30 protein-coding genes and 2 rRNA genes (1 of these 32 running past the window's edge) are annotated in these 46,638 nt (G+C 66.2%); 15 read left to right on the top strand and 17 right to left on the bottom strand.

The window, feature by feature from the left end:
• Window positions 1–248: 248 nt before the first annotated feature.
• On the top strand, window positions 249–1,355 hold the full coding sequence (locus tag EXR94_11755) for a mandelate racemase (protein ID MSR03392.1): 1,107 nt from the start codon (window positions 249–251) through the stop codon (window positions 1,353–1,355).
• A 123-nt stretch (window positions 1,356–1,478) separates the two neighbouring features.
• On the opposite strand, the gene EXR94_11750 is transcribed toward EXR94_11755, so the two are convergent.
• From EXR94_11750 to EXR94_11740, 3 genes are read right to left on the bottom strand one after another with little or no spacing between them, the layout of a single operon-like run.
• Complete coding sequence (locus EXR94_11750) at window positions 1,479–3,488, bottom strand: hypothetical protein (GenBank protein MSR03391.1); 2,010 nt, start codon at window positions 3,486–3,488, stop codon at window positions 1,479–1,481.
• Window positions 3,485–4,543, bottom strand: coding sequence for a homocysteine S-methyltransferase family protein (locus EXR94_11745; GenBank protein ID MSR03390.1), 1,059 nt, complete (start codon window positions 4,541–4,543; stop codon window positions 3,485–3,487). Before EXR94_11745 ends, EXR94_11750 begins: the two co-directional genes overlap by 4 nt.
• Window positions 4,544–4,556: 13 nt before the next feature.
• Complete coding sequence (locus EXR94_11740; GenBank protein ID MSR03389.1) at window positions 4,557–5,885, bottom strand: FAD-binding oxidoreductase; 1,329 nt, start codon at window positions 5,883–5,885, stop codon at window positions 4,557–4,559.
• A gap of 359 nt (window positions 5,886–6,244) precedes the next feature.
• Between EXR94_11740 and EXR94_11735 the strand changes: the two genes are divergently transcribed.
• The 6 genes from EXR94_11735 to EXR94_11710 are packed head-to-tail and all read left to right on the top strand — an operon-like array spanning window position 6,245 to window position 14,921.
• Window positions 6,245–7,477: an FAD-dependent oxidoreductase gene (locus tag EXR94_11735; protein ID MSR03388.1), complete on the top strand. Its 1,233-nt coding sequence runs from the start codon at window positions 6,245–6,247 to the stop codon at window positions 7,475–7,477.
• A 14-nt stretch (window positions 7,478–7,491) separates the two neighbouring features.
• Window positions 7,492–7,743 carry a sarcosine oxidase subunit delta gene (locus EXR94_11730; GenBank protein ID MSR03387.1) on the top strand — a complete coding sequence of 84 codons (252 nt, stop codon included), beginning with the start codon at window positions 7,492–7,494 and terminating at the stop codon, window positions 7,741–7,743.
• On the top strand, window positions 7,736–10,666 hold the full coding sequence (locus EXR94_11725) for an FAD-dependent oxidoreductase (protein MSR03386.1): 2,931 nt from the start codon (window positions 7,736–7,738) through the stop codon (window positions 10,664–10,666). The genes EXR94_11730 and EXR94_11725 overlap by 8 nt, the downstream gene beginning before the upstream one ends.
• Window positions 10,663–11,367 carry a sarcosine oxidase subunit gamma SoxG gene (locus EXR94_11720; GenBank protein MSR03385.1) on the top strand — a complete coding sequence of 235 codons (705 nt, stop codon included), beginning with the start codon at window positions 10,663–10,665 and terminating at the stop codon, window positions 11,365–11,367. The genes EXR94_11725 and EXR94_11720 overlap by 4 nt, the downstream gene beginning before the upstream one ends.
• Window positions 11,355–12,737 carry a hypothetical protein gene (locus tag EXR94_11715; GenBank protein MSR03384.1) on the top strand — a complete coding sequence of 461 codons (1,383 nt, stop codon included), beginning with the start codon at window positions 11,355–11,357 and terminating at the stop codon, window positions 12,735–12,737. Before EXR94_11720 ends, EXR94_11715 begins: the two co-directional genes overlap by 13 nt.
• Before the next feature lie 54 nt (window positions 12,738–12,791).
• Window positions 12,792–14,921 carry a CocE/NonD family hydrolase gene (locus EXR94_11710; protein MSR03383.1) on the top strand — a complete coding sequence of 710 codons (2,130 nt, stop codon included), beginning with the start codon at window positions 12,792–12,794 and terminating at the stop codon, window positions 14,919–14,921.
• Between the two features lie 51 nt (window positions 14,922–14,972).
• Here the strand turns inward: EXR94_11710 and EXR94_11705 are convergent, their stop codons facing one another.
• From EXR94_11705 to EXR94_11695, 3 genes are read right to left on the bottom strand one after another with little or no spacing between them, the layout of a single operon-like run.
• Window positions 14,973–16,298 carry an MmgE/PrpD family protein gene (locus EXR94_11705; GenBank protein ID MSR03382.1) on the bottom strand — a complete coding sequence of 442 codons (1,326 nt, stop codon included), beginning with the start codon at window positions 16,296–16,298 and terminating at the stop codon, window positions 14,973–14,975.
• 23 nt (window positions 16,299–16,321) lie between these two features.
• Window positions 16,322–18,424, bottom strand: coding sequence for a CocE/NonD family hydrolase (locus tag EXR94_11700; protein MSR03381.1), 2,103 nt, complete (start codon window positions 18,422–18,424; stop codon window positions 16,322–16,324).
• Window positions 18,425–18,456: 32 nt separating this feature from the next.
• A complete protein-coding gene (locus EXR94_11695; GenBank protein MSR03380.1) occupies window positions 18,457–19,923 on the bottom strand; it encodes an amidohydrolase family protein in 1,467 nt (488 codons plus the stop codon).
• 610 nt (window positions 19,924–20,533) lie between these two features.
• Between EXR94_11695 and EXR94_11690 the strand changes: the two genes are divergently transcribed.
• The 3 genes from EXR94_11690 (at window position 20,534) to EXR94_11680 (ending at window position 26,490) form a co-directional block, all read left to right on the top strand.
• On the top strand, window positions 20,534–23,572 hold the full coding sequence (locus EXR94_11690) for a SusC/RagA family TonB-linked outer membrane protein (GenBank protein MSR03379.1): 3,039 nt from the start codon (window positions 20,534–20,536) through the stop codon (window positions 23,570–23,572).
• Window positions 23,573–23,574: 2 nt separating this feature from the next.
• Window positions 23,575–24,882 carry a RagB/SusD family nutrient uptake outer membrane protein gene (locus EXR94_11685; protein MSR03378.1) on the top strand — a complete coding sequence of 436 codons (1,308 nt, stop codon included), beginning with the start codon at window positions 23,575–23,577 and terminating at the stop codon, window positions 24,880–24,882.
• A 117-nt stretch (window positions 24,883–24,999) separates the two neighbouring features.
• Window positions 25,000–26,490, top strand: coding sequence for a class A beta-lactamase-related serine hydrolase (locus tag EXR94_11680; GenBank protein MSR03377.1), 1,491 nt, complete (start codon window positions 25,000–25,002; stop codon window positions 26,488–26,490).
• Window positions 26,491–26,698: 208 nt separating this feature from the next.
• Here EXR94_11680 and EXR94_11675 read toward each other — a convergent pair whose 3' ends face one another.
• Both EXR94_11675 and EXR94_11670 read right to left on the bottom strand, forming a co-directional pair.
• Window positions 26,699–27,646 carry a hypothetical protein gene (locus EXR94_11675; protein ID MSR03376.1) on the bottom strand — a complete coding sequence of 316 codons (948 nt, stop codon included), beginning with the start codon at window positions 27,644–27,646 and terminating at the stop codon, window positions 26,699–26,701.
• A gap of 9 nt (window positions 27,647–27,655) precedes the next feature.
• Window positions 27,656–28,450: an SDR family oxidoreductase gene (locus EXR94_11670; GenBank protein ID MSR03375.1), complete on the bottom strand. Its 795-nt coding sequence runs from the start codon at window positions 28,448–28,450 to the stop codon at window positions 27,656–27,658.
• 68 nt (window positions 28,451–28,518) lie between these two features.
• Between EXR94_11670 and EXR94_11665 the strand changes: the two genes are divergently transcribed.
• Window positions 28,519–30,849: a S9 family peptidase gene (locus EXR94_11665; GenBank protein ID MSR03374.1), complete on the top strand. Its 2,331-nt coding sequence runs from the start codon at window positions 28,519–28,521 to the stop codon at window positions 30,847–30,849.
• Window positions 30,850–30,875: 26 nt separating this feature from the next.
• On the opposite strand, the gene EXR94_11660 is transcribed toward EXR94_11665, so the two are convergent.
• From EXR94_11660 to EXR94_11650, 3 genes are all read right to left on the bottom strand, one after another.
• Window positions 30,876–32,363, bottom strand: a complete 1,488-nt coding sequence (locus tag EXR94_11660; protein ID MSR03373.1) for an amidohydrolase family protein — start codon at window positions 32,361–32,363, stop codon at window positions 30,876–30,878.
• A gap of 25 nt (window positions 32,364–32,388) precedes the next feature.
• Complete coding sequence (locus EXR94_11655; GenBank protein ID MSR03372.1) at window positions 32,389–33,105, bottom strand: GntR family transcriptional regulator; 717 nt, start codon at window positions 33,103–33,105, stop codon at window positions 32,389–32,391.
• A gap of 178 nt (window positions 33,106–33,283) precedes the next feature.
• Entirely contained in the window at window positions 33,284–34,192 is a 909-nt protein-coding gene (locus EXR94_11650) for an alpha/beta fold hydrolase (GenBank protein MSR03371.1), read from the bottom strand.
• A gap of 381 nt (window positions 34,193–34,573) precedes the next feature.
• Between EXR94_11650 and EXR94_11645 the strand changes: the two genes are divergently transcribed.
• Window positions 34,574–35,191: a hypothetical protein gene (locus tag EXR94_11645; GenBank protein ID MSR03370.1), complete on the top strand. Its 618-nt coding sequence runs from the start codon at window positions 34,574–34,576 to the stop codon at window positions 35,189–35,191.
• Between the two features lie 83 nt (window positions 35,192–35,274).
• Window positions 35,275–36,078 carry an SGNH/GDSL hydrolase family protein gene (locus EXR94_11640; protein ID MSR03369.1) on the top strand — a complete coding sequence of 268 codons (804 nt, stop codon included), beginning with the start codon at window positions 35,275–35,277 and terminating at the stop codon, window positions 36,076–36,078.
• A 7-nt stretch (window positions 36,079–36,085) separates the two neighbouring features.
• Here EXR94_11640 and EXR94_11635 read toward each other — a convergent pair whose 3' ends face one another.
• On the bottom strand, window positions 36,086–38,848 hold the full coding sequence (locus tag EXR94_11635) for a hypothetical protein (protein ID MSR03368.1): 2,763 nt from the start codon (window positions 38,846–38,848) through the stop codon (window positions 36,086–36,088).
• On the opposite strand from EXR94_11635, the gene EXR94_11630 reads away from it, so the two are divergent.
• Entirely contained in the window at window positions 38,829–41,096 is a 2,268-nt protein-coding gene (locus EXR94_11630) for a S9 family peptidase (protein ID MSR03367.1), read from the top strand. The genes EXR94_11635 and EXR94_11630 overlap by 20 nt on opposite strands.
• Here the strand turns inward: EXR94_11630 and EXR94_11625 are convergent.
• Window positions 41,027–41,437 carry a hypothetical protein gene (locus EXR94_11625; GenBank protein ID MSR03366.1) on the bottom strand — a complete coding sequence of 137 codons (411 nt, stop codon included), beginning with the start codon at window positions 41,435–41,437 and terminating at the stop codon, window positions 41,027–41,029. The genes EXR94_11630 and EXR94_11625 overlap by 70 nt on opposite strands.
• Window positions 41,438–41,533: 96 nt before the next feature.
• On the opposite strand from EXR94_11625, the gene EXR94_11620 reads away from it, so the two are divergent.
• Window positions 41,534–42,196 (top strand): hypothetical protein, encoded by a 663-nt coding sequence (locus tag EXR94_11620; protein MSR03365.1) that lies wholly within the window; start codon window positions 41,534–41,536, stop codon window positions 42,194–42,196.
• Here EXR94_11620 and EXR94_11615 read toward each other — a convergent pair.
• From EXR94_11615 to EXR94_11600, 4 genes are all read right to left on the bottom strand, one after another.
• On the bottom strand, window positions 42,166–42,663 hold the full coding sequence (locus EXR94_11615; protein MSR03364.1) for a hypothetical protein: 498 nt from the start codon (window positions 42,661–42,663) through the stop codon (window positions 42,166–42,168). The genes EXR94_11620 and EXR94_11615 overlap by 31 nt on opposite strands.
• Complete coding sequence (locus EXR94_11610; GenBank protein ID MSR03363.1) at window positions 42,660–43,982, bottom strand: aminotransferase class III-fold pyridoxal phosphate-dependent enzyme; 1,323 nt, start codon at window positions 43,980–43,982, stop codon at window positions 42,660–42,662. Before EXR94_11610 ends, EXR94_11615 begins: the two co-directional genes overlap by 4 nt.
• 146 nt (window positions 43,983–44,128) lie before the next feature.
• Window positions 44,129–44,245: ribosomal RNA gene (gene rrf, locus EXR94_11605) — 5S ribosomal RNA — on the bottom strand.
• Between the two features lie 227 nt (window positions 44,246–44,472).
• Window positions 44,473–46,638, bottom strand: a 23S ribosomal RNA gene (locus EXR94_11600) (it continues 778 nt past the right edge of the window).

Genomic DNA, 46,638 nt, shown 5'->3' with positions numbered 1-46,638 from the left:
TGGCGTACCCCCATCGGGACCACAACCTCCAGCAAGGCAAAGGCACGCCTGCGCACCTGCGGATTCTCATGGCGCGGTACCTGATCGAGCACCTGCCACCGGGCCCCCGAAACTAGATTGAAAACCAAGGAGTTGCATATGCCGGGCCGACTGGTCCGGAGGCCACCATCGTGCTCGCGGGGCCGCCCGTCGGGATGCGCCGTTAGCCGCGAAATGCACCTTCCAGCGGCATGCGAGGAGACCGCGCCATGTTGATCTCTGCCATCGACGTCTTCGGCTACGACCTGACCTATGTCCACGGCACCTACGTGATGTCGGGCGGCCGCGTCATCACCAGCCTCCGGAGCACCGTGGTCCGGGTGACCACCGACTCCGGGTTGGTCGGGTGGGGCGAAGTCTGTCCCCTCGGCGCAACCTACCTCCCAGCCTTCGGCGCCGGCGCCGTGGCCGCCCTTCGAGAGATCGTTCCCCATCTGATCGGCGTGGATCCCCGCAACCTGGCCGAAGTCTACCAAACGATGGACTCGGCCCTCATGGGGCATGGCTACGCCAAGAGCGCCGTCGACATGGCCTGCTGGGACCTCGTGGGACGCGCGGCCGGCCTTCCCGTGAGCACTCTGCTCGGCGGCCGGAGGCAGGACCGGTATCCGCTCTACATCGCGGTGCCGCTCGATGAGCCCGCCCGGATGCGGGACTATGTGCTGGCCCGGAAGGCGGAGGGCATTCGCCGGTTTCAGCTCAAGGTCGGGGGCGCCCCCGCCGCCGACGCGGAGCGGGTTATCAGCGTCGTCGAAGCCACCGGCGACGGCGACACCGTGATCGCCGACGCGAACTGCGGCTGGCGGATGCAGGACGCCGTCGTCGCCGCGCGCCTGCTCGAGGGGCTTCCGCGCACGTACCTCGAGCAGCCCTGCCCCACCCTCGAGGAATGCCTCTACGTCCGGGAGCGGACCACGCTCCCGATGGTGCTCGACGAGCTGATCACCGACCTTCCCTCCCTCCTTCGCGCCTTCCACGCCGGCGCGATGGACGCGATCAACCTGAAGATCAGTAGGGTCGGCGGCCTCACCAAAGCCCGGCTCATTCGCGACGTGGCCCAGACCCTCGGCCTGCGCCTGACCATCGAGGATACCTGGGGGGGCGACGTGACCACCGCCGCCATCAGCCACCTCGCGGCGAGCACGGCGCCAGAGGCCCTCTTCACGGTGTCGTTCATGAACGACTGGGTCAACGAGCACATCGCCGGCTTCCAGCCCCGCTCCGAGGCCGGCGTCGGCATCACGCCGACCGGTCCGGGGCTCGGTGTTGACGTCGAGGAGACGCTCCTCGGGCGTCCCCTCGTCTCGGCGCCTTGAGTTCAGGGTGTTGGGGCCGAGACGCCCCGATAGCCCGGCCGAGCGGATAGAACTGATGATCACCCGCGAGCCAGGCCAGATGTTCCTGACGGACCTGCCCCGCGATGGTGTTTGGCGGACGGGTCAGGGCTGACGCGGAAGGTCGATGGCCGGATTGCGAGCGAAGAAGTTCGAGGGTTTGATCTCGAAGTGGTGTCGCTCCAGCGACAGGATCGGCCAGTCCTCTGGTCGAGCCACGTGATGGAAGCCGATGGTGTACCAGAGCACGATGTCCGTGTTGGCAATCGGGCGATTCCCCTTGGTCCATTCCGGGAGCCCCTGGCCGGCTAAACCAACGGTGGGGTAGTCGCCAGCGGCGAAGAGCTCGGTAGGGGAATACGGCGTGGCCCAGAGGGTGTAGTCGGTGAACCCGGCCCGCTTTCTCAGGTAATCGTCATCGGCAAGGAGGGTCATCGCTCCGTGCCCCTCGAGGGCGTAGCCAACGGGCTCGCCGTAGGGCCCCGGCACCGAAGGGTTGATCACGCGCCAGAATTCCGGCGCGCTCATCGGGGCGTGCCGTTTGGCGGCCTGCTCCGTGGCGGCGACGGTCGAGTTGACAGTCCACACGCTGCGGCGTGGATTCGTCGCCGGCTGACGCTCGGTCTCCAGCCGATCGACCACCAGGCTGTTCGCTTGACCGTCGACGTCGAAGTCGAGTCGGAACGCGAAGAAATGGCTGTGATTTACTGCCACCAGGTAGGGCGCCACGAACCGTCCGTACCGGTCGCTCGGGCCGCCGGGTGCACTGTCGGCTGCGGTCCGGGTTCTGGCGCCGCGCACCTGATCGATGCCGGTGGCCGCCATCTCGACGTGGATGGAGCCGTCCTGGCTGAAGATCCAGTCGAACAGGTAGTCGTAGTTGCCAGCCCCCATGATCATCCGGAGCACCAGATCGTGCCGGGCCCGGGATTCGGTGATCCCGGGGCGGGCATGGCGCCAGAGCGGGTCTCCGGTGAGCCGCTCGAAGAGGCAAGCCGTCCGGGGAGTCTCGAATGGGCTCCCTTGTTCGCTGACGCTGAAAGAGCTGACATAGACGGCGTTGCTCGGGCAGTCGGACCCGGGCTCCAGGCTACTCGCCACCCCGCCGAACACCCCCGGGTAGGCGCCAAGGTCGAAGAAGGCCTGGTAGTTCCAGGGCTCCTCGGGGTCCATGTACAACACGAGCAGTTCCGAAAGTGATGCTTGATAGAGGACCGATCGCCCTCGACCCTGGTCGACCGTTCTGACTTGCGAAAGGACCAGCCCCCGGCGGGGATCCAGTCGGAAATGAAACCGCCAGTTGTCCCAACTGACTTGGGTCTGGTCCAGCTTGAAGCCCGGGCCCATCGGCTGGGTCACGCTCAACGGTGGGAGCGGGGCCCGAGTCGGTCCGACGGCCTCCGGGTGATGCTCCCCCGACAGCGTGGCGGCGGGCCGCACCCCGGTATCGGTCACCCGCACCACCTTCTTGGTCTGAAGGTCGACGACGACCTGGATCCCGTCGATCGGAGCCCCCACCCCGGACACGGCGCCGCGGGTGTTGAAGCACAGCATCCGAGCCAACCGCCGCCCCCGTTCCTCGGCGCCATCCAAGTAACCCTCGTTGGCGGCCGAGCAGTAGACCATCCCGAGATCGGTGATCCCGCGGCGCTTGAGCGCGGCTCTCACCTCGGCGTTGCGGAGGGTAGCTTCGCCGGCTGCCTTGGTCTCGGCCATGGTGACCATGTAATTGCGTTTGGTTGCCTCCCGCCAAGAGAGCAGCTTCCGGCCGACCAGGTCGACCACCCCCTCGTAACCGATCTCGCCCTGCACGACCTGGACGATGGCCTCACGGCGGAAGGAGGCTCCCGGCCGCCAAGCCAGCACTTCGGCCTTGGGTGGCTCGTGGAGTCCCTCATAAAGGTAGAGCGCGGAGGAGTCGGTTTTTCCCGCTGCTTTGAGGACGTCGTAGATCACCCAGTGCTCGGCGGCGGTGAGTCCGTCGAGCGGGTGGGTGGGCTGCTGCGCGGCGAGGGAGAGCGGGGTCAGGACGGCGAGAACGCTCAACGCAAGCCGACGTGCGGCCGCCCCGCGGTCGGGTTGCCGAGAACGGGAGTTCGGTCGGAGCCCGCTCATAGTTGTTTCGCGAACTCGATGTTGTGCGCTTTGAGGCGTCCGTCGCTGCCCAGCGCGTAATGCTTGCTCATGTCGGCGGAGAAACGGCCGGCCGCAGGGGTCTTTCCCAGCGCTTCGGCCATGCTGCGGATATGGTGCGGTCCGGCGCCGCAGCACACGCCCTGATAGCGCACGCCGAGGGCCCAGGCTTTCTTGGCGAAGTCCGCGATCTCGTATCGGGTACAAACGAACGGGTCGAGGGCGGTTGGAAACGAGCGTCCTCCGGGCAGGTTGCTCATCCCCGGGTCGGTCAGCGATTGAAAGGTCGGTTCTTCCGGCCGGGTGCGATAGGGAACCGGCAGGGCCGCCAAGTGGCCGGTACAGGTCTGACGGATGCGCTCCATCAGGGGAAGCATGGTGGCCGGCCCGCGGGCACAGTTCAGTCCCGCGACATCGGCGCCCGCGTCCTGCAGGGCCCGGCACGCCGCCTCCGGGGAGTGGCCATCGCGGAGGGTTCCTTCCTTGTGAATCGCCAGGGTGACGACGGAAGGCAGCCCCGCTCGGCGGATGGCTTCCAGCGCAAGCAGCGCCTCTCCCAAGAAAGAGAAGGTCTCGGCCACGATGTAGTCCACTCCGGCGTCGGCGGCCCAGGCGACCTGCTCATCGAACATCTTGGCGACGGCCTCATGCGAGGCACGATCTTCGGGGGAGTAGACGTTCGTGTTGCAGATGTCGCCAGCGACCAGCACGTCGGAGTCGGCGGCGACCTGTCGAGCGATCCGCAAGGCCTGACGGTTGAGCTCTTCGAGGATGTCTTCCTTGCCGATCAGCCTCAGTTTCTCGCGGTGGGCGTAGTAGGTCAGGGCTTCCACCACGTCCGAGCCGGCTCTCACGAACTCGCGATGGAGTTGTTCGACCGCCTGGGGATGATCCAGCACCACCTCCGGAACGAACGCCCCGGCCTGCAGGTAGCCTCGGCGCTCGAGTTCGAAGAGGTATCCTTCGGCACAAATCACCGGGCCCTGGTTCAGGCGCTCCAGGAGGCCGGGCTTGGCGTTTGGCTGTTCGGGACTCATCGTTTCTCCGTGATCAGGTCCAGGGGAAGGGGCCGCTCGAGCGGGGATGCAATGCGCCCTCGGCGAAACGGCCAAATCGGAAGGGGTGCAGGAGGCGGCTCTGCTCGCCCATGAGCACCCGGGCCACTTCCTTGCCAACGCCGATCATCTTGTAGCCATGATTGCTATCGGCGATGACATAGACATTGGGCCGCATCCAGTCAAAGACCGGGAAGTTGTCGACCGTGAAGCAGCCGATCCCGCCGGTGGGTGCCCGCTGGTACAGCTTGCTGCAGCCGCGGAAGCGTTCCAAGCAATGCGCCAGCCCCGCCGTCCAGTAGGGAGCGAAATCCTCGCGAACCGTATAGTGTGGGCTGTCCGGGCCGTACGGATCGACTTGCGCCGTGTGTCCCAGCTTGATCGGGACCGCCCCTCCCTGAACCCCGTGGCGGTCGCGCTTGAAGTAGATGCCCCACAGGTCGTTGGTAATGACTCGGCCGGTGTCGTCGGCCAGCAGCGGCTCCGTGGAGTCGACGTGCATGACAGGCGGGATCCGGCCGTCGGCGGTGCGGTAGATGTCAGGGTCCGCCTGGATCTCCCCCTCCTGAAGCTGCCAGTAGGTCCACATCTCGAGCCCTGGGTTGAGCGTGCCGTTGTGGAGGACATCCACTTGGTGTGAAAGCCCCAGCTTCTCCCATATCTGCTTGATCCAAGGCCCCACGCCAACCACCACGTGGTCGACCGCAATATCGCCGCGGTCGGTTTTCACGGTGTGCACCGTGCCGTCGGCTCTCATCTCGAACCCGGTCACGGTGACACCGGTCACGATGCGGACGCCTTCGGCCTGGGCTTTCTGGGCTAGGCCGTTCATCGATTCGCGATTGAGGGCGAAGCCACCCTGCAGCTCGTGGATACAGACGCTCAAGCCCCGGGCCCGCCAGTCGGGGAAGATCCCGCGCATGTAGTCGAACACCTGCTGTTCACCCTGGATGAAGCGGGCGCGGTACCCGATCTTCTCGTGCCGAGCCGCGATGCTCTCGAAGTCCTTGCGCTGAACGTCGCCGGCCACCGCAAGGTATCCGACCGGACTGTAATGGAGTGCCTCGGCGTCCGATTCCCAGACGTCGACGCTGTGCGCCATGAGTTCTCCCATGGCCGGCTGGACGTAGTAGTTGCGCACCACGCCACAGGCGATCCCGCTGGCCCCGGCCCCCACCGCGGTTTTGTCGAGCACGACCACATCGGCACCGGTCCCTCGGCTGCGCGACTTCAATTCCCGCGCGAGGTGCCAAGCCGTGCTCAATCCGTGCACCCCGGCACCGAGGATACAGTAGGGCACGGCGGCTGGGATGGCATCCGTCATGGATCGGCCGTTTCTCCTTGCAGGAATGAACCTGGAAGCCTAAGCTGTATACAGCATGCATGCATAGGCGGAAGGGCGCAAGACCCCCCGCACCGACGCCGAGCCCCCTTCAGGGCGCCAACGGCACTCCACCTTGGAGATCGACCAAATGGGCGGAATGGCCGTGACGGAAGGGCACTCGGGCGAGAGTTCGTTCTTGCGTTCAGAGTTTCCGCCGGACCTCATCCCGGAACCGGATCCGATGAACCGGCCACCTCCCAATCCCAAGTGGACCTCCGCCGCCGGCCCCGGCGGCTGGCGCCGAACCAAGAACCTGGATTCGTCGTACTCCGTGGTCGGATAGCCGACGGCCCCAACCCATGGCGATCCTCGGCAACTACCTCCGCCCGACGCGGCTGTGGACCCCGTCACCGATCAAGCCACACTACCAGGTGGTGATCATCGGCGGGGGGATCCACGGCCTGGCCACGGCGTATTTCCTGGCGAAGACGCACGGGATCCGGGACGTGGCGGTGCTGGAGCGCCGCTACGTCGGCTTCGGAGGTTCCGGGAGGAACACGGCCATCGTGCGGGCCAACCAGCGCACCGCGGAGAGCGTTCGGCTCTACGACGAGGGATTGAAGCTGTGGCCGGTCCTGGTCGACGAGCTGGACTTCAACCTGATGTTCTTCAACTGCGGCAACCTCAACCTCGCCCATGGCGAGGCGGCGGTCGCGGCGTTCCGGATGGCGATAGGCACCGCGAACTTCCTGGGTATTCGCTCGGAGCTGCTCGACCCCAAGCAGTGTCAGGAACTGATTCCCGCGCTCGACATCACCGACCGTCCGGAGCATCCGATCCAGGCCGGAATGTACCACCCACCCGGCGGGACGCTCCGGCACGACGCGGTGGTCTGGGGCCTGGCGAAGGGAGCGGCCGCGCACGGGGTTCACATCCACCAGGGCGTGGAAGTGACGGGGATCGATACCGACGGCGGTCGTGTCACCGGCGTTCAGACCAACCGGGGCGCCATTCAGTGCCGCCAGCTTGGGATCATGGCCGGCGGCTACGGGAGCGCGCTCTGCACCCTGATCGGACTGGAGCTGCCGGTCCACCCGTTGACCATCCAGGCGATGGTCACCCAGCCGCTCAAGCCGTTCCTGAACCACGTGGTCAGCTCCGGCGCCTACCACGTCTACGCCACTCAAACGCTCAAGGGCGAAATCGCCACCGGCGCCCACATGGACCCCCAGGTCAACTACACCACCGACCCCACCGCCCGCTACTTCAAGCATCAGGCGGAGGCGTTGACCGACTTCATGCCGGTTTTCAAGAATGTCAAGTTCATGCGGACCTGGGCCGGTTTGGCCGACATGACCCCCGACATGGCGCCGATCATGGACGCCAACGTGGGGTTCGACGGCCTCTACCTCGACGTGGGCTGGGGCTATTTCGGCTTCAAAGCTGGCCCGATCGCGGGGAAGTACCTGGCCGAGATGATCGCCAGGGACCAGATCCCGGACATCATCCGTCCCTTCGGTCTCGGGCGATTCCTCGAGAACCGATATGCCGGTGAAACCGCCGGCGCGATGAAGTACGGGCACTGGGACTAAAGCTCACCACAGCCATGACCTTCACGCTCACCTGTCCGATCTGCGGTCGCCGCGACGTCCACGAGTTCACGTGCGGCGGGCAGGACCGCGGACCTCGGCCGGCCCAGGAAGGGCTCTGCGCGGAAGCCCACTTCCGATACGCTCAGTTCCGCTCGATTCCACCCGCTCCGCAACCCGAGTGGTGGTACCACGGCCAGGGCTGTGGCGTGTGGTTCAAAACGACCCGCAACCCGGCCACCAATCGAGAAGAGAGCCCCGGTGGCTAGGCTGCCGGCCACTCCGACCCAGCGGATCGATCCGTCCCGACCGATCCGATTCCGGTATTGGGGCGGCGAGGCGGAAGGGGCCGCCGGCGATACCGTGGCCAGCGCGCTCTATGCCGCCGGCGTCCGGGTCTTCAGCCGGAGCCTCAAGTATCATCGTCCCCGCGGGCTCTACGGCCTCGACGGCGAGAGCGCCAGCGCCTTCGTGGCGATCGATGGGGTGCCTAACGAAGCGGCGGAAACCACCCTGCTTCGGCCCGGGATGGCGATCGGAGCCCAGAACGTCCGCGGGGATCCCGAGCGCGACCCCTTCGGGTTGCTCGATCGCTTCGACCGCCTGATGCCGGCCGGATTCTACTATCGGCTCTTCCATCGACCCGCCCGACTGTGGCCGTTCTTCCAGGACCGGATCCGGGCCATGGCCGGGCTGGGCGTCCTCGATCCGGCAGCCTCGGGCGAGCCCGGTGGTCGGTTCGAGCGCTATCTCAATGCCGAGGTGGCGGTGGTGGGCGGCGGGCCGGCTGGGATGGCCGCCGCGCTCGCTGCCGCCGAGTCGGGCGGGCGAGTCTGCCTCTTCGAGCGGCGGCCCCGCCTGGGAGGGCACCTCGACTGGCGGACCCGGCCGCTGAACGGGCAGCCGCTCCATCGCCGCGCGGCCGAGCTGGCTGCTCGGGTGGCGGCATGTTCCAACATCCGGGTGTTCACCCACGCCCCGGTCACCGGAGTGTGGGGTGAGAATCTGGTGACCGGGTTCCAGGTCTGCCCTGAAGGAGGCATCGCCCGGGAGTACCACTACGAGTGCCGGGCCCGCTCGGTGGTGGTCGCATCGGGGTGCACCGAGCGCCCGCTGGTGTTCGAGCACAACGAACGCCCGGGCGTGATGCAAGCGTCGGCCGCGTGGCGCCTGGCTGCCAGCTACGGGGTGCTTCCCGGGCGCCGGGCCGTCTTCGCCGTGGGCGACGATACGAGCCTCGAGGCCGCCGTCGAGCTGGCCGGGTACGGCGTGGAGGTCGCGGCGGTCGCCGACGCACGGCCCGAGGGTCACGATCCAGAGTTGGTCGCGGCGATCGGTGGGGCTGGCATTCGGTTCTTGCCCGGCTGGACCGCGGCTGCGGCTCGGGGCACGAACCGGGTGACGGGGGTCGAGCTCCGGCGGATCGGTCGCGAAGGAGCCGAGGAGCTTCGCTGCGATCTGCTCCTGGCGAACGCCGGGCTGCAGTCACTGATCGGGCCGCTCTCGACGCTCAACGCCGGTCTCGGCTACTGCACTCGGACGGGGATGTTCCAACCGACCCGGTTACCGGAACGGGTCTTCGTCGCGGGCACCATGCTTGGCCTCCGCGACGTCGCCGCGATCGAGGCGTCGGGCCGGCTGGCCGGACTCGAGGCGGCGGCCGCCACCGGATGGGAGGCAGAATCGCGGATCCGCGAGGCACGAGAAGTCGTGCGGAGCTCGCCTGGCCCGGCGGCCGGCTGCTTCCTGGCGTGCGCTCCCGGGATTGGGCGCGGAGCCAAGTCCTTCGTGGATTTCGACGAGGATGGCAGCTACAAGAACGTGGTTGAGTCGGTGGCTCAGGGATTCGACGCCCCCGAGTTGGCCAAGCGGTTCGGCGGATTCGGCCTGGGGCCGGGTCAGTACCACGTCCCGGGCCAGAACCTGGCGATGATCATGGCGGTCCTCAACGGTACGCCGCTCGATCAGCTGTCGGGCACCACGGTTCGTCCGCCGTTGGTTCCGCCTCGTCTGGCCACGCTGGCCGGGCCCGGGCTCGAGGTGCACAAGGAGACCGCGTTGCACGACGCGCAGGCAGGGCTCGGCGCCATCTTCCGGGCCGCGGGCGCGTGGCAGCGGGCCCGGTACTTCAGCGCCGATCTCAGCTGCCGCGAGGAGATTCGGAACGTCCGCACCAACGTCGGGATGCTCGACAGCTCGCCCCTCGGCAAGTTCAGGATCTACGGACCCGACGCGCTCAAGGCGCTGCAGCGGGTTCACATCTCCGACCTGTCGAAGACCAAGCCTGGCCGCTGCAAGTACTCGGCGATGTGCAACGACACCGGCAACCTGATGGACGACGGAGTCGTGGTCGAAATCGCCCCCGGTGACTACTACTTCACCACCAGCTCGGCCCGGGCCGGAGCCACCGTCGAGTGGTTCCGTTATCACACTCGTTACGATGGCTGGGAGTATCACCTCGTCAACCTCACCGACACGCTAGGATCGCTCAACATCGCCGGGCCCAACGCTCGCAAGGTCTTGGCCAAGATCACCGACGCCGACCTCTCCCCCGAGGCCTTTCCCTACATGGGGTATCGCGAGATCGTGGTTGGTGACGGCGTCCCGGTCCGCTGCCTCCGGTTGGGATTCGTCGGCGAGCTCTCCTACGAGCTGCATGCGCCGTCGAGCTATGGCAGGTACCTCTGGGATCTGCTGATGGCGGCCGGGGCGGAGTTCGGGATTCGTCCGTTCGGACTCGAGGCGCAGAACTGCCTTCGGGCGGAAAAGGGCCATGTCATCATCGGGATCGAATCGGAGCAGCGAGTGACCCTCACCGACATCGGGATGGGTTTTCTCTGGGACCGCAAAGACACCGCCTCGAAGAAGGTCGGGGCGCCGGCGCTCCGCCACGCCATCGGACAGGCCGGCCGATTGAAGCTGGTGGGCCTCCGGATCGACGAGGCCCAGCGCCGCCCGGAGGACGGTGACATCGTGATCGACGGCAAGGAAGTGGTCGGCTACCTCTGCACTACCCGGATGAGCGAGACGTTGGGCTGGCAGTATGCCCTCGCGCTGATCACCGACCGCCACGCACCGGAGCGAGGAACGGTCCAGATCTACTCCAATCCGGGCGGCACGCCATCGGTGACGGGGGGGACGGTCGTCGCGCCACACTTCTACGACCCCGAGGGGGCGAGGTTACGGGCGTGATCGCGACCAGAGGGACCCGGATCCGCCAGTCGCCGGTGCGCTTCGACGCCGGGGCTCTCGAGCGCGTTCAGCGAGACGGCTGGGACATCATCCGGCGCTACCCGGACGAGGGGGGCGGCCCGTGGCTGATCGATCTGAGCCACCGCTCCCGCTGGGACCTGCAACACCCTGAAGTAGGAAGCCAGCGCCCTTTCGGCGTGCCGGTGCCCGGCAAGCCGGGCGAGGTGGCGATCTCGGGCGGCTTCGTCGTCAACCGGATGAACCGGACCCAGGCATCACTCTGGCATCTGGGCGCGAGCGACCGGCCTCTGATGCCGTCCGGGATCGGTTTCACCGAGACGACGGATGGGCACTGCATGCTCGCCTTCCTGGGCTCGGAGATCGCCTCCGTGTTCGAGCATCTCACCAACCTCGACCTCTTCGACCGGGAGCGCGGCCTTCCCCGCTTGGTGCAGGGCCCGGTGCTCCACGTCCCCTGTCAGGTGGTGGCGTTGGACAGGAGTGCGGTGGTGATGACTTTGAGCCGAGGCTACGGCCGGACCTTCGCCGAGGCGGCGCTCAAGTTCGCCCGTCCCTGCGGTCTCGGTCCAGCCGGGGAAGCCCGTTTCGACGAGTGGTTCGCGGGGTGGGCAGCAACTCGGTCGTTCGACTCGGGCGCGATCCGAGCTGGTGATCCGACGGAGCCGCCATGCAGCTCTTAGTCGACTTCGGCTTGATGTCGTTGTTGCTGGTGATCGCGCAGTTGCTCCGCTCCCGGTCGCGACTGCTGCAGGCAAGCCGAATCCCGACCGCGATGGTGGCCGGGGTGATCGCGCTGATCGGCGGGCGCTACGGCGTCGACATCATCCCGTTCAGCGAACGGGCCGACGGCGGAACGTATCTGGCGAGTTATCCAGGTTACCTCATCGCGCTGATCTTCGCCGCTCTCCCTCTGGGCCGCACCGCTGGGAAGCCGGGGCGGACGCAGTGGCGCCACATCGGCGACCTTTTCTTCTACAACATCATCTGCTTCGTGGGACAGTACGCCGTCGCGTTGCTGTTCGGCCTGCTCGTCCTCGATCGACTGTTCCCGTCGCTCCCCGAGGGCTTCGCCCTCGTGCTGCCGGCGGGTTGGGCCGGCGGCTTCGGGACCGCAGCCGCGATCGGAAGCGTGCTCGAGCCCCGCGGGTTCCCCGATTTTCTCGCGCTAGGCTATACCTCGGCCACGATCGGCGTCGCGGTGGGAACCATCGCGGGAATGGCGCTGATCCACCTCGGCATACGGCGGGGCTGGACTCGAGTCGTCGGCGCTCCGAGCGCGCTGCCCTCGAGCTTTCGAACCGGCTTCGTTCCGGAGCCGGAGCGATCCTCCGCTGGACAGGAGACCGTGAACGCCGCGGTGCTCGACGTGCTGACCTGGCACCTCGCGCTCGCGGGCGCGGCGGTCTGGCTCGCGCACGCGATCTTGACGGCGTTGCCCCCTGAGCACGGGATTCCCCTCTTCGCCCTGGCCTTGCTCACCGGGTGGGGCGTGCGCTGGGCCCTCGGACTGCTCCGCCTCACCGATTCGATCGACGCCAGGTTGATGGCGCGGATCGCCTCGAGCTCGGCGGACTACCTGGTCGGATTCGGGATCGCTTCCATCGCCATCACCGTCGTCGTACGCTACCTCGCTCCGCTGCTGTTGCTCTTTGCGCTCGGTATGGTCTTCACGCTCTGGACCTTCTGGCTGGGCCGGCGGATCTTCGGCAACTTCTGGTTCGAGCGGAGCCTTTTCACCTTCGGCTGGGCCACCGGCGTTCTCGCCACCGGCATCGCCCTCCTTCGAGTCGTGGATCCCAAGTTGAAGAGCGGGACCTTGCAGGACTACGGCACCGCGTATCTGGGCAACTCCTTCATCGAACTCGCGATCGTGGCGATCGTGCCGGTGCTGATCGCACGGGGGATGGGTCTGCTCCCGGCGCTGGTACTGCTCGCGGTGGCGATCGCCGCACTCGTGCTGTCGAAGACGCTCATCGGATGGGTGCCCCCAGACCCGGTTGCAATCCGCGACGGCGAGGCCGAGGTGGTAGCGGCTCGAGACGAGCGCTGACCCAGCTTGACCGACCCTCGTTTGGATTCGTACCTGAAATCGCGTTCCCATTTGATGGATGGGAGGCACATGGCTGCTCGAGTCGTGGGGTGGCTGACCGCCGGCGCTACCGTGGTCGGGACGTCGCTGGTCGCTCAAGCGCGAGGTCCGGTGCTGCCGCCCTCGCAGCCCGAGTACGAGACTCGGCTCGACACGGTGCGGATCCCGATGAAGGACGGGGTGCAGCTCTGGGGATTCATGTACCTGCCGGTTCCCAAACAGCCGGGCGAGAAGTTCCCGGTACGGCTGTACTACTCGCCCTATCGCGACCTGCCAACCCCGAATGCCGATCTGTATTTCGCTCGTCGCGGGTACGTGGACGCCACCGTCAATATTCGCGGAACCGGTCGGAGCGAGGGCGTCGCGCCCTCCCGAGAGTACTCGGAACAGGAGATGGTGGACGGGCTCGAGGTCATCGATTGGCTGTCCAAGCGCCCGTGGTCCAACGGAAGCGTGGGCATGCAGGGCAACTCGTGGGGTGGGTTCAACAGCCTCCAACTCGCCATGCGGAACCCGCCGGCGCTGAAGGCGATCAGGCCCCAGCATGCAACCGACGACCTCTACCACGAGGACATCCACTATCTGGATGGCATCCGGCTCTTCTATGGCTGGCATGCCTACGAAGACCTGATGGTGTCGCAGAGCCCCGGGCCCGACTTCCCACTGACCGAGGAGCTATTCCGGGATCGCTTCGATCAGCCGCCCTGGAACATGCTCTATCTCAAGAATCAGACGGATGGCCCCTTTTGGCGAAACGAGCAGCGGCTTGACGTGAATCCCGGCCTCATCACGATTCCGCAGCTCCGCATCGGCGGCTGGTATGACACCTATCGCTCAAGCATTCCCCGCGCCCTGCTCAACGCGCGCGGCCCGATCCGCGCGATCATCGGTCCTTGGGAGCACCGAATGGCCCGCTACCCGGCGATGGTCGACGTTCGGCTTGAGGAAGTCCGCTTCTGGGACTACTGGCTCAAGGGCCGGAACACCGGGGTCATGGACGAGCCGCTGGTCACGGTGTTCATGCGTCGGTCGCACCCGCCTGGGACCGAGATGAACCAGGACTTGCCCATTCCTGGCGAGTGGCGGGGAGATACCTGGCCCCCACGGGGCCAGGTGATGACGCCGTACTTTCTCCGCGCCGATCACCAGTTGGCGCGAGCGACCGCGGGACGTGGCGCCGTGCATCGGCTCAAGTACCTGCCGGGCACCGGCGCCGCGGCCGGGGTGCTCTGGGGCGCGCGGCAGCCGGACCAACGGCCCGCCGACGCCTACAGCCTGGTCTATGATTCCGAGCCGCTCACCGCGCCGATGGCGATCCTCGGCCACCCGCAGGCCAAGTTGGCGGTCTCGGCCACGGCCAAGCTGGCCCACTGGTTCGTTCGGCTCTCCGACGTGGCTCCCGATGGGTCGGTGACCCTGATCACGGGCGCCGGGATCAATGGGGCGCAGCGCGACGGGTCGATGAAGCCTTCGTACCTAACGCCGGGCGCCGGGTACCATCTCGACCTGAAGCTGCACGTCACCTCCTGGATCTTCGAGCCTGGACACCGCATCCGCATCGCGGTATCCAACTCGCAGTGGCCGATGGCCTGGCCGACGCCATATCAGATGACCACGTCGCTCTATGTCGGGGCGCCGGGGGAAACGACCGCGAACGGCGCGAGCTCGCGCCGCCCCGCGAGCCAGGTGCTGCTGCCGATCGTCCCCCTCCGAAACGGCGTCCGAGTCCCCGCGTTCACCGCCGCGTTGCAAGAGGGGCAACAACCGATCGTCCGCCAAGCCCCCCCGCCGCCCGGCGGGTTCCTGCGGCCCGGGTTCGATTACGTGGTCGACCAGATCATTCGCGACGAGAACACGGCGACCACCACGATGATCATCGGGCGCCCGCCGAGTCCGGACGAGGAAGACCACCGCGGCTACGCCAGGTATGAGGTCAGCGACCTGCGGCCCGACGCCGCGGCGTACCGAACCGAAGCGGTCAATCGGTACCGGCTACCGGGCCGAGAGCTCGTCTGGGAAGGGGTGACGAACGTGCGGAGCGATTCGGTCTTCTTCTACTACGAACATCGTCGCCGGCTGCTCGAGAACGGGAAGGTCATCCGCGAGCGGAGGTGGCAGGACTCGATGCCGCGTCTGTTTCGTTGAGTCGCCCGTTCGGACGGTGCGATCTGGGTTGAGCCTGCGACGCGCCAGTTTCTAATTCGAAGGCGTCAACAGGGAGAGAATCTGCTCGGCATCGGGTAGCCGGTCGCACTCGCAAAGCGCGGCCTCCAACGCCAGCGCGCGCTGCTCCGGAAGACAGCCCTTCGCCAGCCAGCGGAACTTTTCACGCAGGTCGTCGTCGCCGGGCCGGGCGTCCCCGCCGGTATCCCAGCGCGGCCGCATCTCGCCGGAGTCCAGTATCGCGCCGTCAGTGGTCTCAATGACCACGCGCGCAACGCGCTCAGCCGGGAAGCGCTGGTTGTAGGCGTCCTCTTCGACCAGCTCGACACGATCAGAGATCGCCAGGACGCGCGGATCCTGCAACGCCCGGCCGCTCAGTTGTTCCGGCCCGACCTGCCCATGCACCAGCGCCGCCGCTACGGGAAAGGGCACGCTGTATTGCGCTTCCTCGGTGGTGTGCGGACGGCGCACGGCCAGCCGGGTGGCCTCGTGGAAGGTGTGTACCCGGATGCGCCGGATCACGTCCAGCGTGAGGGCGTGGGCGCGTTGGAGAGTGAGCGCTCCGTGGATCGGGGCCTGCGCCCAGTAGCAGACCGCGTAGGGCTTGAAGTATTGGCCCGCGATGTGCCACGTCGCTCCGAGATCGTTCCACAGACCCGCAACCTCAGGCGCCTCGACGGTGAGGGCGGGCGCGCCGGTGAAGCCGCCGTGCGCCATCAGCGCCGCGCTGACGCCCGCCATCGCGCCCCAACCCGAGCCGTCCTTGAGCATCGTTGGCTGGTCGACCAACCGCATCATCTGCGAGCGCGGGCCGTGGTATTCGGCGATGCCGAGGGCGTGCCGCGTCTGCTCCGCCGTGGAGCCAAGCCGTCGTGCGGCGATGGCAGCGCAGCCAAGTGCGTTCCACGCGCCAGACGTGTGGTAGTCGGAGACTGTGGCGTGCAACGCGATGCCCGCGCGCAAGGCAATCTCGTAGCCCATCGCCAGGGTGGCGAGTAGTTCTTCGCCGGAGACCCGTCCGGGTCTGAGTCTCAGCGAGGCCAAGAGGGCGGGGACGAGCGCCGCCCCGGCGTGGCCCTTCGTCGGCTTGTAACCATCGTGAATGTCGAGGGCATCCACCGTCATGCCATTGGCCAGGGCCGCCCCGGCAGGCGAGACCTCGCGCCCGTCCAGCCACAGATGCGCGCCGCGCCCTCCGAAGGCCGAGGCGGCGAAGTCGAAGATGATCCGCGAGAGTTCGGTGCGTCGCCCGCCCAGGCCCGCGCCGACCGTGTCGAGGAGACAGCGTCGCGCGTATTGCCGCGCCTCGCCAGGGATGTTCTCCCAGCGCAACCCGTGGATGAAATCGGCGACTCTCATGGTCCTCCTTCTCTCGAATGAGCTCAGCGGAAGAACCGGGGGATCGTGTCCTGCCAACTCCGCTCCCGGACGACCCGGCCGTTCTCACGGACCCACCGCCGGTGCAGGTAGTAGAAGTTGGTGGAATCGCTCCGGATCTCGGTGAATCCCTCCCACACCAGCTCGCGGTCTCCAATCCTCACGGTGTTGATCCGCTCGCCGCGGATGGAGGCAAGGTCGGGCCGGAGGTCACTGACCCGCCAGACGACCTTGGTCGTCGTTCCCGGCACGCCGTCCTCCAGGGAGACGGAAGTCGTGCCGGCGATTTCGTCGCGATCGATCTTCTGGGGCTTACGGGCGTTGAACCCGAGGGGGCCGCGGAGCGGTGGTGGTGGCGGGGCACCGGGCATGACCGGATCCGTCTCTTGAGCCATCGCGACGAACGGGGGGAGCGGATAGCCGCTTTCGAGCGGCACCACCGGAAGGAGGATCTGGGCCGATGGCGTCGGTCCGCCTTCGGGGCCGAGGACCAGCGAGGTCGTCATCGGGTACGGGCTCGGCCACTGCATTGGCCACAGAGCGTTGGAGATCGCGACTCGAATGCGATGGCCGGGCTTGAAGACCCACGAAGTGACGTGAAGGTTCACTTCGAAGCGGTATTCCTTGCCTGGCACGAGCGGCGCCGGATCGGTGGAGGATTCGCGGTGGGCGCCGTTCAAGCCCGCGCCGGTGATCTGGGTGGTGACGCCATCGGGCGCCACATCCGACAGCCTAACGAACCAGTGCGCCAGCGGCGCGGTCGCCGAGGCGGCGAAGATCGCCTTCGGCCGGCCGAGGATCGCGAGGTCCGTCGTGAGTGGCTCCGAGTCGTAGACCAGACTGAACGCGTCGACGGCTCGTTGATCGGGCTGGGTGTTGGTCCAATACTGGCCCGCCTGCGGCCCGACCGCGGGGAGGTACTCGAGCTGATGGGTTGTCGCGTCGGCGGGCGGAGTGCGGCGGAGGTCGTGATCGGGCTGCAGGTACCACGGCTGCCACGCCAGCCCTCGTGGCGGCCAGGTATCGGCCCGCCACTCACCCGGGACGTCGCGACCCCGGATCCAGGGATCGGGGCGATGGGAATACCGCATGTACGCGGTGACCCTGGGCTCGTCGAGAATGCCGGTGTTCCGTCCCTTGAGCCAGTAGTCCCACCAGCGGATCTGCTGGTGCCGGTACTCCACCGCAGGGCCGGGGTCTCTCAGGTCATGATTCCAGGGGCCGATCACCGCGACCGTTGGGGCTTTCATCCGGTCCAGCGCGCGGGGGATGCTGGAGCGATAGGTGTCGACCCACCCGCCGATCATGAAGGTCGGGATCGCGATGGCGTCGGGTTTGAGGTCGAGCCGTGTCCCCCGGCGCCAGTAGTCGCCGTCCCGCTGTTGCTTGAGGAAGGTGAGACTCCACGGGGGCTGGTCGAAGCGATCTCGGAAGACGGCGTCCGTGAGGGGGAAGTCCGGCGGCGGGCTCTGGGTGGTGCGGACGTCTATCCCGAAGTTGTAACTCCCGAAATGGAGAATCCCGTCGAGGTACTGGACGTTCTCGTGGTAGAGATCCTCGGTCCCGGCGCCGACGGAGATGGCCTCGAGTCCGGGCGGCCGGCGCATCGCGACTTGAGCCGCGTTGAAACCGCTCCACGACACGCCATACATGCCGACCCGCCCGTTGGACCATGGTTGGCGGGCGAGCCAAGCGATGACTTCGATGGCGTCCTCGATCTCCTGGTCGGAGTACTCCCGATCGGGCACCGCCCCCTCGCTCTGGCCGGTTCCCCGGACCTGGAAATGGGCATCGACATACCCGCGGCGCACCAGGTACGACGAGGCACCGTACCGGGAGGCGGCGGTTTCCCGGTACGGGGTGTGATGGAACAGGACCGGGAACCGCTCACCGCGGCGCTTGCCTACCGGGAAGAAAATGTGTCCGGAAAGGCGCACCCCGTCCTTCATGGTGACCCAGACGTTCTCGTCGGCTCTGATTCCATACTCGGGCGCGGACGCTGGAACGATTGGCTTCTTGGCGGTCTGAGCCCCGAGCGCGGTCGCGAGGAAGGCGCCGACCACGGCGATCGCGACTACTCTCGAGACCCCGGCTAGGGACTCGGACATCCGGGTTGCCCCCTCGAACGATGCGGTACCGGTCACGGAGTGCGGCGGGCTGGCGCGGTGCCGGGCTCCGGCAGCGGCACGTGCGGTAGACTGACGATCTGGCCTCGCTCGACCACCACCTCCCCATCCCGGACCACCAGGTGCACCTGGGTCAGGTCATCGAGATTCTCATCGGGTTTGCCCCGCACCACGAGGACGTCCGCGAGCTTGCCCGGCTCGAGGGTGCCGAGTTTGTCGGCCATGTCGAGAATGGCCGCGTTCGTCCCGGTGGCGGCCACCAGGGCCCCGGGCCCGGTGAACCCGGCGGCCACGAGCACCTTGAGCTCGGTGAGGTAGGCGGCGGGGAGGTGCCGGTACCAGCCGCCGACCAGGTCGGTGCCGACCCCGATGGTGACACTGGCGCGCTTCATCTTTCTCACCATCTCGACGTTCGCCTCGTGGGAGAAGGTGAATCGACGGGACATCGTGCCGTAATAGCCGCGAACGGTGTCGAAGATGTACTTGTAGGAGACGACGGTGGGCACCGAGCAGGTCCGCTTGGTGGCCATCAGCTGAATCGCCTCGTCGCTCCGGGGGAGCGGGTGCTCGATGCAATCGGCCCCGGCCTCGACCGCCCACTGGACGTAGAAGGTCTCGGCATCGACCGTCACCTTGAGCCCTAGCGCGTGGGCCTCCGCGACGGCGGCCGCCACCTCCTCGCGGGTGAAATGGCTCGTCAGCTTGATGAAATCGGCCCCTCGTTCGTACTGCTCGCGCACCGCATCGCGCCATTCGTCGGGACCGGACGCGACCCGTACCGCCCCGAACAGTAGCGACCCCGGTCGGAGACCCCCCGCGGCATGCCCGCCGCGGGCGGAGATCAAGTTGCCGGCGGCGAACACGCGCGGACCGGGAAGGCGACGAGCCCGAACCCAGTCCTTGAGCCGGAAGGCCACGTCGCCGTGCGATCCGACGTCTCGAACGCTGGTGATGCCGCTGGCGATGTAGGCCCGGAGCCGCTCGACCCCTCGGAGGGTGCCCTGGATCGGATCGGCGATCAGACTCTGAGGCTCCTCCGATGGTCCGAACCCCCCGGACATGTAGTAGCTCAAGTGGGTATGGAGGTCGATCAACCCCGGAAGGACGGTCATTCCGCCAACGTCGATCACCCGGGCGCCTGCGGGCCACGCGCCCGGCCCGGCCGGCAGCACCTCGCGGATTCGGTTACCCTCGATCACCACCGTCCCGGGCCGCGCCGGCGCCCCGGTGCCGTCGAAGATTCTCCCGCCGAGCAGCACGATCGCTCCATCGGGCCCGCTCGGGCCCGGGGGCACGGGTACCCGTCGGGGGTCGTCCGATACCTGGGTACCGGGAGCCAGGTACCGACGACGATCCTCCGGCCGTTCCTGGGCGAGGGCCGAAGCCGCCCCCGTGGCGAGCAACAGGCCGGCGGCGAGGATGGTCGCGGCGGAGCGAAGGTGGCGCAGCGGGGTCGGATGGCACCTCGTGCGGTCGGACACCTGGACCTCCTGTGGTCGGCGGTCCCCGGACGCCTCCGAATCGGCAGGGTTACCGTGGCGTCGGGCCTTGCCGTGAATACTAACTGTATGCACTTCTCGGTATCGTCGAGCCCGGCAGAGGCGCGGCGACAGCCCTGGTCCGTGACGCACCCGCCAGCTGGTCGAGCGGAAGAAACGAGCAGACTCGAGCGACTACTATCCACGCCGTTCACGAGGTAGCTTGGAGTTCCGGAAGCCGAGAGGCACGGAGTTGCCCTGGACTACCTGGCTAATGCCACCCCAGCTCTGGACGCTCAAGCTAACCAAGATGCCGACCAAGGCGCACGGTGCCGGCCCCGCGAAACGACCCCGGCGGGGCGGTGGGGCCAAGCACGCCTACCAGCAACTGCCGAAGCCGATCCTCACTTTGGCACCCTGCGCTTCCGATCCCGCCGCCCGTCGGGATGCCGCGATAGCCCAGCCGAAAAACGGAGGGGGCGCCACGCGCGCCCCCTCTCCCCCTTGACAGCCGGACGCCGCAGTGTCATCGTATGAAGGACTACGCATACACACAGTATGCGGAGCTACGGCCAGCAATTCTCAGCCCATCCTGCCGCGTAAGGAGTCTGCCATGCGCTTAGCTCTTCCCCTCCTGTCGTTCATGCTGCTACAAGCCGCTGAGGGATCCGCTACGGCAATGGCTGCGCTGCGGGGCGTAACCGCAAGAGCGCCGACCGCAGCCGTGACTGGTCCGTCGGCGCTGACGGAGTTGGCCGTCATCGCTGGGGCGGTGGTGAACGCGGCGGGTCGCCCGGTGGCGGGGGCTCGGGTGTCGATCGTCGGTACCGCGACCACGGGAACCACCGACCGGGATGGCCGGTTCCGATTGGAGGCCGGCGGGGGCGCCGAGGTAGTGCTGTCGGTCGCGGCGATCGGGTATCGCCCCCTAACTCAGCGGGTCCGGGTTGGGAATGAGAACCTGCGACTCACCTTGAGCGAGCTGGTGATCAACCTCGAAGAGGTCATCGTCACTGGAACGACTGAAGCGACCCAGCGGAAGCAGTTGGGTAACGCGGTGGCCACGGTCCAGGTGTCGGATGAACTCCAGTTTGCGGCGGCCTCCAACCTGGGCCAACTGCTGAACAGCCGCGCGGCGGGGGTAACCATTCAACCGCGAATGGGCTTCGTCGGAGCCGGCCCTCGGCTCAAAGTCCGAGGTGCGGGCACCTTCTACCTTGGGTCGGAGCCCATCATCTACGTCGACGGGATCCGCGCCGATGGCCGGGCCTCGAGCGGGGGCTCGTTGGGCGGTCGTAATTCGGAGATGGTGTCTCGTCTCAACGACTTCAATCCCGAGGACATCGAGAGCATCGAAATCATCAAGGGTCCGGCGGCAGCGACCCTGTACGGCACGGAAGCGTCCAACGGCGTAGTTCAGATCATCACCAAGAAGGGCCGGAGCGGCAAGGCCGAGTTTGAGATCACCAGCCGCCAGGGGGCCAACTGGTTTCAAGATCCGGAGGGGCGACTTCCGGTCCTCTATTCGAAGGACAAGTCCGGCAACCCGGTCACGCTGAACATCTTGGAAGTCGAGAACGCCGCCGGGCGCCCGTTCTTCAAAACAGGACATGCCCAGGGGTACGCGCTGAATCTGCGGGGCGGCACTGACTTGATCCAGTACTTCGGGAGTCTGGGGTGGGACGATGACGAGGGGGTGGAGCCCACCAACAGAGCCAACCGATTCAGCTCACGCCTCAACCTGACCGTGACGCCCACCGACAAGCTCAATATCAACGCCGGCTTGGGATTGACTCGCGGGCGGGTCGACATCCCGTTCTCGAACAACATCTTCAGCATGTACTACGCTGAGGCCAATCTGCTCGACACTCCCCGTCGAGGGTTCTTCCTCGCGCCCCCGGAAGTCTACTGGCGCAACTACCAGTTTCGCCAAGACTTCCGCCGCTCGACCTTCTCCCTCGATGTTACGCACCGGACCCGTCCCTGGCTGACCCAGCGGTTGCGGACTGGGCTCGACCTCACCAACGAGGACGACAAGAACCTGAATAAGCGAATGTCCCTTGCAGATGGTCAGTTCTTCGGCCTGGCGGCCCGTCTTGGCTCGGTCCGCCAGGACCGGACTGCAGTAAGCAACCGGACGGTCGACTACAGCCTGACTGCCACCATGAAGCCGGCCCAGTCACTCGGGTTGACCACGACCTTCGGGGCGCAATACTTTCGCCGGAGCCTCCAGCGAGTGATCGCCCAGGGCCAGGAGTTTCCCGCGCCGGGTGTGACAACCGTGAGCTCGGCCGCGATTCGACAGGGGTTCGAGGACTTCGAAGAGAGCGCGACGGTAGGCCTCTTCGTTCAGCAGCAGGTGGCGTGGAAGGACCGGGTCTTCCTGACTGCCGCGGTCCGGGGCGATGACAACAGCGCGTTCGGGAAGAACTACGACGTCGTGATCTACCCCAAGGTTGGGCTCTCCTGGGCGGTGAGCGAGGAGTCTTTCTGGCCGAAGGGGTTCGCCGAGCGCTTTCGTCTCCGGGCAGCCTTCGGAGCCGCGGGCCAGCAGCCGTCGACGTTCGCCGCCGTCCAGAGCTACCGTCCGGTGACGGGCGGCAATGGCGCGTCGTCGGTTTCGACGGGCTCGATTGGCAACCCCGACCTCAAGCCGGAGCGAAGCGAAGAGCTCGAGCTCGGGTTCGAAGCCGCCTTTTTGAAGGACCGCATCGGCGTCGACGTCAGTTATTACCGAAAGACCACCGCAGACGCGATTCTCCTGCTTCCAGTTCCGCCCTCGCTCGGCTACACCGGCTTTCGATTCAGCAATGCCGGGGAGATCCTGACGAAAGGCCTCGAGGTTGCGCTGACCGGACAGGTGATCGACAAGCAGAACCTCAAGTGGACATTGGGGCTCAACTTCTCCGACAACGACAGCGAAGTGAAGAGCCTCGGAGGCGCTGAGTTCTTGGGCACGGGAGGCCTTTCCGGCTTCAGGGTTGGCTTTCCGGTGGGCTCATACATGCAGCGGCGGGTCGTCTCGGCCACCAAAGACCCCGCCGTCGCCGGCCGGGTGCGGGACATCCTGTGCGACGGCGGCCCTGGAAAGGCGCCGATGTCCTGTGCTGACGCGCCGCGGCTGTACATGGGGCGGATGACCCCCAAGGTCGAAGGCGCCTTCACCTCCGAGTGGCAGCTGTTCGGCCGACTTCGCCTCTATGGGATGGTCGATTTCAAGCGCGGCCATCGGTTGTGGGACACCGACATGGCCGTTCGCTGCCGATTCCTTCCCCGCTGCCGGGAGAACTTCTACCCGAACGAGTTCGACGCGGTGACGCTGGCGTACATCCAGTTGAGCGACGATGCGTTCTCCGAGCCCTACCTTGCAGACGCTAGCTTCTTCAAGCTGCGGGAGTTGTCGCTGGGGTACACGCTCCCTGACCGGCTGGCGAACATGGTCGGAGGCCGGCGGGCCACGATCACGATAGCTGGCCGCAATCTGGCTCTGTGGACCAAGTACACCAGTTTTGATCCCGAGTCGTACGATGAACATTTGGCGCCGGGGACGTCCTTCTTTGGGGCTGGTGACAACCTGCGAGTTGAAAACTCCGACATCTCGACGCTGCCGCAGCTAGCACAGTTCATAGCGACGATCCGAATCGTATTCTAACGATGCCAACACCACGAGACCGGGAGCCGATGATGACAAGCGTGACTCTTTTTCAGGGCCGACGTTGGCGGGCACGGGCATCGTCCTTGTGCCTGGCGCTAGCGATCACCTCGACCGGGTGTCAGAGTCTTCTCGAGGTCGAGCTGCCAGGGCAGCTCGAGACGGAGAAGGTCGAGATCCCAGACAACGCACCGCTCCTAGCTGGTGCGGTCCTCGCCGAGTTCGAGTGTGCCTTCGCCAAGTACATCATGGCGAGCAGCTTGATCGGGAATGAGCTCAACGTCAGCATTCTGACCACCCACTGGTGGAGCTACGACCAGCGCGCATTAGCTGACGTTGCCTCGGGTCCAACCTGGGCCAGCGCCACCTGCGACCAGAACGAGCCTGCGATCTACACCTCGCTCTCGGTGGCCCGATTCCTCGGCGACAAAGTGTTCAAGCTGCTCGATGGGTGGACCGACGCGGCAGTCCCCGGCCGCGGGGCGCTGTTGGCGCAAACCGCGGCCTACACCGGCTACAGCTATCTGTTGTTGTCGGAAGCGATGTGCTCAGCGGTCTTCGACGAAGGCACGGAGGTCACCACCGCCCAGATTCGGGCCCGAGCCGAGGAGCGGTTCAACCGCGCAATCGCGCTGGGCGCCACGGCCAACCGCCCGGACCTCGTGAACATGTCGCTGTTGGGCCGAGCCCGGGTTCGGCTCGCGGCCGGCAAGAAGGCCGAAGCCGCCGCTGACGCCCAGCTCATTCCAGCCGGCTTCGTGAAGAACGCCCTCTACTCGGCGGCCGCAGGCAGGTCCGAGAACCGGGTTTTCGCCCTAAACAATCGGTCTTCCTTCGTCTCGATCGAGTCGATCTACCAGAATCTTACCTTCAACGGCGTCCCTGACCGCCGAGTGGCCATCGTCGATGCCGCCCGCCTCGCCGCCGATGGGCGCACTCCGCTCTTCCTTCAGACGAAGTACGCGAGCCTCGGGACGCCGATCCCGATCGCCCGACACGCGGAGGCCCGCCTGATCATAGCGGAGAACGCGGTGGCCACTGGCAACCTGTCGGCGGCAGTCGCAGAGATCAACGCGCTCCACACAGCAGCCGCTTTGCCCAACTATCAAGGAGGCACCGCTACGGAAGTGATGGCCCAGATCGTGGAGGAACGGAAGCGGGAGTTCTTCCTGGAGTCGCATCACTATAACGACGCGATTCGGTACCAGATCGCGCCGTTCCCGGCTCCCGGGGTGCCCCACAAGTTCGGCGGTTTCCATGGGGGCGCCCTGGCGTGTCTCCCGCTCCCGAGCTTCGAACGCAAGGGGTGATCGGCGCTTTGGCGGGTTCAGCCAGCGATAGATGGGGATGACCGGCGGTTGGATCCGCCGGTTCCGCTGAGCCGGAGGGCGTTTGTGATTCCCCCGTTTCAATAGGGACATCAGGCGATGAACGATCAGCGGCTGTCCGTGTTGACGGGCGGGTCACGGGCCCGCCCGAACGCGGTCCTCCACCCGCCAGCGCCAGCCGCCAGGTTCGCGATGTGGCTCCGGTCGACTCTTCTCGCCGGGGCGGTCACGGCGGTGGCCTGCTCGCCTACGAACGCCCAGGAGGGGCTTTCCGTCGCCCAGCGCCGGGCGATCGATAGCGCGGCTACCTGGATTCTCGCCGCCCACGGCGGCCCGAGCGCGGCGATTGCCATCGTGCGCGATGCCAAGATCGTCTACGAGCAGGCCTACGGAAATCGACGGCTGACGCCGGCGATGCCCGCGACGACGACGACCCGCTACAACATCGGCTCCATCACCAAGCAGTTCACCGCAGCCGCCCTGCTGCTTCTCGCCGAAGACGGGAAGCTCTCCCTCGACGACAAGGTGGCGAAATGGCTGCCTGAGCTCACCCGGTCGAACGATATCGCCCTGCACCAACTGCTCTCGATGACGGCTGGCTACCAGGATTTCTGGCCCCAGGATTACGTCTTCTCGGACCTGCTCGAGCCGACCCCGCCCCAGAGGATCGCGGATCGCTGGGCGCGGATACCGTTGGATTTCGAGCCGGGCACCAAATGGGAGTACAGCAACACCAACTACACGATCGCCGGGTTGATCGTCGAGCAAGCCAGCGGGAAGGGGCTGTTCGAGTTCCTGCGGGAACGGGTCTTCACCCCGCTCCGGATGACGTCGGTGGCCGACGCCGATACCGGTGCCCTCGGCCCGGCCGACGCCGGTGGCTATACCCGCTATGCGCTCGGTCCGTGGCGCCCCGCGCCGAAGGAGGCCAAGGGTTGGCTCTTCGGCTGCGGCCAGCTCGCGATGACGGCCCACGATCTCGCCCTGTGGGACATCGCCCTGATCAACCGCGCGCGGCTCCGCCCGGCCTCCTACGCGTTGATGGAAACGGAGGCGCGCCTCGTCAACGGCTTGGGGGCGGGCTACGGGCTCGGGGTGAACGTGAGCTCCGCGAACGGCCGGCGCCGGATCTCGCATAGTGGCGGAGCCTCGGGTTACTTCACCTACCACGAGGTGTATCCGGACGATCGAACCGCGATCGTCGTCCTTTCCAACGACGAATCCCGGGCGACCAGACTCATTGCCGACCGGATCGCGGCCACCCTCTTCGTCGTCACCGACACGGCGGCAGCCACGGCGCTGAGCCAGGCACGGCGGATTTTCGCGGAGCTGCAGAACGGGAGGATCGATCGCACGCTATTCACCCCGAACGCCAACGCCTACTTCTCCCGAGAAGCGGTCGAGGACTTCGCCACCAGCCTTGCTCCGCTCGGCGGCCCGACCGAATTCGTCCCGGTGGCGTACGAGTTGCGAGGTGGGATGAGCTACCGCGCCTTTCGGATCAGGGCCGGAACCCGAACCCTGCTGCTCACGACGCGCGCGCTGGCCGACGGCTCGCTGGAGCAGTACCAGATCAACCCCGACAAGTAGAACCGGCGCCAGTGACGATCGCTACCTTGCCTACGAGTTCCAGCCCCATGGCCGCCGCCGGAGAAAGGGAGAAGCGCCTACCCGATTGACCCCCGGAAGGCGAACCGGTCCACTACACCGTATCCAGCTAGCATACGGCGGCGGTCCGATCACCCAGTCGACGACGACACCGGCGATCCCCGCGTCGACTGCTGGCCGCGTTGATCCGCTATCGACCGAGGTCGAAACCTTCGGGGAGCGGGTCGGCATCGGTTCGGAGGAACACATGGGTGCCGGTGATCCAGGCCCGTCCCGAGATCTCGGCGATGGCGCCCCCACCAACGACCTCAACGACTCGGGCAACGAACTGGGTGTCGATGATCCCCGTTACGGGGAGGGGTGATCCGACGGCCAACCGGCCCGCGGCCCATTCGTGGAGTGCGAGGGCACCGGCTCCGGCGCCGCACGGCGACCGGTCGATCCCGCCGGTCCGCCCGATCACGATGTCGCGGAAGCCTCCTCCCTCCATCCGGTCGTAGAACAGCGCCAGGGCGAAGGCCGAACCGGCCCGGTCAAGCAGTCTCTGGCCGAGCGCGACGAAGAACTCGAGGTTGGCTCGAGTCGCGGCTTTACCGAGTTGCTCGGCTGAGACGAGGAGAAAGGTGACCCCACAAAACACCGCCGATGCGGCGATCGTCACCCCGTCCAACGCGATCGCCAGGTGGGGATCCGAGACCGCCCCCGGTGGCGTGCGGAGACTGATCTCGGCGAGCTCGCCGTCCTGGAACCGGGGCGTGAGCGGCATAATGCCGCCGGGCGTGTCGAAACGGAGGCTCCCGTCGGGTCGAGGCCGGAGGGTCCCCTCGCGAATCAACGCGGTTGCCACCCCGATCGCGCCGTGCACACAGGTCGGGAGGTATCCCCCCGTGGTCATGAAGAAGACTGAGAGATCGACGGTGGCGTCGGGCGGAGGGCCGACGACGGCCCCATACATCCCCCGATGGCCTCTCGGCTCGCAGAGGAGGAACTTTCGGAAGGCGTCGTGGTTGGTCTGGAACTCCCGCATCCGCTCGGCCGCGGTGGCCCCGGCGAGCGGCGGCAATCCGGACAGCACGATCCGGGTTGGGCCTCCCGCCGTGTGGGTGTCGATCGTCGAGATCCGGATCGGCTGTCTCATGGCGTCAGATCAGATCCGGAGCGTCTGGCCGCCATCGACGACCAGCTCCGCGCCGGTGATGTACTTGGCCCGGTCGGAGGCCAGGAACACCGCCAGGTGGCCGATATCCCATGATTCTCCCTGCTTGCCGGTGGGGCACCGGGCGTCGCGAAACCGGGTCATCTCCTGGATGTCCCCGCCGTAGGCCTCGGTGAGGGCGGCCCGGACGAAGGGCGTGTTCATCATCCCCGGCAGGATCGCGTTGACCCGAATGCCCCGCTTGGCATACTCGACGGCAAGTTCACGGGTGAGCGCGTTGACCCCCGCCTTGGAGGCCGCGTACGCGAGCGAGAGCGCCGGCAAGGTTCTGATCGAGTTGATCGAGGAGACGTTGATCACCACACCGCCACCCTGAACCTCCATCACCGGGATGGCCGCTCGACAGAGCAGAAACATGCTCTTGAGGTTGACCGCGAGCGTCCGGTCCCAAGCCGCCTCGGTGGTCTCGAGGAGTCCGCCGGCCAACTCGATCCCGACGTTGTTGTGGAGAATGTCGAGTCGCCCGAACCGCTGAACACAGGCGTCCACGATGCCCTGGCATTCGGTTGCCACGCTGACATCCGCTTGGTGGACCGCACACCGCCCGCCTTCCGCTTCGATCAGGCGCTGCGTCTCGACCGCGGCGGCCAGGTTATGATCGACGCCAAACACCGCCGCCCCTTCACGGGCGAAGAGGATGGCCGCCGCCTTGCCGTTGCCGACTCCTTCCCCAACGGATCCGGCACCAGTGACGATCGCTACCTTGCCTACGAGTTCTTGCCCCATGGACGCCGCCGGAGTAAAAGAGAACCGCCATCCCAATTGACCCCCGGGACGCGGACCGGTACACTACCATGAATACAGCTAGCATACCGGCCCAATCCAGTCAATCCCGGTTCTCGCCCTTCACCAGGGCAGGAGGTCATCCGATGCCCCCGTCATTCCTTTTGGTCGCTGCGGTCTCAGCGGCCCCGATCAACCAGGGAACTCCGGACGACTACCGGCGGGCCGAGCAGTTCCTCCCCGCGCAGATCGGGCGCCATCTCACCCGGGCGACCGTGAGCCCCGTGTGGCTCGCGGACGGCGATCGGTTCTGGTATCGCAGCCCCGGCGAGAACCGCGGGTTTCGTCTCGTCAATCCCGGCCGGGCCACCCACGGGCCGGCGTTCGATCATGACCGTTTGGCGGCAGGGCTATCCGCCGCGAAAGTGCTGATGGCCGGGCGGCCGTTGCCGTTCGATTCCCTGCTCCAGCTCGACCCGGGCGTCTCGGTCCTGGTGCCGATCGCCGGCGCAGCCATCCGGTGTGATCTCGAGACCTACCAATGCGCCACGGCGGGCGTGGCGCCACCGAACACCCGCGAGCAGGTCGTGTCACCGGACGGCCGGTGGGTCGCCTTCGTCCGGGGCTTCGATCTCGCGGTTCGGTCGACCGACTTCCGGGACACCCTGGTGCTGACCCGCGATGGGACGGCGGATCGGTGGTATGGCACCGGCGTCGTCTCGCCGCTCGGCCGGTCAGGTCTCAGCGATCCGCCGGCCACCGTGGCGTTCTGGTCACCCGACTCCCGCCGGATCGCGACCTATCGGATCGATATCCGAGGAGCGGGCCTCATTCCGCTCGTGCACGGGGTCCGGACCGCGGCGGATTTGCGGCCCCGCCCGTATGCGGCTCCCTACCCGCTTCCAGGCGACTCAACCACGGCCACGGCCGAGCTGGTGCTGTTCGAGCTGAGCTCAGGCCGCCGGATCGACGGCCCGTTACCGCCGGTGCCGGTGCTCTACTACAACCTGTTCCCGATGACCTGGCCCGATCACTGGTGGGCGGCGGACTCGCGCCATTTCTACTCAGTCCGGCGGGCGCGCAGCAACCGGATGACCGAGGTTGGAGAGGTCAACGCCGAGACCGGAACGGCCCGGCTCATCGCGCGGGACGAGAACCCGACCTTCGTCGAGCGATTCTACCAGCGGTTCAATCCCATGGGGCCGCGCGGCGAGATCGTTTGGGCCTCCGAGCGTGACGGCTGGCGCCATCTCTACCGGCTCGACTCCGTCACCCGCCAACTGGATCGGCAAATCACCCGGGGGCCGTGGGTGGTCCGCGAGCTGCTCCGGGTCGACGACCAGAACGGCTTGGTGTTCTTCACCGCGGGAGGCCGCGAGCCCGGGCGAGATCCTTACCTCCGCCACCTCTATCGAGTCGGACTCGATGGCTCCCGCCTGGAGTTGCTCACCCCCGAGCCGGCCGACCACTCAGTGTCGATCTCACCATCCGGGCGGTATCTGGTCGACACCTACGAGACCCTGGAGCTTGGCGCCCGTTCGGTGGTCCGTTCGGCCCGGGACGGCGCGGTGCGTCTCGAACTGGGGACGACCGATCTGTCGGGGCTGACTCGGCTCGGTTGGCGGCCACCCCGAGCGTTTCGGGCCACCGCCCGCGACGGGGCGACCGATATCTACGGTATCCTTTTGCTGCCGACCACCTTCGATTCGACCCGTCGCTACCCGCTCATCGATAACATCTATGCCGGTCCGCAGACGATGGCCACCCCGAAGACCCTGGCGCCGAGCCGATACCTCTGGGAGGCGCAGGCCCTGGCCGAGCTGGGCTTCGTCGTCATGGTCGTCGACGGGATGGGCACGCCGTTTCGCTCCAAGAAGTTCCACGACGTTGCCTACCAGCGGCTCGGCGACGCCGGGCTGCCCGACCACATGGCCGCCATTCGCCAGCTCGCGGCGGGGCACTCGTTCATCGACACCACCCGGGTCGGGATCTTCGGAATCTCGGCGGGCGGTTACGCCTCGGCCCGCGCCATCCTCAAGTATCCCGATTTCTTCAAGGTGGCGGTCTCGGCTGCGGGGTGCCACGACCTCCGGCTCGACAAGGTCGAGTGGGCCGAGCGGTACATGGGCCCGATGGGCCCTCACTACGCCGAGCAGGCAAACCCCACCCTGGCCCGGAACCTGAAGGGCAAGTTGCTGCTTACCCATGGCGATCTCGACGAGAACGTCCCGATCGCCCAAACCTACGCCATGGTCGACTCCCTGATCGCCCAGCGGAAGTCGTTCGACCTCCTGGTGCTGCCGAACCGGAATCATGACGTGGATGCCGACCCCTACATGATTCGGAGCCGGTGGGACTACTTCGTCAAGCACTTGCTCGGCGTCGAGCCGCCGCCACGGTAGGGCAGCGAGCCCGATCGCGATTGGCGCTATCGGGGTGATCGGACCGGCAGCGGAATCGGCAGCGCCGGGTGCCTGGGGATCGCGACCTTTCCGTTCTCGACGACGACCTCGCCGTCCCGGATCACCAGGTTCACGTTGGCCAAGTCGTCGAGGTTCCGATCGGGCTGGCCCCGCACTACCAGCAGATCGGCGAGCTTCCCGACCTCGAGCGTGCCGAGCTTGTCGTCCATGTCGAGGACCTCGGCGCTGGTCTTGGTGCCGGCCACCAGGGCCTCGGCGACGGTGTACCCGGCTTCGACGAAGTGCTTGAGCTCTCTGATGTAGGCCGGCAGCACATAGCGATAGTTCCCCCCGACAACATCGGTGCCAATCCCACTCTTGATCCCGGCCCGCTTGAGCCGTCGAATCATCTCGACGTTGCGGGCTGGCGAAAACCCGAACCGCCTCGAACTCGAGCCGAAGTACCCGCCGTTCTCGTCAAAGACGAAGTCGTAGGCCGTGACCGTCGGCACGGCGAACACCCCGCGCTCCGCCATCTTGCGGATCGCATCGTCGGACCGCGGCAAGGGATGCTCGATGATGTCGACACCGGCGTCGATCGCCCAGTCGATGTAGAAAGTCTCGCAATCACAAATCACCCTGAGCCCGAGCGCATGCGCCTCGTCGGCGGCGGCCTTCACCTCCTCGCGGCTGAAGTGGCTGGCGATCTTGATCACGTCGGCGCCGGCCTTGAAGTTCTCCCGCACGGCGTCGCGCCACTCCTCGGGACCCGAGACCTCCTTGACGTAGAGCCAGAGGCTGGAGCCGGGCCGGAGCCCCTCGGCACCATGTCCGCCGGTGCCGGTCAGGAGCATCCCCGCGGGGAAGACCCGGGGGCCCGGAAGCCGGCGCTGGCGGATCCATTGCTTGAGCCGGAACGGGACTAAGCCGTGGGATCCCACGTCCCGCACACTGGTAATGCCGCTCTCGATGAAGTATCGCGCCCGTTCGACGCCGCGGAGCGTCGCTTCGACTGGATCGGACGCCAAGTGCCACGGCTCCTCGCCCGCCTTGGCGGAGTAGCTGAGATGGACATGGAGGTCGATCAGGCCCGGGAGGATCGTCATCCCGCTCGCGTCGATCGTTCGGGCCCCAGGTGGCACCCCGCCGGCGCCGGCCTCGCGGATCGCCGCGATCCGATTCCGCTCGATCACGATCGTGGCCGGACGAGCCGGCGTTCCCGTTCCATCGAAGACCCGGCCGCCGACGAGCACGATCGTGCCCTCCGGACCGGTCGGCCCCGGCGCCACCGGCACTCGCCGGGGATCGTCGGAGACCGGCATGTTTGGGTCCAGCGATCGGCGGCGGTCCACCGCCCGTTCCTGGGCCTGTAGCGATGACCCGGCAAACCAGGGGCACGCGACGGTCAGCGCCCCGGCAACGAGACTCTCGACAACGCGGAATCGCATGGTCCTCTTCCCCCGAATGGTGGTGGCGGCGGCTCGGCCCGTTCGGGCCCGGCGCGGGGGAAACATGGGATACAACGTGCATACCGGCAAGCTACGGCAGCGTCACTCCCGACGTCGAGGACTCCGCGAGCCAGGCCCGGAGCTCGTTGATGGTGTTCCGGGCATCCCGCCGGGCGGCGACTTCGGCCGCCTTGGGATCGCCTCGGCGGATCGCCTCCACCAACGCCGGATGAGCCCCAAGAAGCCGGGCCTGCTTCATGTGACGGACCGCGACGAGCAGGAGACGCTGGCCCTGCTCGAGGATGGTTCGAGTCCAGATCGTGAAGTACGGGTTCGCGGCCGCCTCGGCGATGGCCATGTGGAAGTCGCGATTGGCCTCGAGGGACTCGAGGAACTCGCCCGCCTTGCTGAGTGCCTCATAGCGCCGGTGGGCGACGAGGATCCGCTCCAACGATAGCGGGGTTCTCCGTATGGCCGCCAAGTGGGCGGTGAGCCGGTAGGTCAGCTCGAGGGCCTCGAGGTAGGCCGGCAGCATGCTGACGTCGAAGGACGCCACCTCCGCGCCGCGGTTGGGGAGGGCTTTGACCAGTCCCTCCGCCGACAGGCGAATCAGCGCCTCCCGGGCCGGGGACCGCGAGAGATGGAACCGGCGGCCGATCTCGGCCTCGTCGAGCAGGAAGCCGGGCTCGAGGACCATGGTGAGGATCTCCTCGCGCAGGTGCTGGTAGATGTGCTTGGCCCCACCGCCACGCCCGGGTCGCTTCGGAGCGGGGTCACTGCGCGTCTTGGTCGGTGCTTTGGTCGGCAAGGGTCAAATCTCAGGTGGCAGTAACCGGCTATTCCAGGGCAAGCGAGGGCGGGCCCGCTTCCGCGACTCTAAATATATCCCGCAAACAGCTGCTGTAGTAGCCGCTCGAGTCAGGAGTTCGGCGACCAGAACACCAGACGCAGTGGTTGCGAGGTACGAATCGGCATTAAGTGGGGTGCTACCGGCCCAGGAACTTTTCGAGCACGGCGCCGAACTTGGCTCCCTCCTCGTAGAACGGCATGTGGCTGCTCTTCTCGAACACCGCGAACTGCGAGCCGGCAATCATCTGGTGGATCTTGAAGGCCGTCTGCGGGGCCACGTTCATGTCGTAGCGCCCGGTGATGACCAGGGTCGGTACCTTCAGGGCCCGGACCCCGGTCGAGAGGTCGACCGCGCCCATTTCCTTCGACAGTTGCTTGTGCTGGAACCGGCTGAAATGGCTGTCGCCGAGTTGCTTGAGGAATTGGGCGGCATTCTCGGGCGAGTAGAAAATGCTGGAGACGTAACTGGTCAACGCGCTGTCCATCGTGGCACCGCCGGTCTCGACGCCGCGTCGGAACTGCGCGATGAAGTCGCCGCGGTCCGGAAACGCCTGGGTGAACAAAAAGAGCGTTTCGGAGAACTTGGGCGCCGCGGCATCGAGGAGGATCAGATGGGCGAGCCGGTCGGCGTGTTTGGTGGCGTACGCCATCGACAGATAGCCGCCCCAGGAGTGGCCCATCAGGTCGATCTTGTCGGCTTTGAGCGCCACCCGGAGCGCCTCGAGGTCGGCGACGAATTGGGCGACCGAGACTTGGGTTTCGGCACCGACCGGCGATGAGGTTCCGGTGCCGCGCTGGTCGTACCGGACGTTCCGGTGCGCCGTCTCAAATCCGCCCCAGGGCCGGAATGAGAAATAGTCGCTCCCGAAGCCGGGGCCGCCGCTCACCATGATCAGCGGTGTTCCGGTACTTGGACCTCGCTCATAGTAGGTGACCCAGCCCCCTGGCACTGAAAGGCGTTTCCCGGCCGATTGGGCGAACCCGGGACCTGGGGCAGCGAGGGTAGCGACGAACCCGGCAACAAGGGCGATCAGACGAGGTACCATTCGAAAGTCCCGATGGATAGAGGGTGACCGAATATACCGAGACCGCCGGTTTTCCGGCGATCCGCGGCGGGAGCTGGCCGAGCGCGACCGGCTCCGCCAGGACCTGCTCGACTACTGCGAACGGGGCACCCGGGCGATGGTCCGTCTGATGGAACGGTTACGGGAGCTGGCGGTCAGCGGCGACCCGGCTCTAGGCGTTCGTCTACATCCGGGACGCCCTGGGAAAGGCCGCGCAGATTCTCGCGGCCGAGGGCGTCAGCCCCGAGCGCCGGGCCTTGTGGGTACGCCTCCAAAGCGATCTCGCCGCCGTGTACGCGGCGGTCGACCGGGCGCTCGAGGGCGCGACAGCTGGCACCGGCGAAGGCACCGGGGCCTAACGACATGTCAGGGCTTGGGGTTGTCTGGGCTGGTCAGCGTGTCGAGCTGGGGGGCGCTTTGGTCATCAGGACCATGTCATCCGGATCCGGTACAGTCATGTCGGCCGTCCAGAGCCTCCGAGCGGTGTCCGGCTCTAGGAGCTCGGCCAGGTGCTGCTGCTGCGATACGGCCCGCCAGTCGACCAACGTCCGGCAGCGGGGGCAGCGGATCGTCCCGGAGGGGGTGGGAAAGGGCCCGGCCCCGTCGACAGCCAGCCGAACGATCAGCACCGGATTGGACCGGCTTCGACCCTACGACCTGCGCCACTCCGCGGCCTCGCTCCTGCTCACGGCCGATTTGCACCCGAAGTTGGTGCAAGCCATGCTCGGCCACGCGAGCATCAAGCTGACCCTCGACACCTATAGCCACCTGGTTCCCGGTCTAAGAGGGCGGCGCACCAAATGGAATCGCTGCTCGGCGACGGGCCGGCCTCCGATGCCTCAGTTGGTGCCTAGAACAGGCGTCACCAGCGTATTTCAGCCTAGTGGACGGCTCCCCATCGTTGGTCGCGCTTGCTATCTTGGGTGCATGCAGGTTGCCGCCGGAGAAGACGTTAGGCCCCTTCCAACGAACCACACGTGACCGGCCGCCGTCAGGGCTGGTCACTTTTGCAAGCAGAGGGTCACCGGTTCGATCCCGGTCCGCTCCATTAGGTTGTTCCCACCATGACGGCAACACCCACTCAACGATTCGAACGCTACGTCGCCATCGGCGACAGCTCGACCGAAGGACTCGACGATCCCGACGGCCGGGGCGGGTTCCGCGGATGGGCCAACCGGCTGGCCGAACGCGTGGCGTCAATCCAAGGCTCCCTGCTCTACGCCAATCTCGGAGTGCGGGGTCTCAAGACTCGGCAAATCCTCGACAGCCAACTCGAGGTCGCGCTCGCGCTCCGACCCAACCTCGCGACGCTTTTTTCCGGTACCAACGACATCGTGACGCGAGAGTTCGACCCCGGCCGCGTGGCCGCCGACGTCGAGACTATGCAGACCGCGCTGGTCCAGCAGGGCGCCACCGTCCTCACCTTCACCCTGCCTGATCTCACCCCCGTCATGCCGTTGGCGCGCCGCCTGGTGCCGAGAGTCTTGGCGTTGAACGAGGCCCTCCGGCAGGCCTCGGCACGGAGCGGCGCCATTTTGGTGGACGTGGCCCAACACCCGGTGGCGTCCGACCCGCGGCTCTGGAGCGACGACCGGCTCCACGCCAACGCCGAAGGCCACGCCCGGATCGCGGCGGCCTTGGGGCACGCGTTACGGTTGCCGGGATCGGACGAGCGCTGGGCCGACCCGCTCCCGGCGGTCGCTCCGCCCACGTGGCTTGAGCGGGCGGCTGCCGAAGTCCAGTGGGGGCGCCGCTACCTCGTTCCGTGGATGTGGCGCCATGTCCGCGGCCGATCGTCGGCCGACGGCCGCACCGCCAAACGACCGGCGCTCGAGATGGTTCGCCCGGCCGACGCTCGGCGGCCTTAGGGCCCGGTCAGCAACCGCCGGTCGGCGCTCCGACCACTCCGGCAACCACTCGCTGGCCGGCCCGCATGCCACCCGCCGTCCACCCACTGCGACCGCTGACAATCAAGCCCCGGTGATCCATGGTCGGCTCGCCGAACGGTGCCCTGGTGGTCCAAGCGGTGGACACCGGATCGAACGCCAGTACCGTGGTCAGGGGCTCCGCCGGCCGGCCGTCATAGCCGATGCCATTGTAGTTGTAGGGATTCCCGGTTCCGCCGGCCACCAGAATCACGCCTTGAGCCGGACAGGGTGCGGCGGCGGCCCGATAGAGGGCGGGCCCCGGGTGCGGCGGAAGCTTCCGCCACTCGATCCTGGTCGGGTCAGCCGGGTCGATCTGGCCGAGCCAGGTTTGGGCGGCGAGGTCGTACCGCGAAGGGCCGCCGGTCTTTTTGGCGCCGTCGATCACCAGGATCGACTGCCCGAGCAAGCCGCCGGTATGACCGAACACCGCCGCGCCGGGAAACTTGGTCCCCGCCGCCCATCGATCGGTGGCGGGGTCGTAGATCTGGACCAGATCGACGTTGTCGGTGTCGTGCCAGCCGGACACCAAGTAGATCAGCGAATCCCGGTACACCCCGCTGATCGCATCGTCGACCGGCACCGGAATCGGGGCGGCGGCGCTCCACCGACCCGTGGCCGGGTCGAAAATGTCGACGGCCGGCGCCGACCCTTCGGTGCCGTCGGCCGCCACCGTGTAGCCGCCGAACAGGTAGAACTTCCCGCCCACCACCTGGGCCGTGGCGGCCAGCCGCCCGACCGGCCCGGGCACCGGCGGTAACTCGCGCCACTCCGGCCGGCCGGCTTCGAGCTGGAACGCTCGCCGGGTAATGCCGGACCACTGTTTCGAGCTATCGACCCCAAGGGCTGAAAAGATCACCCGCTGCCCGGCCACGGTTCCGACCGCGACGGCGTTGTTGCTGACCGCCATCGGGAGCGGCGGCAACCCCGGGGCCGCCTCGAAGACCACTCGGCCGTTGAACACCGTCAACTCGCAGCGCATGTCTTTCAGCTCGGCGGCTGGTACGGTGTAGGGATCCCGATCCCACACCGCCAAGTCGGCGTATTTGCCGACCTCGATCGATCCGGTCTTCGTCTCGAGAAACAACTGATGCGCGGCGTCGATCGTGAAGGCGCGGAGGGCGGCCCGCACATCGATCGTCTCGTCGGTGCCGAACGGGTCCTTGCCGTAGACGCCCAGCAGCGGCTCGCGGGTCACCGCCGCCCAAATGCCGTAGCGGGCCGGGAACGGGGTGACGTTATAGTCGGAGGTCCCCGCCCAGCGAACACCCTTGGCGGCAAAAGTCTTGAACGGATTGAGCCGGCGCGACCGGGCCGCGCCGAAGTTCCCGGCGTAGGTATCGCCTAACCACCAGGTAAACGCCGGGGACGGCTCGGGATACCCAGCATCGAATTTCCGCTGCATGCCGGCCATCAGGTCGATGGCCCGGTCGGTTGGAATGTTGGCGTGGATGATCCCGTGTCGGCGCCCCGACACCGGGTTGGCGGCCAGGGCTTCCGCGTAGCTGTCCATGGTCCAGTCGATGGCCCGATCCCCGATCGAATGGACGCTGACGTGGAACCCGGCGTCGTGGTACCGCTTGATCAAGGCGCGGATGGTATCGGGGTTGGCGGCGGCGTACCCCGTGTTCCCCTGATCGACTTCGGTCAGATTCCGGTTCCAGTCCTCATAAAGCCATGCGGTCCGGGCACCACCGCTTCCATCGAGGTAGAGCTTCACCCCACCGGCAATGACCCGATCGTCCCCGGTCGACTCATACGGCCGGCTCATGGCGGCTCGCTCCGCGATCAGCCGGTCGGCTGTCGCCATGCTCTGGCCCCCCGACCAGAGGACGAACACCCGGACGGGAAGCCCGCTGTCGGCCGAGGCTTTCCGATAGGCGTTCCAGGTCTCGCTCGCGATCCCGGGATCCTTGATGCCGGTCATCCCTTCGGCATTCATCGCCCGCGCCAGCTGCTTCATCGCGTCGACGACGACACTCTCAGCGGGGGGCGGAATCAGAGTGGCCACCAGATCCTGGGCCGATTCCTTGAGGACGCCGGTTGGCATCCCGTCCGGATACCGGTCGATCGTCCCAGCCGGCGGATCCCTCGTGTCCCGGGTCACGCCGGCCAGCTTGAGCGCGGCGGAGTTGGCCACGCCGTAGTGCCCGGTGGTCTGGGTCAGCCAGACCGGATGGTTCGGCGCCACCCGGTCCAAGTCGGCCGCGGTAAGGAGACGCCGCTCGGCCAGTTTGCTCTCGTCCCAGCCCCGGCCCTGGATCCAGCCACCGGGCGCCGTCAGGACGGCCCGGGCCCCGACCTTGGCCTGGACGTCGGCCACAGCTTTGACCTCGGGGTATCCGAGATCGAGGAGCAGAAGCCGGTCGGTGCCGCCCCAGGCAAAATGATTGTGGGCGTCGATCAATCCGGGCGTCACCGCGCGGCCGGCCAAGTCAACCCGCCGGGTCGCGGGTCCCGCGAGCCGCTCGATCTCCGCGGTGCTGCCCACCGCCACGATCCGGTCACCCCGAACCGCCACCGCTTCGGCCACCCGATCGGCGGCATCGACCGTGATCACTTTGCCATTCACCAGAACGAGGTCGGCGGGGGACGTGGCGGCGCGGCAGGCGGCCACCATGAGCAGGCAACAGAAAAGTCGCGTCATGAGACCCAATATGGCGGTCGAACCGGAACCGGGCCAGATTGGGAGCATGACCAAAACAACCACCACCGCGCTCCTCCTCGGTTCCCTGGCCGCCCCGCTTGCCGGGCAAGTCCCCGCCCCACTTACCGACCTGGTGCGACGAGTCTTTGCCTCGAACGAGTTCGGGGCTCGCGAGCGGTTCGGACCCGTGGAATGGATCGAGCAGGGAGCCGCCTACCTCGCGGTCGAGCCCTCGGCCACGACCGCCGGAGCCAGTGACCTCGTGCGGTATGAAACCGCCACCGGCGCCCGGACGATCTTCGTTCCGGCAGCCCAACTCATGCCCCGCGGCCGCACCGAGCCGCTCGAGATCGAGGAGTACACCGTCTCGGCCAATGGCCGCCAGGTCCTGGTCTTTACCAACAGCGCCCGAGTCTGGCGGCAGAACACCCGGGGCGACTTCTGGGTGCTCGACCGGCAAACCGGGTCGCTCTCCAAGCTGGGCGGACCGGACGCCCCGGCCTCGAGTCTCATGTACGCCAAGCTCTCCCCCGCGGGCGACCGGGCCGCCTACGTCCGCCAGGGCGACATCTTCGTCGAGCGTCTGGCCGACGGACAGGTGACCAAGCTGACATCCGGCGCGGATTCCCTGCATGTCAACGGGATGACGGATTGGGTCTACGAAGAAGAATTTTCGCTTCGCGACGGATTTCGTTGGTCGCCGGACGGAGCCAAGATCGCCTATTGGCGATTCGACATGACCGGCGTGGGCACCTTCAATCTCTTCAACGCCACGGATTCGCTCTATCCGTTCGTGACCCCGGTGCAGTATCCCAAAGTCGGCACCACCAACTCGGTCGTCACCGTCGGCGTGGTCTCGGCCGAGGGCGGCCGGACCACGTGGATCGAGGTCCCGGACGATCCGCGGCAGAACTACATCCCCCGGATGGAATGGGCCGGGCCGAACGAGGTGGTGATTCAGCGAATGAACCGGCTGCAGAACACCAACCGGGTTTTCCTCGCCAATGCGGCCTCGGGCCGAGTGACCGTGGTGCTCACCGAGCGGGACGACGCCTGGGTCGATGTCGTCGACGAGCTGACCTGGCTGGCCAAAGGGAAGGAATTTCTCTGGGTCAGCGAAGCCGACGGCTGGCGCCATGTCTACCGGGTTGGCCGGACCGGAGCCAACCGGGCCCTGATTACCCGCGGCGACTACGACGTGGTCGGGGTAACGGCGGTCGACGAAGCGTTAGGGTGGCTTTACTTCATCGCCTCACCGGACAATGCCACCCAGCGATATCTCTATCGGACCCGGCTCGACGGGGCGGGAACCGCCGAGCGGATCTCGCCGGCCCATGAGCCGGGAACCCATGGCTACACGGTGGCGCCGAACGCCAAGTGGGCGTTCCATACCTATTCGAGCGCCAACCGCCTGCCCACGATCGACCTGGTCGGGCTGCCGAAGCACACCGTGGTCCGAACGATGGTGAACGACACGGCCCGGCAACGGTCGGTTGCGGCCGTGTTGGCTCGGCCGGTCGAGTTCTTCAAAGCGGACGTCGGAGGCGGGGTGGTGCTCGACGGGTGGATGATCAAGCCGAAAGACTTCGATTCGACCAAGACGTATCCACTCCTGATGTACGTCTATGGCGAACCCGCCGGGCAAACTGCCACCGACCAGTGGCAGGGTGATTCCCGGATTTGGTACCAGGCCATGGCCGATCAGGGCTACGTGATCGCGACGGTCGACAACCGCGGCACCCCGGCGCCCCGGGGCCGCGCCTGGCGGAAAGTGGTCTACCAACAAATCGGGGTCCTGTCGAGCCAGGAGCAGGCCGAGGCGGTGCGGGTCCTGACCCGGACTCGATCGTACCTCGACCCGAGCCGGGTGGCGATCTGGGGCTGGAGCGGCGGCGGGTCCAGTACGTTGCAGGCAATGTTTCGGTATCCAGACGTTTATCAGGTCGGGATGTCGGTGGCCCCGGTTCCGGATCAATTGCTCTACGACACGATCTATCAAGAGCGGTACATGGGGCTGCCAGCCCAGAACCCGGCGGCGTACCAAAAGGCCTCCCCGATCAATGTGGCCGACGGGCTCCGGGGCCGGCTCCTGGTGGTTCACGGCAGCGGCGACGATAACGTCCACTACCAGGGAACCGAGCGGCTGGTCAACCGGTTGGTGGAGTTGGGGCGGCCGTTTGACTTCATGGCGTATCCGAACCGGAGTCACTGCATCTGCGAGGGGCCGGGCACGACCCATCACGTCTACTCGCTGTTGACCCGGTATCTGGTGGAACACTTGCCGGCCGGTGGCCGGACCCGCGCTACGCCCTGATCGACTCGGGACCCAGGGCTAGTTCCCGGGGCGGCGGATCGGGGGGCCGTTCGAGGGGTCGAGCACCGCTCGAATGTGTTCGAGCAGAATGTAGGGTGTGAAGGGTTGGCGGAACCGCCTGGCACCGGGACGAAGAGAAGGGTCACGGCGTTAGGCTCGAACGGCCCCGCACCGTACACGCCGACGACGGACTGACCGGCGAGGTACGCCGGCGACGTCCCCACGACCAAGCTCCGATGGGCCGGCAAGGTGGCCAGGTCGTTGGCCCGGACGAATGCTTCGAGGGCGGGAACTAACGACTGCCAATAGGTCTCGAAGTAGCGGTCGAGGTACCCAGCCACCAGCCGGTCTCCGGACTCAGGGGCCCCCGCCAGATCCCCCCGCCCACCGCCGTCGGCCCCCTGTCGTGCGGGCCGGTCAGCGGCCACATTCCAGCAATGGATGCCACCTGCCAACAGTTCGAGAAACGGCTCAGAGCGGCTGAACGCCGGATCATCACGGCCCTCCGGACGCCCGCCCGGATTCAGGCCCTGCTGGATGAGATCCCGTATGTGGGCGAAGAGCGGTACCGGTCGCCCCTTACCTTCTTCCGGGAACAGGGCGGCCATTGCTTTGATGGGGCCCTCTTCGCGGCCATGGCGCTCCGCCGGCTGGGGCATCGCGGGGTGCTGGTGGACCTGCTGCCCAACCATCGAGACGACGATCACTTGATCGCGATTTATCGCCGCGGGGGGTTCCTCGGGGCAATCGCCAAGTCGAACTACTCCGGCCTCCGGTCCCGTGAGCCGGTCTACCGGGGCGTCCGCGAATTAGTCATGTCCTACTTCGAGGGGCACTTCAACGCCCTGGGCGAACGAACCCTCCGGGCTTATGCCTACCCCCTTGACCTGGGGCGATTCGATGCCGGGGGTTGGATGTGGGATGATGCGGGGCTCGAGTCGATTGGGGATGCCCTGAATGACCGCCGGACGGTGACCCTGGTGACCCCGGCCATAGCCCGCCGGCTGACCATGGTCGACGAGCGATCGAAGCGGGCCGGGCTTCTCGGCGTGCGGCGAGACCAGCTCTATCAGCCTCCCGCGCCGGGGCGCTCGAGATAGCTTCGCACCTTCCAGGATCGCCCCAAGAGATACAGGACCATGACCCATTCGGCTTCGATCGTCTTGGCCACCCCATCGGCATCTATTCGATCGTACCGGAGGGCCCCAAACGCATAGGCCAGGTTCCCGCTGGCATCGAAATCGAACGGCGTGAGGTGGTAGCTGCTGATCCGGGGCAGCCAACCGGCCAGGGAATCGCCCACCGCCGCCCGCCCTTCGGCCATCAGACCGAGAGGAGCAAACAGAACGGCATCCATCAGCATCTTGTCGAGCCGGTTTCGATTTCTCCCGGAGATCTGATCGCTCCAATCTGCCAACACCGGCTTGATTTCCTCGAACGCCCGGGCCCGAACTTCCTCCCTCGGGTTTTTGCGACCTTCGAAGACGCTCTGACCGGGCAGTTGGGCAGACACAGGCGTCGCTCCGACCGCCATCACGGCCGCCAGCAGAAAGCCCAGCGATCTCAACCCTGCACCGCGCGATCCGTGATGTCGAGGCCCCGGTCGATGATCGCAAACCCTTCTCGGAGTTCGGCCTCAGTGACGCAGAGCGGTGGGTTGGTGAAAAAGTAGTTCCAGCGGACCATCGTGTAGAGGCCCTCTTCCCGAAAGAAGCGGTTGAGCGCGCCCATCTCTTCGGAGGTGCCGTTGAACGGGGCCATCGGCTCCATCGTTTGGCGGTTCCGAACCAACTCGATGATCCCGAAGAGGCCGATCGACCGGACCGCGCCGACGGACCGGTGCTTGGCGGCGAGTTCCGCCAGCAGCTGTTGCATGACGCCGCCGATCCGGGCCGCGTTCTCCACCAACTGGTCAGCTTCCATGACGTCGATGGTCGCGAGCGCGGCCGCGCAGCAGGTCGGGTGGCTGTTGTAGGTGAGACCGCCGTAGAACACCTTGTCGTTGAAGTGTTCGGCCAGATGGCGGCGCATCCCGAGGGCCCCAAGCGGCAGATAGCTGCTCGTGAGTCCTTTGGCCATAGTGAGGAGATCCGGCACTACATTCCAATGATCGACAGCAAACCATTTCCCGGTGCGCCCGAAGCCGGACATCACTTCGTCGACGATCATCAGGATCCCGTATTTGGTACAGAGGGCCCGAATCCCTTCCAAGTAGCCCGGTTGGGGAATCAGAATCCCGTTCGTACCCGTCACCGCCTCGAGAATCAGGCCGGCAATCGTGCTCGGGCCTTCGAGCTGGATGATTTCCTCGATCGCCGCGAGCGACCGGTCCACGGGATCCCAACCGCGCTGAATCCCGTGGTATTCGTCCGGAAAGCGAATCACGCCGGGCATCCCGGGTTCGGCGGCCCATCGCCGTGGGTCGCCGGTCAGGGTAATCGCGCCGGCGGTTGCGCCATGATACGAGCGATACCGGGCCATGATCTTGTGGCGGCCGGTGTAGAACCGAGCCAGCTTCACGGCGTTCTCGTTGGCCTCCGCGCCGCCGTTGGTGAAAAAGAAGGTATCGATGTCACCGGGACACAGTTCGGCGAGCTTGGCGCCCAGCCGGGCCCGTGGTTCCGTGGCCATGAACGGGTTGGCGTAGGCCAAGGTCGCGAGTTGTTGAGCGATCGCGTCGACAACCCGCCGGTCGCCGTGGCCGATGTTGACCGACATCAGCTGGCTATTGAAATCGAAGAAGCGCTTCCCTTCCGGGGTCCAGAAATAGATCCCCTCGGCGCGGGCGATCGCGATGGGATCGACCTTGGACTGAGCCGACCACTCGTAGAGAGTGTGCCGCTTGGTCAGCGCGATGATCTCGGGGCCGGTCAGGGAGTCGGTCATGGAGTAGAATCCAAGCGGGTTGGTGGCGGATGGTGGTTCACCGGTCAAAGGTCGTCGGACCCGCGGGGTTATGGCAAGGGCGGTGTGGGCCGAGCGGAGAAACAATGAAGCCCCACAATCCGAAGATCACGGGGCCCCAAGGGGGTGGCTGACGACGGCCTACTCTCCCACGACCTCTCAGTCGTAGTACCATCGGCGCTACAGGGCTTAACGACCGTGTTCGGAATGGGAACGGGTGTGGCCCCTGCGCGCTAGTCGTCAGCCAATCTGGCACTACCGGAGGTTGATGGTTCGAGCGGTATGCGGTCGGCTATCCGTCTTCGCCCCTGTATACCAGGGGAAGAAGGTTCGGACGACGTGTGATCGCACCGGCCTCGAGTCAACCACCGATAGGGGCGCCCTACGGGGCGCCCAAAGATCGGCAATCGAGAGAACTGGATGATGTCGTAGGTAGGGGTGGGTATCAAACCCACCCGGAATCAAAACCAATGGAAGAGATCAAACTTCACGGGCGATTAGTAGCGCTCGACTGAAGGCCTTGCAGCCCGTACATCTGCGCCCTATCAACCTGGTAGTCTCCCAGGGCCCTTTAGGAACCTTACGGTCCAGGATTGTTCATCTTGGGGACAGTTTCCCACTTAGATGCATTCAGCGGTTATCTGCGCACGACGTCGCTACCGGGCGATGCCCCTGGCGGGACAGCCCGTACACGGGAGGTCGTTTCGTCCCGGTCCTCTCGTACTAAGGACGACTCCCCTCAACAATCCCACGCCCACAGCGGATACAGACCGAACTGTCTCACGACGTTCTGAACCCAGCTCATGTGCCACTTTAACCGGCGAACAGCCGGACCCTTGGGACCTTCTCCAGCCCCAGGATGTGACAAGCCGACATCGAGGTGCCAAACCGCGTCGTCGATGTGAACTCTCGGACGCGATAAGCCTGTTATCCCCAGCGTACCTTTTATCCTATGAGCGATGGCCCATCCACACGGGACCACCGGATCACTTAAGCCGACTTTCGTCCCTGCTTGCGCTGTCGCGCTCGCAGTCAGGCGCCCTTCTGCTTATACACTCGTCGTGCGATTACCGACCGCACTGAGGGCACCATAGCGAGCCTCCGGTACTTTTTAGGAGGCGTCCGCCCCAGACAAACTACCCACCTGCCACGGTCCTCGACCCTGTGAAGGCCTGAGTGAGATTATCAGAAAAAGAAGGGTGGTATTTCACTGGTGCCTCCCCGCTAGCCGAAACCAGCGGATCAACGGCTCCCACCTATGCTACGCAGCTTATGCCGACAATCAATGACAGGATGTAGTAAAGGTGCATGGGGTCTTTTTGTCCTGCTGCGGGTAATCGGAATCCTCACCGATACTGCTATTTCGCCGAGCTTACGGAGGAGACAGCTCCCAAGTCGTTACTCCATTCGTGCAGGTCGGAACTTACCCGACAAGGAATTTCGCTACCTTAGGACCGTTATAGTTACGGCCGCCGTTTACCGGGGCTTCGGTTCGCAGCTTCGCCTTGCGGCTAACCACTTGCCTTAACCTTCCGGCACCGGGCAGGAGTCAGTGTCTATACGTTGGCTTGGAAAACGCCTTAGCAGACACCTGTGTTTTTGCTAAACAGTCGCTTGGGACGATTCTCTGCGGCCAGCCTCTGCTTTTACACATACTACTGGCACCCCTTATCCCGAAGTTACGGGGTAATTTTGCCGAGTTCCTTCTCCGTGAATCACTCGAGCACCTTAGGCTGCTCGCCTCGCCTACCTGTGTCGGATTACGGTACGGTCAACAACTATCCTGATCTGCGAAGATTTTCTTGGCAGCATGCGTCGGCCATCCTTTGCGGGGACTTGCGTCCCCTTCGGCATCGCCACTCGACTATCCCCGCGGATTTGCCTACGGGGAAACGTCTACCTGGCTTACAGCGGCACAACCACAATCCGCCGATGACCTTGCTCCTGCGTCCCTCCTCAGACTGATAACGTTTAGCTGTTGGTACGGGAATGTTGACCCGTTTTCCATCGTCTACGCCTCTCGGCCTCGACTTAGGGACCGACTAACCCTGAGCTGATCGACATGGCTCAGGAACCCTTAGGCTTACGGTGTGAAGGGTTTTCACCTTCATTCTCGCGTACTGAATCCGGCATCCTCACTTCTGATCGCTCCACCGGAAGGTTTCCACCCCGGCTTCACCGCTCTCAGAACGCTCCCCTACCCCTTGTACTTGCGTACAAAGACACAGCTTCGGCGGGCGGCTTAAGTCCCGACCATTATCGGCGCGGCTACGCTTGACTGGTGAGCTATTACGCACTCTTTAAAGGAATGGCTGCTTCTAAGCCAACCTCCCAGCTGTCAACGCATACCCACATCCTTTGCTACACTGAGCCGCCACTCCGGGGCCTTAGCTGGTGCTCTGGGTTCTTTCCCTCTCGCCGCGGTACATTAGCACACCGCGACTGCCTCCCGGGCAGCATTCAACAGGCATTCGGAGTTTAGTTGGGGGAGGTACGCCAATAACGGCGCCCGGACCCATCCAGTGCTCTACCTCCTGTGAACTCATTTCCCGAGGCTATACCAAAATATATTTCGGGGAGAACCAGCTATCTCCGAGCTTGATTGGCCTTTCACCCCTACCCTCAAGTCATCCGAGCG

It is taken from the genome of Gemmatimonadota bacterium (assembly GCA_009692115.1).
In the GTDB taxonomy this organism is placed as follows: domain Bacteria; phylum Gemmatimonadota; class Gemmatimonadetes; order Gemmatimonadales; family GWC2-71-9; genus SHZU01.
This window is presented reverse-complemented; position numbering and strand designations above follow the sequence as displayed.

Bases quoted from the DNA above. Each gene is read 5' to 3' on its own strand.
- EXR94_11670 (MSR03375.1), bottom strand. From the start codon at position 28,450: ATGGGGCAAGAACTCGTAGGCAAGGTAGCGATCGTCACTGGTGCCGGA.
- EXR94_11745 (MSR03390.1), bottom strand. From the start codon at position 4,543: ATGAGTCCCGAACAGCCAAACGCCAAGCCCGGCCTCCTGGAGCGCCTG.
- EXR94_11755 (MSR03392.1), top strand. From the start codon at position 249: ATGTTGATCTCTGCCATCGACGTCTTCGGCTACGACCTGACCTATGTC.
- EXR94_11735 (MSR03388.1), top strand. From the start codon at position 6,245: ATGGCGATCCTCGGCAACTACCTCCGCCCGACGCGGCTGTGGACCCCG.
- EXR94_11610 (MSR03363.1), bottom strand. From the start codon at position 43,982: ATGACCGACTCCCTGACCGGCCCCGAGATCATCGCGCTGACCAAGCGG.
- EXR94_11690 (MSR03379.1), top strand. From the start codon at position 20,534: ATGCGCTTAGCTCTTCCCCTCCTGTCGTTCATGCTGCTACAAGCCGCT.
- EXR94_11685 (MSR03378.1), top strand. From the start codon at position 23,575: ATGCCAACACCACGAGACCGGGAGCCGATGATGACAAGCGTGACTCTT.
- EXR94_11675 (MSR03376.1), bottom strand. From the start codon at position 27,646: ATGAGACAGCCGATCCGGATCTCGACGATCGACACCCACACGGCGGGA.
- EXR94_11700 (MSR03381.1), bottom strand. From the start codon at position 18,424: ATGTCCGAGTCCCTAGCCGGGGTCTCGAGAGTAGTCGCGATCGCCGTG.
- EXR94_11680 (MSR03377.1), top strand. From the start codon at position 25,000: ATGAACGATCAGCGGCTGTCCGTGTTGACGGGCGGGTCACGGGCCCGC.
- EXR94_11650 (MSR03371.1), bottom strand. From the start codon at position 34,192: ATGGTACCTCGTCTGATCGCCCTTGTTGCCGGGTTCGTCGCTACCCTC.
- EXR94_11630 (MSR03367.1), top strand. From the start codon at position 38,829: ATGACCAAAACAACCACCACCGCGCTCCTCCTCGGTTCCCTGGCCGCC.
- EXR94_11665 (MSR03374.1), top strand. From the start codon at position 28,519: ATGAATACAGCTAGCATACCGGCCCAATCCAGTCAATCCCGGTTCTCG.
- EXR94_11620 (MSR03365.1), top strand. From the start codon at position 41,534: ATGGATGCCACCTGCCAACAGTTCGAGAAACGGCTCAGAGCGGCTGAA.
- EXR94_11740 (MSR03389.1), bottom strand. From the start codon at position 5,885: ATGACGGATGCCATCCCAGCCGCCGTGCCCTACTGTATCCTCGGTGCC.
- EXR94_11710 (MSR03383.1), top strand. From the start codon at position 12,792: ATGGATGGGAGGCACATGGCTGCTCGAGTCGTGGGGTGGCTGACCGCC.
- EXR94_11640 (MSR03369.1), top strand. From the start codon at position 35,275: ATGACGGCAACACCCACTCAACGATTCGAACGCTACGTCGCCATCGGC.
- EXR94_11705 (MSR03382.1), bottom strand. From the start codon at position 16,298: ATGAGAGTCGCCGATTTCATCCACGGGTTGCGCTGGGAGAACATCCCT.
- EXR94_11750 (MSR03391.1), bottom strand. From the start codon at position 3,488: ATGAGCGGGCTCCGACCGAACTCCCGTTCTCGGCAACCCGACCGCGGG.
- EXR94_11730 (MSR03387.1), top strand. From the start codon at position 7,492: ATGACCTTCACGCTCACCTGTCCGATCTGCGGTCGCCGCGACGTCCAC.
- EXR94_11645 (MSR03370.1), top strand. From the start codon at position 34,574: ATGTCAGGGCTTGGGGTTGTCTGGGCTGGTCAGCGTGTCGAGCTGGGG.
- EXR94_11660 (MSR03373.1), bottom strand. From the start codon at position 32,363: ATGTTTCCCCCGCGCCGGGCCCGAACGGGCCGAGCCGCCGCCACCACC.
- EXR94_11715 (MSR03384.1), top strand. From the start codon at position 11,355: ATGCAGCTCTTAGTCGACTTCGGCTTGATGTCGTTGTTGCTGGTGATC.